Annotated in this window: 48 protein-coding genes and 2 pseudogenes (1 of these 50 cut by a window edge); 29 read left to right on the top strand and 21 right to left on the bottom strand. The window is 37.6% G+C overall.

The window, feature by feature from the left end:
• A pseudogene (locus ACS125_RS13080) lies at positions 1-808 on the top strand (TonB-dependent siderophore receptor) (it extends 1,401 nt beyond the left edge of the window).
• Positions 809-863: 55 nt separating this feature from the next.
• Here ACS125_RS13080 and ACS125_RS13085 read toward each other — a convergent pair.
• A complete protein-coding gene (locus ACS125_RS13085) occupies positions 864-2,282 on the bottom strand; it encodes an aspartate ammonia-lyase (protein ID WP_443272558.1) in 1,419 nt (472 codons plus the stop codon).
• Positions 2,283-2,695: 413 nt separating this feature from the next.
• Here ACS125_RS13085 and ACS125_RS13090 point away from each other — a divergent pair, with 413 nt between their 5' ends.
• The 4 genes from ACS125_RS13090 to ACS125_RS13105 all read left to right on the top strand — a co-directional run bounded on the left by ACS125_RS13090 (position 2,696) and on the right by ACS125_RS13105 (position 5,775).
• Positions 2,696-2,878, top strand: coding sequence for a hypothetical protein (locus tag ACS125_RS13090; protein ID WP_004792496.1), 183 nt, complete (start codon positions 2,696-2,698; stop codon positions 2,876-2,878).
• 110 nt (positions 2,879-2,988) lie between these two features.
• On the top strand, positions 2,989-3,210 hold the full coding sequence (locus ACS125_RS13095; RefSeq protein WP_443273975.1) for a hypothetical protein: 222 nt from the start codon (positions 2,989-2,991) through the stop codon (positions 3,208-3,210).
• A 544-nt stretch (positions 3,211-3,754) separates the two neighbouring features.
• A complete protein-coding gene (locus ACS125_RS13100) occupies positions 3,755-4,648 on the top strand; it encodes a LysR substrate-binding domain-containing protein (RefSeq protein ID WP_002113716.1) in 894 nt (297 codons plus the stop codon).
• Positions 4,649-4,881: 233 nt separating this feature from the next.
• Positions 4,882-5,775 (top strand): LysR family transcriptional regulator, encoded by an 894-nt coding sequence (locus tag ACS125_RS13105; RefSeq protein ID WP_003651675.1) that lies wholly within the window; start codon positions 4,882-4,884, stop codon positions 5,773-5,775.
• Between the two features lie 47 nt (positions 5,776-5,822).
• Here ACS125_RS13105 and ACS125_RS13110 read toward each other — a convergent pair whose 3' ends face one another.
• The 6 genes from ACS125_RS13110 to ACS125_RS13135 all read right to left on the bottom strand — a co-directional run bounded on the left by ACS125_RS13110 (position 5,823) and on the right by ACS125_RS13135 (position 11,565).
• Positions 5,823-6,995: a thiolase family protein gene (locus ACS125_RS13110; RefSeq protein ID WP_437118927.1), complete on the bottom strand. Its 1,173-nt coding sequence runs from the start codon at positions 6,993-6,995 to the stop codon at positions 5,823-5,825.
• 65 nt (positions 6,996-7,060) lie between these two features.
• On the bottom strand, positions 7,061-8,470 hold the full coding sequence (locus tag ACS125_RS13115; RefSeq protein WP_443272561.1) for a short-chain fatty acid transporter: 1,410 nt from the start codon (positions 8,468-8,470) through the stop codon (positions 7,061-7,063).
• Between the two features lie 114 nt (positions 8,471-8,584).
• Positions 8,585-9,226, bottom strand: coding sequence for a 3-oxoacid CoA-transferase subunit B (locus tag ACS125_RS13120; RefSeq protein WP_004792490.1), 642 nt, complete (start codon positions 9,224-9,226; stop codon positions 8,585-8,587).
• 1 nt (position 9,227) lies between these two features.
• Positions 9,228-9,932 (bottom strand): CoA transferase subunit A, encoded by a 705-nt coding sequence (locus ACS125_RS13125; RefSeq protein WP_151962767.1) that lies wholly within the window; start codon positions 9,930-9,932, stop codon positions 9,228-9,230.
• A 245-nt stretch (positions 9,933-10,177) separates the two neighbouring features.
• Positions 10,178-11,059, bottom strand: coding sequence for a LysR family transcriptional regulator (locus ACS125_RS13130; protein ID WP_238611237.1), 882 nt, complete (start codon positions 11,057-11,059; stop codon positions 10,178-10,180).
• A 116-nt stretch (positions 11,060-11,175) separates the two neighbouring features.
• Positions 11,176-11,565 carry a hypothetical protein gene (locus ACS125_RS13135; RefSeq protein WP_004792487.1) on the bottom strand — a complete coding sequence of 130 codons (390 nt, stop codon included), beginning with the start codon at positions 11,563-11,565 and terminating at the stop codon, positions 11,176-11,178.
• Positions 11,566-11,753: 188 nt separating this feature from the next.
• Here ACS125_RS13135 and ACS125_RS13140 point away from each other — a divergent pair, with 188 nt between their 5' ends.
• The 3 genes from ACS125_RS13140 (at position 11,754) to ACS125_RS13150 (ending at position 13,655) form a co-directional block, all read left to right on the top strand.
• Positions 11,754-12,581: an RsiV family protein gene (locus tag ACS125_RS13140; RefSeq protein WP_443272565.1), complete on the top strand. Its 828-nt coding sequence runs from the start codon at positions 11,754-11,756 to the stop codon at positions 12,579-12,581.
• Between the two features lie 86 nt (positions 12,582-12,667).
• Positions 12,668-12,865: a hypothetical protein gene (locus ACS125_RS13145; protein WP_443272567.1), complete on the top strand. Its 198-nt coding sequence runs from the start codon at positions 12,668-12,670 to the stop codon at positions 12,863-12,865.
• 451 nt (positions 12,866-13,316) lie between these two features.
• Positions 13,317-13,655 carry a hypothetical protein gene (locus ACS125_RS13150; RefSeq protein WP_151962770.1) on the top strand — a complete coding sequence of 113 codons (339 nt, stop codon included), beginning with the start codon at positions 13,317-13,319 and terminating at the stop codon, positions 13,653-13,655.
• A 176-nt stretch (positions 13,656-13,831) separates the two neighbouring features.
• Here ACS125_RS13150 and ACS125_RS13155 read toward each other — a convergent pair whose 3' ends face one another.
• Positions 13,832-14,095, bottom strand: coding sequence for a hypothetical protein (locus tag ACS125_RS13155; protein ID WP_443272569.1), 264 nt, complete (start codon positions 14,093-14,095; stop codon positions 13,832-13,834).
• A gap of 230 nt (positions 14,096-14,325) precedes the next feature.
• Here ACS125_RS13155 and ACS125_RS13160 point away from each other — a divergent pair, with 230 nt between their 5' ends.
• The 6 genes from ACS125_RS13160 (at position 14,326) to ACS125_RS13185 (ending at position 20,820) form a co-directional block, all read left to right on the top strand.
• Positions 14,326-14,769 carry a BLUF domain-containing protein gene (locus tag ACS125_RS13160; protein ID WP_309951151.1) on the top strand — a complete coding sequence of 148 codons (444 nt, stop codon included), beginning with the start codon at positions 14,326-14,328 and terminating at the stop codon, positions 14,767-14,769.
• Positions 14,770-14,969: 200 nt separating this feature from the next.
• Positions 14,970-16,133, top strand: a complete 1,164-nt coding sequence (locus tag ACS125_RS13165) for a type I restriction endonuclease (RefSeq protein ID WP_443272571.1) — start codon at positions 14,970-14,972, stop codon at positions 16,131-16,133.
• Between the two features lie 208 nt (positions 16,134-16,341).
• Positions 16,342-16,536 carry a hypothetical protein gene (locus tag ACS125_RS13170; RefSeq protein WP_443272573.1) on the top strand — a complete coding sequence of 65 codons (195 nt, stop codon included), beginning with the start codon at positions 16,342-16,344 and terminating at the stop codon, positions 16,534-16,536.
• Positions 16,537-17,266: 730 nt separating this feature from the next.
• Complete coding sequence (locus tag ACS125_RS13175) at positions 17,267-18,688, top strand: GntP family permease (protein WP_004792479.1); 1,422 nt, start codon at positions 17,267-17,269, stop codon at positions 18,686-18,688.
• Between the two features lie 33 nt (positions 18,689-18,721).
• Complete coding sequence (locus tag ACS125_RS13180) at positions 18,722-19,507, top strand: 3-hydroxybutyrate dehydrogenase (protein WP_004792476.1); 786 nt, start codon at positions 18,722-18,724, stop codon at positions 19,505-19,507.
• A gap of 326 nt (positions 19,508-19,833) precedes the next feature.
• Positions 19,834-20,820 carry an AraC family transcriptional regulator gene (locus ACS125_RS13185; RefSeq protein WP_004792475.1) on the top strand — a complete coding sequence of 329 codons (987 nt, stop codon included), beginning with the start codon at positions 19,834-19,836 and terminating at the stop codon, positions 20,818-20,820.
• A 67-nt stretch (positions 20,821-20,887) separates the two neighbouring features.
• Here ACS125_RS13185 and ACS125_RS13190 read toward each other — a convergent pair whose 3' ends face one another.
• Positions 20,888-22,231, bottom strand: coding sequence for an MFS transporter (locus ACS125_RS13190; protein ID WP_004792472.1), 1,344 nt, complete (start codon positions 22,229-22,231; stop codon positions 20,888-20,890).
• Positions 22,232-22,247: 16 nt separating this feature from the next.
• Positions 22,248-23,459 carry an OprD family outer membrane porin gene (locus tag ACS125_RS13195; protein ID WP_443273977.1) on the bottom strand — a complete coding sequence of 404 codons (1,212 nt, stop codon included), beginning with the start codon at positions 23,457-23,459 and terminating at the stop codon, positions 22,248-22,250.
• 368 nt (positions 23,460-23,827) lie between these two features.
• On the opposite strand from ACS125_RS13195, the gene ACS125_RS13200 reads away from it, so the two are divergent.
• From ACS125_RS13200 to ACS125_RS13220, 5 genes are read left to right on the top strand one after another with little or no spacing between them, the layout of a single operon-like run.
• The gene (locus tag ACS125_RS13200; RefSeq protein WP_353153686.1) at positions 23,828-25,078 is read left to right on the top strand and encodes a dienelactone hydrolase family protein; all 1,251 of its coding nucleotides are present in this window, start codon (positions 23,828-23,830) and stop codon (positions 25,076-25,078) included.
• 12 nt (positions 25,079-25,090) lie between these two features.
• A complete protein-coding gene (locus tag ACS125_RS13205; protein ID WP_443272576.1) occupies positions 25,091-25,876 on the top strand; it encodes an SDR family oxidoreductase in 786 nt (261 codons plus the stop codon).
• A 44-nt stretch (positions 25,877-25,920) separates the two neighbouring features.
• Positions 25,921-27,159, top strand: coding sequence for a styrene monooxygenase/indole monooxygenase family protein (locus ACS125_RS13210; protein WP_443272578.1), 1,239 nt, complete (start codon positions 25,921-25,923; stop codon positions 27,157-27,159).
• 26 nt (positions 27,160-27,185) lie between these two features.
• A complete protein-coding gene (locus ACS125_RS13215; RefSeq protein ID WP_151962779.1) occupies positions 27,186-27,716 on the top strand; it encodes a flavin reductase family protein in 531 nt (176 codons plus the stop codon).
• A 53-nt stretch (positions 27,717-27,769) separates the two neighbouring features.
• Positions 27,770-28,717 (top strand): SphA family protein, encoded by a 948-nt coding sequence (locus ACS125_RS13220; protein ID WP_443272581.1) that lies wholly within the window; start codon positions 27,770-27,772, stop codon positions 28,715-28,717.
• 55 nt (positions 28,718-28,772) lie between these two features.
• On the opposite strand, the gene ACS125_RS13225 is transcribed toward ACS125_RS13220, so the two are convergent.
• The 4 genes from ACS125_RS13225 to antA form a co-directional block, all read right to left on the bottom strand.
• Complete coding sequence (locus ACS125_RS13225) at positions 28,773-29,831, bottom strand: AraC family transcriptional regulator (RefSeq protein WP_443272583.1); 1,059 nt, start codon at positions 29,829-29,831, stop codon at positions 28,773-28,775.
• A gap of 455 nt (positions 29,832-30,286) precedes the next feature.
• Positions 30,287-31,321 (bottom strand): anthranilate 1,2-dioxygenase electron transfer component AntC, encoded by a 1,035-nt coding sequence (gene antC, locus ACS125_RS13230; protein WP_443272585.1) that lies wholly within the window; start codon positions 31,319-31,321, stop codon positions 30,287-30,289.
• 5 nt (positions 31,322-31,326) lie between these two features.
• A complete protein-coding gene (antB, locus tag ACS125_RS13235) occupies positions 31,327-31,818 on the bottom strand; it encodes an anthranilate 1,2-dioxygenase small subunit (RefSeq protein ID WP_443272587.1) in 492 nt (163 codons plus the stop codon).
• Positions 31,819-31,820: 2 nt separating this feature from the next.
• The gene (gene antA / locus ACS125_RS13240; protein WP_443272589.1) at positions 31,821-33,236 is read right to left on the bottom strand and encodes an anthranilate 1,2-dioxygenase large subunit; all 1,416 of its coding nucleotides are present in this window, start codon (positions 33,234-33,236) and stop codon (positions 31,821-31,823) included.
• A gap of 219 nt (positions 33,237-33,455) precedes the next feature.
• On the opposite strand from antA, the gene ACS125_RS13245 reads away from it, so the two are divergent.
• From ACS125_RS13245 to ACS125_RS13260, 4 genes are all read left to right on the top strand, one after another.
• The gene (locus ACS125_RS13245; protein WP_004792452.1) at positions 33,456-33,806 is read left to right on the top strand and encodes a winged helix-turn-helix domain-containing protein; all 351 of its coding nucleotides are present in this window, start codon (positions 33,456-33,458) and stop codon (positions 33,804-33,806) included.
• A 484-nt stretch (positions 33,807-34,290) separates the two neighbouring features.
• Positions 34,291-35,076, top strand: coding sequence for a molybdate ABC transporter substrate-binding protein (modA, locus tag ACS125_RS13250; protein ID WP_443272590.1), 786 nt, complete (start codon positions 34,291-34,293; stop codon positions 35,074-35,076).
• Positions 35,073-35,765: a molybdate ABC transporter permease subunit gene (gene modB, locus ACS125_RS13255; RefSeq protein ID WP_443272592.1), complete on the top strand. Its 693-nt coding sequence runs from the start codon at positions 35,073-35,075 to the stop codon at positions 35,763-35,765. The genes modA and modB overlap by 4 nt, the downstream gene beginning before the upstream one ends.
• A gap of 4 nt (positions 35,766-35,769) precedes the next feature.
• The gene (locus ACS125_RS13260; protein WP_443272594.1) at positions 35,770-36,390 is read left to right on the top strand and encodes an ATP-binding cassette domain-containing protein; all 621 of its coding nucleotides are present in this window, start codon (positions 35,770-35,772) and stop codon (positions 36,388-36,390) included.
• Between the two features lie 46 nt (positions 36,391-36,436).
• Here the strand turns inward: ACS125_RS13260 and ACS125_RS13265 are convergent, their stop codons facing one another.
• Both ACS125_RS13265 and ACS125_RS13270 read right to left on the bottom strand, forming a co-directional pair.
• Positions 36,437-38,041 carry a PepSY-associated TM helix domain-containing protein gene (locus ACS125_RS13265; RefSeq protein WP_443272596.1) on the bottom strand — a complete coding sequence of 535 codons (1,605 nt, stop codon included), beginning with the start codon at positions 38,039-38,041 and terminating at the stop codon, positions 36,437-36,439.
• A 2-nt stretch (positions 38,042-38,043) separates the two neighbouring features.
• Positions 38,044-38,334: a hypothetical protein gene (locus ACS125_RS13270; protein WP_443272598.1), complete on the bottom strand. Its 291-nt coding sequence runs from the start codon at positions 38,332-38,334 to the stop codon at positions 38,044-38,046.
• Positions 38,335-38,747: 413 nt separating this feature from the next.
• Here ACS125_RS13270 and ACS125_RS13275 point away from each other — a divergent pair, with 413 nt between their 5' ends.
• Positions 38,748-39,479 carry a 4'-phosphopantetheinyl transferase family protein gene (locus ACS125_RS13275; protein ID WP_443272600.1) on the top strand — a complete coding sequence of 244 codons (732 nt, stop codon included), beginning with the start codon at positions 38,748-38,750 and terminating at the stop codon, positions 39,477-39,479.
• Positions 39,480-39,521: 42 nt separating this feature from the next.
• Here the strand turns inward: ACS125_RS13275 and entS are convergent, their stop codons facing one another.
• The 4 genes from entS to fes are packed head-to-tail and all read right to left on the bottom strand — an operon-like array spanning position 39,522 to position 49,377.
• Complete coding sequence (entS, locus tag ACS125_RS13280; protein ID WP_443272602.1) at positions 39,522-40,772, bottom strand: enterobactin transporter EntS; 1,251 nt, start codon at positions 40,770-40,772, stop codon at positions 39,522-39,524.
• Positions 40,769-47,920: an amino acid adenylation domain-containing protein gene (locus ACS125_RS13285; RefSeq protein WP_443272604.1), complete on the bottom strand. Its 7,152-nt coding sequence runs from the start codon at positions 47,918-47,920 to the stop codon at positions 40,769-40,771. Before ACS125_RS13285 ends, entS begins: the two co-directional genes overlap by 4 nt.
• A 12-nt stretch (positions 47,921-47,932) precedes the next feature.
• Entirely contained in the window at positions 47,933-48,148 is a 216-nt protein-coding gene (locus tag ACS125_RS13290; protein ID WP_003651732.1) for an MbtH family protein, read from the bottom strand.
• 29 nt (positions 48,149-48,177) lie between these two features.
• On the bottom strand, positions 48,178-49,377 hold the full coding sequence (gene fes, locus ACS125_RS13295; RefSeq protein WP_443272606.1) for an enterochelin esterase: 1,200 nt from the start codon (positions 49,375-49,377) through the stop codon (positions 48,178-48,180).
• Between the two features lie 266 nt (positions 49,378-49,643).
• Between fes and ACS125_RS13300 the strand changes: the two genes are divergently transcribed.
• The 5 genes and pseudogenes from ACS125_RS13300 (at position 49,644) to ACS125_RS13320 (ending at position 54,248) form a co-directional block, all read left to right on the top strand.
• Positions 49,644-50,414 carry an SDR family oxidoreductase gene (locus tag ACS125_RS13300; protein WP_443272608.1) on the top strand — a complete coding sequence of 257 codons (771 nt, stop codon included), beginning with the start codon at positions 49,644-49,646 and terminating at the stop codon, positions 50,412-50,414.
• Positions 50,415-50,457: 43 nt separating this feature from the next.
• Positions 50,458-51,696, top strand: coding sequence for an isochorismate synthase (locus ACS125_RS13305; protein WP_443272610.1), 1,239 nt, complete (start codon positions 50,458-50,460; stop codon positions 51,694-51,696).
• Entirely contained in the window at positions 51,693-53,357 is a 1,665-nt protein-coding gene (locus ACS125_RS13310) for a (2,3-dihydroxybenzoyl)adenylate synthase (protein ID WP_443272612.1), read from the top strand. The genes ACS125_RS13305 and ACS125_RS13310 overlap by 4 nt, the downstream gene beginning before the upstream one ends.
• 21 nt (positions 53,358-53,378) lie before the next feature.
• Positions 53,379-54,029 (top strand): annotated as a pseudogene (locus tag ACS125_RS13315) (isochorismatase family protein); the annotation flags it as partial.
• Between the two features lie 30 nt (positions 54,030-54,059).
• Positions 54,060-54,248, top strand: coding sequence for a phosphopantetheine-binding protein (locus ACS125_RS13320; RefSeq protein ID WP_235823111.1), 189 nt, complete (start codon positions 54,060-54,062; stop codon positions 54,246-54,248).
• Between the two features lie 54 nt (positions 54,249-54,302).
• Here the strand turns inward: ACS125_RS13320 and ACS125_RS13325 are convergent, their stop codons facing one another.
• Positions 54,303-57,464, bottom strand: a complete 3,162-nt coding sequence (locus tag ACS125_RS13325; protein ID WP_443272614.1) for a multidrug efflux RND transporter permease subunit — start codon at positions 57,462-57,464, stop codon at positions 54,303-54,305.
• Positions 57,465-57,671: the final 207 nt, after the last annotated feature.

Genomic DNA, 57,671 nt, shown 5'->3' on the forward strand with positions numbered 1-57,671 from the left:
ACTTATTCACCTTGATGAACAAGCTTATGATCCAGATGGTCAGCAAAGCCGAGATACAGATTTAAATAAGTTTTTACCGCAATTAGCGCTTATGTATAGTCCAACTGCTACGACTAATTTTTATGCTTCATATGCCAAAGGTTTATCGGACGGTGGCGAAGCTCCATGGTATGCAGAAGCGAATGCTTATCAAGTCCTATCACCTAGAAATTCTGAACAATATGAACTTGGTGTTAAGCAACAAATTCGCAACTTCTTGGTAACAGCAGCTATTTTTGATTTAAAACAAGACAATCAATATACGACTACAAATTCTGCAGGAGAATTAGAATTTGTTGAGCAAGGTGAACAGCACAATCAAGGTATTGAGTTAGGTTTAACTGGTGCCCTAACCGATACAGTTGACGTAAGCTCCGGCATTACCTATACGAAATCACGTCTTGTTGATATTGAGAGTGACAGCTACAAAGGTCATCAAACTCAAAATGTACCAAAAGTCCGCGCAACTGCACAGTTATCTTATAAAGTTCCGTCAGTTGAAGGATTAAGATTATTGAGTGGCATGCAATACAGTAGCAGTAAATATGCAAACAAAGAGGGAACTGCAAAAGTAGGTGGCTATAGCGTTTTTAATATTGGTGCTGCCTATAAAACAAATTTTTCTGGGCATGACACAACTTTTAGATTCAATATTGATAACTTATTTAATAAGAAATATTGGCGTGATGTAGGGGCATTTATGGGTGATGACTACCTATTTTTAGGTAACCCACGTACAGCTCAGTTTTCTACAACTTTCAGTTTTTAAAATATAGAACACATAAAAAAAGGAGCTTATAAAAGCTCCTTTTTTATTTCAGGAATTAAGCCGACATTTTTGGTTTAACCATATTATTAATCGACAAGATATCATCAAGCACTTGTGCTGATAATAAGCCTTCATTCTGAACGAGTGCCAATACACTTTGTCCAGTTTCGTTTGCAGTTTTAGCAATACGAGTTGTAGTTTCATAACCCAAATATGGGTTAAGTGCAGTCACAATACCAATTGAGTTTTCAACTAAAGCTTTACAGTGCTCAGGGTTCGCCGTAATCGTATCAATACATTTACTTTGGAACATTGCCATCGCGTTACCAAGCAAATCCATAGATTCAAATAGTTTGAATGCAATAAGTGGTTCCATTGCATTTAACTGTAATTGACCAGCTTCAGCAGCTAAAGTTACAGCCAAATCATTTGCAATAATTTGGAAGCAAGCAAGGTTCATCGCTTCAGGAATGACTGGGTTTACTTTACCCGGCATGATTGAACTACCTGGTTGACGTGCTTCTAGGTTAATTTCATTGATACCAGTACGTGGGCCACTTGAAAGTAAACGCAAGTCATTGGCAATTTTTGAAAGTTTAGTAGCAGTACGTTTTAATAAACCAGATAAAAGAACAAAGTCACCCATATCTGAAGTTGCTTCGATTAAGTCAGGAGCAGACTTAATTTTCTTGCCAGAAATTTTTCCAAGCGCTTGAATCGCAAGTTCACGGTAACTATATTCAGTGGTAATTCCCGTACCAATCGCCGTACCACCAAGGTTCATATAAGCTAAAACATTTGGAATAAGCGTATTAATTTGTTCCAGATCTTTTTGTAGAGTTACTGCAAAAGCACCAAACTCTTGACCTAAGGTCATTGGCACAGCATCTTGTAACTGAGTACGGCCCATTTTTAAGATGTGAGCAAACTCTTGAGATTTATTACGGAAACTTAAAATTAAGTTATTAAAAGGAAGATTTAGTTCATCTAAGCTCAATAACAAACCTAAGCGAATCGCAGTAGGGTACACGTCATTTGTTGACTGTGACATGTTAATGTCGTTATTTGGATGTAGATACTGATATTGACCTTTAGAATGTCCCATATATTCTAAAGCAACATTCGCCAATACTTCATTTGCATTCATATTGGTTGAAGTACCAGCACCGCCTTGCATCATATCAATCGGGAACTGGTCGTGAAAATTACCGCGAATAAGTTGATTACAGCTGTATTCAATCGCTTCAAATTTAGTTTGATCTAAGCTTTTAAGATTATAGTTCGCTTCAGCACAAGCAAGTTTTACCATTGCTAATGCTTTAATTAAATGAGGGAAATTACTCACTTTGCTTTGTGTTAAGTTAAAGTTTTCTAGAGCACGTAATGTTTGAACTCCGTAATAATCATTATTATTGATTTCTCTATAACCAATAAGATCCTTCTCAATACGGGTGGTAATTTCAGCGTTCATCATTAAACTTCGAATTAGTAGAGTAGATAATTCATATTAGATTTCGAAATGCTTCACTTCTAATGCATTTATCAAGTTAATTATGCATTTTTTGCATATCAATTTTTTCCTTTTCTAAACCTAAAAATAGAAAAACTTTTTTCTTCACACATTACATCTAAATTTTATTTTATAAATTAATAGTTTACTTTTTAGATAAATTAAAAATAAAAAGTTCTATGATGAACTAAATGAAGATGTAATTTGAAAAAGAGCTGCATGCAAAATTTTAGACTTGTTAATTTAAGTGAAATATCAACTAAATTAATGAGGATAATTAAACCAGAAATGTAGTTTATCTAACAAATTTATATAAAAATGTGATGCATTTCACATAAAAGGCACTATAATACGAAAAAATCTTAGTTTTTAAGTTTATGTTAAAAGTCACAGCCGCATTAATCATTTTGGGTAGCTTTACATACTATGTACTTTTTCATGGTGAAGAGAAAAGTGAGTCTAAAACTTCCCGTTTACTTAAAGACGCAGAGCAATCAATTGCTTCTGCCGAAAGTTCTGTAAACAAGGCCAATAGTATTGTGCCCCTATCTTACAAGTAGTATCAGTTCTTAGTTTAACCATTTTATATTATCCATCAAAATATTGTTTTATCTAAATTTTATTGAAATTTTGATAAAAGACTGTATGTATAGAGACAAAATTCATGAGAATGAAGTTTATCGCCTATGATCCCAATTCTGGGGAAAAAATAAGCTTAAAAGAGCATATCCATCACATGGATAAATACACCACTTATATCTTTTTTAGTGATGAAAAAGATAATATGGTATTCAATCCGCAGAAAAAGCAAGTTTTTGAAATTACTCAATATACAGCGAATATGATGGTTGAAATTTCAAGAAAGCTATATTATCTAATTGGTGAATATTAAAAATTTGTTTCAGGTCAATCTCAGGTAGATACTTTAGTAGAATAGTCAGGTTTATTTAGTTGAACTATACTGCAAATATATCTTCTGATTTGAACTAGTTGATTAGGTCAGAAAGCTTAAATCCTGAAATAATCAAATTAGCAAAATTTTAGTTTTACAGTCCGTATTCTTCCCCAAGGTGCGGACTTTTTTTATAAAAATTAAGACTTGATAAAACGATGAGGGTATTTTTAGTTTTTATTAAAGCTTAAATGGTTATTTACTTGATTTATATCAACCTTACTTTTTGATTTAAAATAATTTTTAGAATAATAATTTTATATTTGTATGAGTTGTTGCGCTAAATGAAAGTCTTTTATTCTCTTACACTCTTTTCTATGTCAGAATTATTAAATACTTACTTTTATCGTTTGGCTTTGCCATCCTTCCATCGCATTTTTGCAGGTACTCCCATGTTTTATATTTTTCATTCATCTATTCAGCTATTTATTCAGCTTCCCAACCAGACAAATTAAGGACATAACTATAAAAAGGGAATGCAAAAATGAACTTAGAAGTACGTTGGGTAGAAGACCTTTTGACACTTGAACGAGAGCGTTCTATTTCAAAAGCAGCCGAAAAACGATTTATTAGTCAATCTGCTTTTACGCGTAGAATTCAGCAAATAGAAGAGATGATTGGTGCTGAAGTTATTATTCGAAATAATAAAAATAATATTGAATTTACCGACATTGGGCGAATTATGTTGGTCATGTCTAAAAATATTGAGAAGCAGGTAGAAGAAACAGCCAAGCTGATTAAAAATATCAAAAATGAAACCGAATCAACGATTCGTTTCTGTGTTGTCCACTCATTAGCATCAGGTTTTTTGACTACTTTTTTAAAAAAATTCCCAACATTTATGCGTGATTTAAAAATTGAAATTGTCGCGACGAATAGTGGTGAAGGCTTATCTCTTTTAAAAGAAGGCGCCTGTGATTTTATGATTTGTTATGCAGATCGATCTAATATTAATCGGGTTGGTGATGATATTTTAAGTGGCATCAAGATTGCCGAAACAGAGATTGTTCCAGTATCAGCTACCGAGGCCGACCATACGCCTAAGCATACAATTCAGAGTAATTTTTCTTTGCTTGCTTATAGTAAACACGCTTATTTGCGAAAATTGGTAGATCAACTGATCGAAGGTAAACTGATCTATAAAACTTTATATGAGACTGACAATGCCACCAATTTGAAAGAACTTGTGCTACAAGGTCTAGGTGTGGCATGGATTCCAAAAATCAATGTAGAAGAAGATCTCGCTACCGGAAAATTGGTCATGTTGGATCATAATGAGTATTGTCTGCCACAAGATATTTATATTTTTAAAAATAACTTGAGTGATAACAAATCAGTTCAGCAAATCTGGAAGGGCTTCCAAACTCAGCATGATTAAAATTTATAATGATATGTGATGTGTTCAACATATTTACATACAAAGTAATCAATTAAAGAGCTCATACCTTTGTCTTTGTGATGAAAGGCTTTATAAAGCATTGCTCATGGTCTAGATTCTTTGTTAATTTAGACCATATATCAATAATTCAGAAATTTAGTGGGCATTCTTATATATGCTATACCTGATTTCATTCCTTTTGAATGGATTATTTGATCCAGACGGAGACAATTTTGTTTGATCTAGATAGTAGATTACTAAATATTTTTTATCATATTTATCGGTTTAAAAGCGTTTCAATGGCTGCCGATGCTATTGGCCTTACACAACCGAGCGTTAGTAATGGACTGAACAAAATCCGTCAGCATTTTAATGATCCACTTTTTATTCGTGTTGGAAATGAAATGATTCCAACCGAATTGGCTAAAGAAATCTTTCCACTCATTAGTGAAGTGATTGATAAAGTTGAAAGCATTAATAACTTTAGTGTGAACTTTGACCCGCTAACTTCAGATCAGCTTTTTACAATTGCGATGACAGATGTCTCTCATCTGGTTTTATTACCGCAATTAACCAACTATTTGAAAGAGAAAGCGCCTTTAATTCGCTTAAATATTAGGCCGATTACGCCAGAAACCAGCTACCAAATGGCAAATGGTGAAATTGACCTCGCAATTGGCTTTTTACCCCAGTTAGAAGAAGGCTTTTATCAACAAAAGTTTTTTAAACAGCATTATGTGGTGATTAGCTCAAAAAGCCATCCTCGTTTAGACCCAAACAATTTCACTTTAGATGATTATATGCGTGAATATCATATTGATATTGATGCAGGAATCGGGCACTACCATATTAAAAATGAATTACAGAACAAAGGATTGGATCGAAATATTTTAATTCGATTACCAAGTTATTTAGGAGTGGGATTAGTAGTACAAGAAACAGATGCAATCGCAACGGTGCCGTATTATTTAAGCCAAGTTTTATTGGTTAGAGAAAATTTACAGATTTTACCGGCGCCTCTAGACTTCCCAACCTATGATGTTAAACAACATTGGCATATGTCTTGCCATCATAAAAGTAGCCATAAGTGGTTCCGCCAAACCTGTTATGAACTTTTTAAAGTCTAAAAAGAAGGTGTAAGAAAAACGCTTACACCTTCTGTGTGATTTAATTTTTAGATTTCAATTGCGACCGCTGTAGCTTCACCACCACCAATACATAACGCGGCAACACCTTTCTTTTTACCTAGGCGTTTTAAAGCATAGATAAGAGAAAGAATAATTCTTGAGCCAGTTGCTCCAATTGGGTGTCCTAAAGCACAAGCACCACCATGTACGTTGACTTTTGCTTCATCGATACCTAAATCATGAATTGGCGCCATTGCTACCATTGCAAAAGCTTCATTAATTTCCCAAGCATCTACCTCGTCAACAGACCAGCCAGCGCGCTCAAGCACTTTTTGAATCGCACTAATCGGGGCAATGGTAAACTCGCTTGGATGCTGCGAATGAGTTGAAGTTGCAACAATTTTTGCCAAAGTATTTAAGTCATGGCTTTGAGCATATTCTTCAGTCGTAAGTACTAACGCAGCAGCACCGTCAGAAATTGAGCTTGAGTTTGCAGCTGTAATTGTCCCATCTTTACTAAAAGCTGGGCGTAATGTTGGGATCTTCTCAAGATTGGCTTTTAATGGTTGTTCATCTTGATCGATAACTTCAACACCTTTACGTGTTTTGACTTCAACAGGAACAATTTCTTCTTTGAAATAACCTTCGGTAATGGCAGTTTGCGCTTTTTTCAAAGAAGAAATCGCAAAGTTATCCATTTGCTCACGTGTAAAACCTTTGGTGTTTGCCATGTCTTGAGCAAAAGAACCCATTAAGCGGCCTGTTTCTGCATCTTCAAGACCATCTAAAAACATGTGGTCCTTAATTTCGCCGTGGCCCATACGGTAACCACCGCGAGCTTTCGGCAAAATATAAGGGGCATTGGTCATAGATTCCATGCCACCTGCAACAATAATATTGGCACTACCAGCTTTTAAGGTGTCTGAAGCCATTAACACCGCTTTCATAGCAGAACCACACAGTTTATTAATGGTGACTGCACCCACATGATCTGGTACACCAGCTTTACGCATCGCCTGACGAGCAGGGCCTTGACCTATGCCTGCACTCAATACGCAACCAAAAATAACTTCATCTACTTGGTCAGGTGCAACACCTGCACGTTGAATAGATTCACGAATTACAGCCGCGCCAAGTTCTGGTGCAGTTAAAGCGGATAGGCTGCCTTGAAAACCGCCCATTGCAGTGCGGCTACCTGAAACTATAACAATTGAACTCATCTTAATATCTCTTATTGATGTATTTGCTAAATTTGCCTTTAGCCGAAACCAAAGGCTCCAGTAAATTAAAAAGTGGGTGGGGTGTAGCTAAGCGTTCTTCCAAGGAACCACAATAAAAATAAAACTAACGGAAAATGCACAACGAGCTGAGTGACTGTAAAACCAATCACATCTTTTGCTTTTAGTTTTAGAATGCCTAACATCGGTAGCATGAAGAATGGATTGATTAAATTTGGTAAAGCTTCGGCTGCATTATAAATTTGTACAGACCAGCCTAAATGAACTTTTAAATCATTTGCTGCTTGCATGACATATGGCGCTTCGATAATCCATTTTCCACCGCCAGATGGCACGAAGAACCCAAGGATGGCAGAGTAAATTCCCATCACAATTGCAAAGGTTTCTTTTGAAGCAATTGAAACGAAAAATTCGGCAACATAGTGCGACAGCGATAAATCCTGACTGTTTAAAGCTTGCGTCATAATAAAGGCGATGCTTCCGTAAAGTGGAAACTGAATCAAGATTCCTGATACGGCAGGAACTGCTTTTGCAACGGCATTTAAGAAGTTTCGTGGTGTTCCATGCAATGCTAGACCAAGCATTAAGAACACAAAGTTGTATGTGTTTAAGCTTGAAATAGCAATGATTGGATTACTTTTTGAAAATTCAAAAAACATCCAAATTACACCTAAGGCCACCACAATAATCGTTAAAATAGGCGAGTTTTCTAACCAGTCGCCCGGACGCGTTGATTTCTCCTCATGAGGTTTTTCTTCTTCAAATTGCACATCAAAACTATCAATCGTTTTAACATTATTACCTTTTGGAGCTGACCAATACGCGATCGCGATTGAAACAATCACCAAAATAATGGTCATCGCAATTGATTGCCAAAGGAAAATCGTTTCGGTAAATGGAATAACACCGGTCAGATTATAAATTGATTCGGGTAAACTAGTTTTATTTGCTTGAAGCTGGGCTGCTGAAGAACTAATTCCAAGTGCCCAAGTTGCACCCATACCAATAATTGCAGCTGCCGCAGCAGCGCGGTAATCCATGTTCAGCTCTTTACGTTTCGCTAATGCGATCACTAAAAGTGCAGTAAGAATCGTGCTTACTGCCCAATTGACCAGTGAAATTAACAAACTAACTGTTGCAACCAAAACAATAGCACCACGTCCAGAATTTGGAATACGCGCCATTTTTTGAATCAGAAATTTTACGGGCTTAGAAACAGAAACGACATAACCTACAATAATGAGCATAGTCATTTGCAGGGTAAAGGGAATAAGACTCCAGAAACCATTACCAAAAGAAGTCGCGACATCGTGAATTGGCGCACCGATACCTAAAGCGGCAATTGACACGATAATGACGCCGAGTAATGCAAAAATATATGAATCAGGAAACCATTTTTCAGACCAGTCACTAATCCGAAGAGCAAATCTTTCAAAAATTCCTTGCTGTTTTTCCATAGCTGAAAAATCCTTCTCGTTCTTATTTATAGACAGCACATCCGGTGCTTAAAAGGGTTAAGACTTAAGCTCACTTTCTAACTTAAGTCTTATATTTCTTACTAAAAATTTATTTTATGCGACTAAGGTTTTGTAGAATTCGACGCCCGTAACAGCTTGAATCTGTTCAAGCGTGACATCTTTAGCAAGTTCAATCAGCTCTACGCCTTGAGGAGTAATGTCCATTACACCTAGGTCAGTAATTACGCGATGAACCACACCTTTACCTGTTAAAGGCAAACTACAGTTTTTCACAATTTTTGGCGTACCATCTTTTGCGCAGTGTTCCATAAGCACTACAACTTTTTGGACACCAACAACCAAGTCCATTGCGCCGCCCATACCTTTGACTTTCTTACCCGGAATCATCCAGTTAGCCAAGTCACCATTTTCAGAAACTTCCATTGCACCTAAAATGGCAATGTTTACATGGCCACCACGGATCATGGCAAAAGATTCTGAGCTTGAGAAAAAAGCAGCGCCAGGGCGAGCAGTAACTGTTTGTTTACCCGCATTAATCAAATCAGCATCAACCGTTTCTTCAGTTGGAAACTCGCCAATACCTAATAAACCGTTTTCAGATTGAAGCCAAACATTAATATTTTCAGGAATATAGTTGGCAACTAGAGTAGGTAAGCCAATACCTAAATTGACATAAAAACCGTCTTCAAGTTCTTTTGCAGCACGTTGTGCCATTTCATTACGTGACCAAGCCATTTTATACTGCCTCCGTGCGTATGGTTTTTTGTTCAATGCGCTTTTCTGGCGTGGCATTGAGAATGATTCGGTTGACATAAATACCTGGTAGATGAATCTCATCCGGATCCAATTCACCAATTTCAACAACCTGTTCAACTTCTGCGATAGTAATTTTTCCAGCCATCGCACATTCAGGATTAAAATTTTGAGCAGTTTTACGGAATACTAAATTCCCCGCTTTGTCTGCTTTATAGGCCTTAACAAGAGCAACATCTGCTGTTAAAGATTCTTCTAAGATGTAGTTTTTGCCATGAAAAGTACGTTCTTCTTTACCTTCGGCAATCAGTGTACCGACGCCAGTCTGAGTATAAAATGCTGGAATTCCTGCACCGCCAGCACGTAACTTTTCAGCTAAAGTACCTTGTGGTGTAAGTTCTACATCAAGTTCACCATTTAAATATTGGCGCTCAAATTCTTTGTTTTCACCAACATAAGAAGAAATCATTTTTTTGATTTGTTTGGTTTGAAGCAAAATACCTAAACCAAAATCATCTACACCTGCGTTATTCGAAATACAAGTAAGACCAGTCACACCACTTTGCTTAACTGCAACAATCAGTTTTTCAGGAATTCCGCATAAACCAAAACCGCCAACGGCAAGTGTTTGATTATCTGCTATAACGTCTTTCAGTGCTGCCTCTGCATTGGCATAAACTTTATTCATTCTATTGTTATCCTATATCCCTTAGTAATCTTAGTTTTAGCATCTCATTTCGTGTTATAGAAGTTAATTTTTTTAAAGGATTAATAAGTATAATCAATGAATACTATCAAGTTACCTACAAAAGATGAGAAGAACATAAAGCAAAATAATTTAAAAAATCATCCCATGGCATTGAAAATTATAGTAATTAATAAATTTAGCTTAAGCGTCTGCTTAGCTCATCCTAAAATGCAGTCTTTAATTTTTTAAAATTTATATTGAACTAAAGCCTCAATAAATTGAGTCGAAATATTTGAAATTTCAAAGTTCTTTTTATAAACAATTCCTACAGTCTTATGAATAGATTCATCCTTTAATTCAATCAATACGTTATGTTCTTTATCAATGTGTTTAGCAAAGTGCCTTGGAATCGCACTTACTCCAATTCCATAAGCTACAAAACTTGAAAGTGATGAAATTTGATGACATTCAACTTTCAAATCGAGCGTTATATTATTTCGCAAACAATTTTGCTCAACTAAATATCGAACAATTGAAGGTTTTTGTAAGGTCACGAATGGATTTGAACAAAGCTCATGCCATGTAATAGAAGGTAATTGAGCGAGTGAATGAGCCTTAGGTAATAAAGCTAAGAAATCTTCTTCGAATAGTGGCTTGAATTCTAAGCCCTCAGTGAGATCAGGTTCAAAGCAGATACCAAGTTCAAAAATACCGTCTTGTACTTTTTCTATAATGGTCTCATTTGGAATATCGTGAATTGAAAAGTTTAGGTTTGGATGAAGTTCTAAAAATTGATGAATCACCTCAGGTAGAATTGCATGAGTTACAAAGGGCATTGAGGCAATACTTAAGGTTCCACGATTAAGCTTAAAACGTTGTTTGACATCATTTTCCATTTCATCCCAATTGGCGAGTAATTTTTTAGCATAGGGAATGAGAGATTTACCTTCTTGGGTAAGCTCAACACGACGTGTATTACGGTTAAACAATTTACCGCCTAACTCTTCTTCTAAACTTTTGATGGTGAGACTTAAAGCAGATTGGCTGAGATGTAGCTCTAAAGATGCATTGGCATAGTTGAGTGTACGCGCAAGAGCTAAAAAAGCTTTTAATTGTTTAAGCGTCATTTCATTCCTTTAGATTGCTCAGCTCACCTAGAAGGGTAATTTATACGAAAATTTGTCTAATATGATGTTTTTTGACAAAAAATTATGAAAAAGAAAGTAGAGAACAATATGCTGAATTATTTTAGTAAATTTTCCAAGCAGAATTCATCGGTATTATTTGCAAAATATAGAGCCATTCCAACGACATGAAAAAATAAATAACCTAGCCAAATTGCTTGAGGGGCAACTTTTAAGCCTTCTAATAAAATAGTTGTTGAATAAATTGCTACTAAAAAAGTGAAGAAGATAATGTATGTAGTACTCGCTACAAATTTATATTTCGGTGCTAATTGAGGAACTTTATAGCCAATCCAAATTTGCATACCACAATTTATGATCAGGGCTATTATAGCTACAAGTATTTCTGGTGCATTTAAAAATTCTAAAGAAAGCTGTTCGCTGATGAAAATGATTTGCCACAGTACAAACATACCTAAAGGGTATAATATAAATTTAATCCACATCATATTTTGTTTTCTTATCAAGATTTTACATTGGTATTCTATTGAATAATTATGATTAAATAAATGCGGTTTATCAAAAAAAACTATATCTCAATATAAAGACAGTATTAATTCAATTAAAATATTTGTGAATTTTAAATTCTTAAAAACTTAATTTAAAAGATAAATGAAATTGTGTAAGGGTAATATTAATGAATAAAACTATGCTTGGCTTGGTCGTAATACCACTTATATTAAGTGGCTGTGTTAAAAAAGCTGAGGAGAAACCTGTAGAAAAAGCAGAAAAAACGTCCAATATAAAAGCTAATGAAGACTCTCAAAAAGAAGAAAATCAAATTCCTGCAATGATAGCGAGTAGTTTTCTTGTGAAATTTGAACAACCCAAAATTTGTGGACCTAATCCAGATGTTGAGGGTGTTGTATGTACTTCTAAAGAAGCAATTGCACTTAAAAGTAATATTGGTTGGATTGATCAAGTCATTGATAAAGAAATCCGTAAAGATTATGCAGATGCACTTACTCCCGCATCAGAAAAGCAAAAGCAATTAAATCAAACCCAAGCTGAGGGGCTTAATAACTGGTCAGAAAGTGTAGTTTATCGCTTTAATGGACAATTTGGTCAATATGTTCAAATTTCGAAAGTTAGTTCGGAATATTCTGGCGGAGCACATGGTATATCAACTTTTGAAGATTATATCTTTGACTTAAAAAGCAAAAAGCGCATTGGGCTAAAAGATATTGTAGTCAATGGAAAAATGGATGCACTTAAAGATGCTTTATGGAAACAGTACGAATATTGGTGCCAAGAAAATGATATGGAACCCTCTATTAGCAAAGAAGACTTTAAAGTAAGTGAAAATTTCTATATTAATCAATCAGTTGGAGTTACTTTCGATTATCAGCTTTACGAATTGGCTCCATATGCCGCAGGTCCTGTGAGTTTAGAGCTATACGATACAGATCAACTGATAAAATCAGATTTTTTACCGCCAATGCCTACTTTAAAAACTGAAATGTAGGATTAATAAATTACTCAAACCACCTTCAGGTGGTTTTTTATTTTCTGAACTGTTAAATTTTACTCATAATTAAAATGGATAATTTCATGAAAAAGATAGTTGCATTAAGCATAATTTTTTTATTAAGTGGGTGTGTAAGCCCAAATACTCAAATGACTAATAATAATTTTAGCGAACTGCAGCCTTCAACACCTTCAATTTTAAGTGCTTCTAATTCAAATATGATCTACAAAGCTGATAATGATTTAAAGGCAGCTTCATTAGAGTGTGCTAAAGAATTATAGATAACTACCTTTATAAAACCTCAATAGTTTTTTATGGCCATGAGAAAAACAAAGTTGGCATAAAAATCCTGTCTGGTCATTGTTGTTCATTCATCAGTTATCTGACTATTACCAGATTTAGAAAAGGTAATTAACTATTCCAAACAGTTTTTGTAATAATTTGTGGTAGATTGTTAACAATTAAGGTTTTGATAATATTTTCGTGTAGCATTTTGGGATTAAAAAAATAAAATCTCAAGGTAAAATGAAATGAATAAGATAACCCTAGTTTTGCTAGCTGCTCTTCTTTTTTGTATTTTAGCTAACTATGAAAGTTTCAACTTATTAAAACTTCATGAAACTGCCAGTAGTGAAATTAACAAAACTCTTCCTAAAAACTAATCTACCTAAGGATGTTTTTTTTATATCTTAAGCTCTTAAATTTTAATTATTAATAATAAAGGGTAATTTCATGAAGAAAACTTTAATTGGAGCTTTATTCTTGATGTTTGGAGCCTCGGTAAGTGCAGCATCAAAAATTGAAAAAGAGGAAACAAAAAAATTCTCAACTATGAAGCAGTGTATTGAATGGTTAGATTCTAAATATCCAAATAATAAATGGCATAAAGATGAAGGTACCTCTTGGAGTTTAGAAAATGATAATTCAAATTTTTTATCTGGGATTACTCATGTCCCTAGTGAAGAAAATAAAAAACTGACACATCCAATTGCGATTTATTGCAAATTAAAAGAAACAAGTGCAGATGGTGTTTTCTATGAAGGAAAATATATTGTCATAGAGGCTATTTAGTCTCAGAATTTAATTGAAAAAACCACTCAATGAGTGGTTTTTTATAGCTGAACAAATTTAACAAACTCATTGCCAAGAACAATTTCTATATGATTGGCTTGCTACGCCAGTAGTGATTTAAAAACTTTAAGGAATGCCTATTTCCTAAGCTTCTATTTTATTTATACAGCTATATCTTAAGAGGGCCTAACTTTAGTTTTCTTTGTCAAAATCTTGATAATTTTAAAAACTTGATTATCTAGCTTTATCTTTTGATGAACAGTTGCATCGTCGAGCTGATCCCACAACTCAAATGGGAAAAACTCTGAACTATGATCAAATACCCATAACCATTGATAACTATTGTTAAGGGTATTTACATCAAAACGTACATCCTGAACTTTGACAATCTTAAGTTGTTTATGATGTTCGTCTTGAAGAATAATTTCATGGTTCTCCATTAGACATCCACAAATTAAAGATAATTTTTAATTTTACTGAAATTAATACTTTTTAGTGAGTTTGTTAGTTGGCTTTAATTTACAAAAGATTTCGAGTTGTTAAAGTTTGTCATTTTCAAAAAAGATAATATTCTTTACTCTTGAAATACAAGGTTTTAAGTAGGCCACATTGTAAGGATGGTATGTAAGTGTCAGAATGCCTAACTGACATATATCTTCGAGTTATCGCTATGAGTTTAATAGGCTTTATGTATGCAAGTAAAACCAATAGTGAACATAATCAAGTAAAACAAGATTTAATTGATATCCTTACAGAAGCAGTCAAATTCAACTCTTATAATGATATTACAGGAGTGCTTTACTATGGTAATGGGTATTTCTTGCAGTACTTAGAGGGTGACAAAGAACAAGTTGAATCACTATTTTATAATTCAATTTTGAAAGATTCGCGACATCAGAACTGTGAAATTATCTTTTCGGAACCATCCGAGCAGCGATTATTTAAACATTGGAGTATGAAATTTGCTCCTATAAATACGAAAATAAAAGATTTCTTTTTTCATCATCATGTCGATGAGTTTAACCCGTATTTGCTTAACACTACATCAATTCCATCTTTTATTGAATTGCTCGTAGAGCAACCAAATCTTAGAGCTGATCAATATCAAATTTAATCAACGATAGGATCTGAATCAGAGTAGTTTTTTCTACTTAAAAAGCTCTCTAAAGAGGGCTTTTTAAGTTCAGTTTTGTTAGTTCTTCATTAAATTTAGTAAAAAGTTAATTTATAAAATAGTGTTGTTTAATTGTTGAAAAATGAAACATATTCGTTAATATGGATGAATAACTTACATAACAACGATTAGGTAAAATAATGGATAACTTTATAGCAAGTCTTAAAAATCATATCGATCATGTAAAGCGTGTAGGGGAACATTGTGCGACGGAAGAAACAACCAAACAGGCATTAATCTTACCTCTCTTAGATATTTTGGGTTTTAACCCATACGATCCTACAAAAGTTCTGGCGGAGTTTGCTGCTGATTTTCCTGGGGTAAAAGCGACTGAGAGAGTTGACTATGCTTTGTATTGTAATGGGCAGCCAGTCATGTTTATTGAAGCAAAATCCTATTCTGCAAATTTAACTAATCATGCACCACAATTATCTCGCTATTTTAATAGTAGTTTAGGTGTAACTATTGGTGCAATTACAAATGGGCGTGAATGGCGATTCTTTACAGATCTTATCAATACAAATGTAATGGATGAAAAACCATTTTTAATTGTGGATTTTACGAAAAATAAGGCTGAAGAGTTAGTACAGCTTGCAGAATTTAAACATGATAATTTTCATGCTGAAAAGCTACGTTTTTTTGCAGAAGAAAACCAGTATATTCAGCAATTTAAAATAGTTATTAAGAAAAGTATTAACGAGGTCGATATTGATTTTGTTCGTTATGTTGCCCAACAAGCAAATATTCCTCGTCAACTAAATACTAAGTTTTTAGAGTCTATACAACCTTTTGTCAAACAAGCTGTAGAACAGGCTATTAGTGATACTGTAGTCAAAGGTTTATCATCGCCAACCATTATTACTGCTCAGCCAGTAGAACCTAAAATTGTAGAAGAAGAACTAACAAAGATTGTTGAATCAGATTCTATTGTTAATCCGGATAATGAAAAAATTATTACCACCAAGGAAGAGCAAGATCTTTTCCGTATTATTGGTGAATTATTGCCGGAAGTTCATTTGGAAAGCAAAGATACTGAAAGTTACTATTCAGTATTGTACCAAGGGAAGAATAACCGTTGGTTATTTAGATATGATGTGAATCGCAAAAGACCAACTATTCAGTTTATTGTGCCTATGGATGATATTCGTCGAAATGAGTTAGTGAGAGCTGGTTTAGAGGTTCAATCAAATGGACAAGTATTTTTAGAAAAACCTGAATATATTTATAGGGCAGTAGGTATTCTCAAAGATTGTTTAGAGTATTGTATGAATGATGATAATTTTAAAAGATCATCTGCTAATTAAATGTATTAATGAAAAAAGTCTATTTGTATTGCTAAGTACCAATTTAAAGTAATTCGCTGGTATAAAAGCTCATCATCTGATGAGCTTTTTTCGTTGTGTTTTAGTATTATTTAATAGGCTATGTATGAAAAATATATTAAAACTATTTTGCGTGTTATATTGATTTAATTACAGATAAATACTGAATCTTCTTGTGAGTTTTGAAATTATGAAAAATCAAAATAATTCAATTATTAATAATTTTGAGATAACAGAATCAGAAGTTGAACAAAAGCAAGAAAATTCTTTGCTTAACTCTGTTAATCCTGATCCTGTAGAAGTAACTGAGTTAATCGTAGAAATAGGGAGGAGTGTAGTCGATTCTGTGTCATCTATTTTTGATAATGTCGATATAAATTTTTAATTTTAAGGCTCGCCAAACGTTGGGATTTTTTATTTATATAATATTTATGCACTTTAATAATTTGTATTGAGTATACGCATTTTATGGTTAATATATTAATATTTTTTATTAGCTTAGTAGTTGTGAGCTCTGTGTACAGTGCTAATGATTTTTTGAAAAAATAGATGTCTTTAAATGAGGCTTTTTTATTAGTGAAGTATTGACATAGTCGAATGAGATTGATGACTATTTTACTGTATTTCTAAAGGAGCATTTTCTTATAAGCTCCTACATATAATTTTAATCCTTCATAAAGATGTAATTGCACAAAATTTATCCAATACAGTGTTTTTTATAAAAAATTAAGAAGAAAAGAAATTAATCACTTTGGATTAAGAAAATATTTATCAAATTAATTAAAAAAATATATTACTTAATTGTCTTTATTAAATAATATAGAAATATTAATTTAATTTACTCAATAATTAATAAGTTTTATAAAACAATAGGGGCTTTTAGATAATGTTTTTTTACCGATCAAGCAATGCAAATATATGTATTTTATGTGTTTTTTAAAATTTAAATAAATTACATTGTTTTTAAATATTTTAGTGATATTTTATTTTTAAGCTCATTTACCTATTACCAAGCAAAGATATTGTGATTTTTGTCATTTTAGGTTCGGGATAACCTAAATATCTTTTGGTAATTTTATTGAACCTTATATTTATTCTTTAGGGAGAAAGAATATATGTGGGAATTATTTGTAATTCTACTTTCACTTGGGCTGTTGATGTATACAGCTTACAAGGGTTTTTCAGTCATTCTCATGGCACCAATTTGTGCCTTACTTGCAGTTTTACTCATTAACCCAGCCAATGTTTTACCGTTTTATTCGGGCGTCTTTATGCCCAAAATGGTGAACTTTATTAAAGATTACTTTCTTGTATTTTTACTCGGGGCAATTTTTGGTAAAGTCGTTGAAATGTCAGGAATTGCTGAATCTATCGCACGAACCATTGTGAGATGGATTGGAGCAAAAAAAGCAATTTTAACTGTTGTACTACTAGGTGCAATTTTAACCTATAGCGGTGTAAGTTTATTTGTTGCTGTATTTGCGATTTATCCATTTGCCAACCAACTATTTAGACAAGCTAATATTCCAAAACGTTTAATTCCGGGAACCATTGCGCTTGGTGCATTTACATTTACCATGGATGCATTGCCGGGTACGCCACAAATTCAAAACGTAATTCCAACTACATTCTTTGGCACCAATATTTATGCCGCACCATTTCTAGGAATTATCGGTGCAATTTTTGTTCTATGCATGGGTTTGGCTTACTTAGAATGGCGTCGCCGCGCTGCTGCGAAAGCAGGTGAAGGCTATTCTGGCTTTGGAGTAGACAATACCTCGTCTCAAGAAATTGAAGCCGATATGAACTTGCAAAATAATGGAAGTACGGCGCGTCAGTTCTTAGCTTTTGTACCGCTTATTCTTGTTGCTGTAATGAACAAATATTTGTCTAAAGCAATCAAAGAGTGGTATCCAAATGGTTTTGATTTTGCTGCCGTTGGTTTAGCTGACTACACCGTAGATGTAGCAAAAACTGGTGCGATCTGGGCGGTTGGTCTTGCACTTATTGTCGGGATTATTTCTGCAATTTTATTTGATTATCAGCGTGTAGTGACGAATTTCAAAGAGGGCATTAATGCCAGTATTGGCGGCTCACTTTTAGCAGTGATGAATACAGCTTCTGAGTATGGTTTCGGGGCAATTATTGCGTCATTACCAGGCTTTGCTCTGATTAGCCATGCAATGAGCAGTACCTTCACAAATCCTTTAGTGAATGGGGCGGTGACCACAACCGTTTTAGCTGGTATTACCGGTTCAGCTTCTGGTGGTATGAGTATCGCTTTAAGTGCGATGGCTGAACATTATAACGCCGCGATTTTAGCCGCCGGTATTCCACCAGAAGTTATGCATCGTGTCGTTGCGATGGCATCGGGTGGTATGGATACGCTTCCGCATAATGGTGCTGTTATTACTTTACTCGCTGTTACAGGTTTAACCCATAAACAATCGTATAAAGATATTTTTGCAGTCACGGTAATTAAAACGTTAGCGGTATTTGTGGTCATTACGGTTTTTACCGTAACGGGTATTGTTTAAATCAGCGCGTTATAAGTATTAAGGAGTAAATAAATGACAAAACTTTTAGACGGTAAGGTCGCTTTTATTACAGGTTCTGCAAGTGGTATCGGTCTAGAGATTGCTAAGAAATTTGCTCAAGAAGGTGCCAAAGTTGTTATTTCTGATATGAATGCGGAAAAGTGTCAAGAAACGGCGAACTCACTTAAAGAGCAAGGTTTTGAGGCATTATCTGCACCATGTGATGTGACCGATGAAGATGCTTATAAACAAGCGATTGAGCTGACTCAAAAGACCTTTGGTACAGTTGATATCTTAATTAACAATGCTGGTTTCCAACATGTTTCTTCAATTGAAGAGTTTCCAACGGCTGTTTTTCAAAAGTTAGTTCAGGTCATGTTAACAGGGGCATTTATTGGTATTAAACACGTTTTTCCACTCATGAAAGCTCAAAAATATGGCCGTATTATTAATATGGCCTCAATTAATGGCTTGATTGGTTTTGCTGGAAAGGCAGGTTATAACAGTGCTAAACATGGCGTGATTGGCCTAACAAAAGTTGCGGCATTAGAATGTGCACGTGACGGTATTACGGTAAATGCTTTATGTCCAGGTTATGTAGATACACCATTGGTTCGTGGTCAAATTGCAGATTTGGCTAAAACGCGTAATGTGAGTTTAGACAGCGCACTTGAAGACGTAATTTTGGCCATGGTTCCTCAAAAGCGTTTGCTATCTGTTGAAGAAATTGCTGACTATGCAATTTTCCTTGCAAGTGGTAAAGCTGGTGGAGTAACAGGTCAAGCTGTGGTTATGGATGGTGGTTATACTGCCCAATAATTTAAGTATTTTACAAAGCCGCTTATTTTAAATAGGCGGTTTTTTTATTTGTTGAAATTTACGATAGTCTACTGTTCAAAATAATGATTTATCTCTACTGTATTTGTTTATAAAAAATCTAATAAAATAAGTTTGTTAAAGTATGAAATTATACTTTAAAGGTATTTAACTTATTTCCATTTTTAAAATCTAATAGAGTATGAGAAAGTAATCTTTACTCTCTTTCTTGATTCGATATTTTTCAGGAAAATGCGTCAATTAAAGGATATTAATTGGCATACAAGTTGCTTTTTAAGCAATAAGTTATTTAGCTAGGTGAAAAGGATATGATATCACTCAGCCAACAGACGGAACTCAATCATTATTCTCGCAAAGCTGAATTTGCGCAGAATTTGATGTCCACAATTTGTGGTGAACACCGTCTAGACACAATTTACAAAGACACTCTCGATTTTCACTATGACGGAATGCGTTTGCCTAATAAAAAAATGGCAATCGGTACAATTAGTTATGGTGCAAATGTTGCCATTAATATCTCAAATTTAAAGGCGTATAGCATTAGTTTACCTATACAAGGAAAACAAGCTCTCAACATTCGTGGCGCTCATTATCAATCTGATGAAAATAGAGGCCTTATTGTTTCAAATAACGATCAGCAAGATCTGATTATCGATAAAGATTGCAGAAAATTTCAGGTGGTTATTCCTGAGCGAAGTATGCAAATTGTCCTTGCAGATCTACTCAATAAACCAATTGAAACTCCCATTATTTTTAACCCTGAGATGCATCTGGACTCGGAGCAATTGATTGGTGCATGGTGGAAGAATATTCAAAATTTTGTACAGTTAAAATCGCAATATAGCAATTTCTATGGTTTGCAGATGTTATCTGAAGACTATGAAAATTTTGTAATTAAAGCGTTATTGTTGTCTCAAGAAAACAACTACTCTGAAGCCTTAAAGTCACTTTCACATCAGGATGAGCCAGCTTATATACGTAAGGTTCGTAATTTTATTATTGAACATGCGCACGAAGAAATCTGTGCAGAAGATTTGCAACGTCTGGCTGGGGTTTCAAAATCAAAATTGTATGACGAATTTCAACAGTACTACGGCACCAGTCCAATGTCGTATTTAAAAAAATATCGCCTTCAACAAATTTATAAAATCTTGAGCACCACAGGAGCAGATAGAAAGGTTTCTATTTCAAAGCTTGCCTATGACTGGGGCTTTAACCATTTAAGTCGTTTTTCTCAAGAATATCGTGAAGAGTTCGGCGAAAATCCAAGCGAGACCAAAGGCAAAATTTTCTGATATTTAATTTTTCCATTAAAAAACTGATTTAGGCAACTAAATCAGTTTTTTATTTATCGATTAATGTCTATAGACTTTCTTCAAGTTTTAATACTTGTTTGTTTTTAGATTTCTCATAAATTACTTTCAAGCTAAGTGCAATAAATGAGATGAAGGTTGGCAATGCAAGAATAAAGAAAATACCGCTTAAGCTTAAGTTAAAAGTGAAAATGAGCGAGCCAAAGAAAGCACCTAAAATTGCACCGATACGACCAATACCATGCATCCATGAAACGCCAACCGCGCGGCACACTGCTGGATAGAACATAGCTGCAAGTGGTAGTAATGAAGATTGAGCACCTGCGAGTAAGGCACCAATTAAGAAAATAGTAAGCCCTAATAAGAAAATATTTGAGCTCACCAGACCTGCAACAATGAATAGCCCGAAAGCGATGAGATATGAATATTTAATGACTGTAGTTGGATTCAATTTATCCATGTACCATCCCATAATGGTTGCGCCAATTACACCACCGAAAGGAAAAATCGCGGCAATTAAACTAAACTGTTGAGTACTAAAACCTGCTGTTTTTAAAATTGTTGGCATCCAGCTTGTTAAAAGATAAAACACCAATAGACTGGTAAAGCAGCAGAGCCAAAGCATGCTTGAACCCCAAAGGTATTTACCTAGAACCACCTTAACTGGATTTTCATCTGATGCAGTTTCTGATTGAGTTAAAACAAGTTTTACTGGCTCTTGAAAAGAATGGCCTTGAATATTTTCTAAAATACGCTGAGCTTTGTCTTGTTGATGGCGTGTAATTAAGTATTGAGTTGATTCTGGTAATTTAAGTAATAAAGCAACTACTAAAATTAGGGGAATACTTCCGCCAATAATAATCACTTTTGCCCAGCCATAACTTTCTAATAGATAAGCTGATAGCACACCGCCGCAAGAAATACCGAGCATAAAACCACAGCCAGCAAGACCTGTAAGGAATGCTTTACGTTTTACAGGCATATATTCCGAGACAATGGTACTGATGTTTGGCATGGCTGCGCCTAAACCAACACCTGTAATAAAGCGATAAATCATTAAGTCTTGAGTTGAATTAGCAAAGCCACACAAAATCGTAAATATTGAAAATAAAAGGCTTGTAAAAACAATGACACCTTTACGCCCAAACTTATCGGACAGAGGGCCAGAAATGATTGCACCAATTGACATGCCGACTAAGGCAGCACTTAAAACAGGAGCGAGTTGAGGCTTGGTAACTCCCCAATCATCTAATAATGCAGGAGCAATAAAACCAATAATCCCTGTGTCTAGACCATCGCAGAAGAAGACAAAAAAGCCTAGGATAAAAACCATCCACTGTAGTGGAGACAGTTTCTCTCGGTTGATAATCGTGTTTGCATCTATCGTTTTCATATGTATTCCTTATTCATTAAAATTTTTTGCTGTAATTAACGAAGAAACGGTTTTCAGAGAAATCGTTTCCATGCTTAACGTCGTAATTGATGAAGATGTACTGAAGAGCTAAACCTTTGAGGAATGGCTGTTGAAGGGCATAATTGACAATAACGTTTGCTTCACTTTCTTTATTTTTTAAGCCATCTACTGTCTTAAAGTGATCGCCATATACATATTTAAAAGTCGTATTTAAACCAGGCACATAATCTTTAAAGTCATAGCCATAGATGAAGTGATAAGACTTTTCATCTTGTTTGAAGAAACCAGTGGTGTTCCAGTTAATGAAATAAGTTTCAGGCAAAAAACCATCTGGTAACGGGTAAGCAGACTCACCAATAATTTGTTGATAACCCAAACCAAAGCTATGATTTTTTACTTTAAGCGTTTCTAGTAACCCTACATTTTGTGCATCGATGTCAAAAATATTTCCATTATCTTTGGCATTGAAATATTTGAATTTTGAATTAACTGAAAAATTAGAGTTTTTCCATAGGTGGTCAACGCCGACATAATGTTTGTTATATAAATCCTCCATATTTCCAAAGTAATATTCACCCTTCAAGGTAGGCGTAAATTGATAGCGAAGATCTATGTAGTTAAGGCCATCGGAATAGGCAGTCACACCTTTTGAAGTAAAAGAAAATCGATGAAAATCTTCTTCATTTCGCGGTGATACTTTTTCAATACGGCCAATTTCAGCAAAAAGCTTATCGTTTAGCTGACTTTTAAGATTAGTTCCCCAATAAGACGTCAGGAGTTGTCGGCTTGCATCTACAGTGGTTACGGGTAAATCCAGCCATAATTCACCAATGCTTAGTAGGGTCTTGTTATAGCCTAACTTTAAAGTCGCACCATATTTTAGATAATCGGGTGCTTGAGACTGCGTCGCTTTATCAAAAGGCAATACCGTATCTGCAACATGTTTATCTTGGCTTAAACGAACCGCATATTGTGCTGAAGCATTTGCGCCAATTTGAATCGGGGTTCCACTAATTTCTAACGGCGTATCATGCATATTTGAGTTGTAAAATAGAGAAACGGATTGTGACCAGCTACCTGTGTCTTTTACATCTGGATTGTCATAGTTTCTGTCTATATATGCATTTTTTAATGTAAATTTCCATTCTTCATCCGCTGAATAAGCCTGAGTAGAAAATGCACTACAACATAAAATATTGATGAGCATTAACGTTTTTTGTTGTCCATAAAGTGGCCATGGTCGATGCATAAATAAAACGCCTTAATTTAGAAAATGACTGGGCTTTTTTTATGTAATCAAACGAATTACATGACTTGATTGAACTATTTTTAGCCAATAGCCACTATCCAATAAGTCCTAATCTTCATCCATTTTTTCCAAATTAGATAAAAAGTATTAATTTTATTTTTAATTTAAAGTTATGAAATTTATTAGTTTTCTAATTTTTAGTGTTTTATCCATTTTTATTGATTTTGATAATTGCGCAGAGATTGGATAGTGCTTGCAGCTTTTGGACAGTCTAAAAAAACATTCAGATAGAAGATAAAGCCATAACAATGTCAGGAGTTGACACTATGGCTGGTCAAACCGTTCAAATTAAAACAGCATCTGGAAAGCAGTTCAGTGCATATCTAACAACACCAGAAACAGGAAAAGGACCTGGAGTGGTGCTTTGTCAGGAAATCTTTGGGGTGAATGCAGCCATGCGAGAAAAAGCAGAATTTCTTGCAGAAGAAGGCTATACCGTTTTAGTTCCTGATCTATTTTGGCGTGTAGCACCTAATATCGAACTGGGTTACACACCAGAAGATTTTCAAAAGGCTTTCGAGCTTTATCAGCAATATGATGAAAATCTTGGGGTTGAAGATATTCAGGACAGCTTAGGTTTTTTAAAAACACGACCAGAATGTGACACCTCTACAGGCCTCGGTGTGGTGGGTTACTGTTTGGGTGGAAAGCTTGCGTATCTTGCGGGCTGTCGACTTTCGGAAGTGGCATGCGCAGTTGGGTATTACGGTGTAGGCATTGAAAAAGCGATAGATGAGTTAGCCAACGTAAAAGGGCGCTTGGTTTTACATATTGCAGAACTGGACCAATTTACACCGCCAGATGCGAGACAAGCGATTGTTGATGCAGCCAACCAATATTCAAATATACAAGCCTATGTATATGAAGGTGTTGATCATGCCTTTGCACGACCAAAAAGCAACCATTACCACAAACCTTCAGCACGTTTTGCCCACGAGCGTACAGTAACAGCTCTACATGACACGATTGGACCGAAATATGACCTAGTCGCGCTATGGGAAGAGCATATTCGTCATGAGTTCGATACGCGTGACGTGCCAGCAACCATGGCAACAATGGTTGCTGAACCCTATGTCAACCATATTCCAACCTTAACCGGCGGTGTAGGCCAAAGCCAGCTTGCTCGTTTTTATCAATATCACTTTGTTCATCAAAACCCAAAAGATATGAAGATCACTTCGATCTCTCGTACGGTTGGCTCAACGCAAGTGGTAGACGAATTCATTATGAGCTTTACCCACGACGCTGAAATTGACTGGTTATTACCGGGTGTAAAACCAACTGGTAAATACGTCGAAATTCCAATGTTAGGTGTAATTCAGTTCAGAGGTTCAAAGCTATGCCATGAGCATATTTACTGGGACCAAGCATCGGTACTGGTTCAAATTGGTTTATTAGACCCAACAGGCTTACCAGTTGCAGGTGTCGAGACCGCACGAAAACTTCTTGATGAAGATCTTCCTTCAAATACGTTGATGCCATCTTGGTCAAGTAGTGAAGGCAAGCCAGTCAATTAAGGAGGATCTGCAATGGATATAGATTTAAAAGGAAAAGTCGCTGTGGTGAGCGGCGGCGCAACGCTGATTGGTAAAGCAGTTGTGCAAGCCTTAGTTAGTTCAGGTGCTCATGTCGCTATTTTAGATATTGATGCCAAAGGAAAGGCGATTGCCGAAAGCTTTAATCATGACGTGATGTTTATTCAAACCGATTTAACCAGCGATGCAGCTATTCAACAAGCTGTGGCGGATATTCACCAACATTTAGGTGAAGTGAGTTACTTGGTCAATCTGGCATGTACCTACTTAGACGATGGCTTTAAGTCCTCACGGCAGGATTGGTTACAAGCACTCGATATTAATTTGGTCTCCACAGTTGAGTTGAGCCGTGCTTTTTACAATGACTTAAAAAAGCAGCAAGGTTCAATCGTTAATTTTACTTCAATCTCGGCCAAAGTGGCGCAAACAGGGCGCTGGTTATATCCAGTGTCTAAAGCCGCGATACGTCAACTCACACAAAGCATGGCAATGGATTTTTCTGCCGATGGTATTCGCGTCAACTCAGTTTCACCGGGTTGGACATGGTCTCGTGTCATTGCAGAAGTCAGCGGTAATAACCGCGAAAAGGCCGATAGCGTGGCAGCCGATTATCACTTGCTAGGCCGATTGGGTCATCCCGAAGAAGTCGCCAACGTGGTTTTGTTTTTATTGTCGCCCGCTGCGAGTTTTGTCACCGGAGCAGATTATGCAGTCGATGGTGGCTATTCAGTAATGGGCCCTGAAGGATCACAGCCCGCTATTCCACGTTTAGCCGAATAGCACAGCGTTTTTAAAAGCACATTTAGAAAATTATGGAGAATATTATGCGCCGTATTGCAATTGTTGGAGCTGGACAGTCTGGTTTACAGCTTGGTTTGGGGTTATTAGATACCGGCTATGACGTAACCATGATCACCAACCGAACTGCCGATGAAATCCGTCAAGGTAAAGTCATGTCAAGCCAGTGTATGTTTCATACCGCTTTACAAACTGAACGTGACTTGGAACTAAATTTCTGGGAAGAACAATGTCCAGCGGTAGAAGGCATTGGGCTGGCTTTAGTCAATCCTGAAAATGGTGGTAAAGCATTTGAATGGAGTGCTCGTCTTGAGCGCTACGCACAATCGGTCGATCAACGCGTCAAAATGCCACATTGGATGGAAGAATTTGAACGTCGTGGTGGTCGATTAGTGATTCAGGATGTGGGTATGGAAGAGTTAGAACAACTCGCAAACGACTATGAGCTTGTATTACTCGCGGCTGGTAAAGGTGAAGTCGTCAAACAGTTTGAGCGTGATGAAGCGCGTAGTGTTTTTGATAAACCACAGCGCGCTTTGGCATTGACCTATGTCAAAAACATGAAGCCAATTTCACCTTATTCACGTGTGACTTTTAATATTATTCCAGAAGTTGGTGAATACTTTTCTTTTCCGGCACTTACTGTTAATGGTCCTTGCGACATTATGGTGTTTGAAGGTATTCCAAATGGGCCAATGGACTGCTGGCAAGATGTCAAAACACCAGAACAGCATTTGCAGTGCAGTTTGGACTTACTCAAGAAATTTGTGCCTTGGGAATATGAACGCTGCACAAATGTTGAGTTGACCGATGCAGGCGGATATTTGGCTGGACGTTTCCCACCGACCGTACGCAAACCAATTTTGACATTACCCTCTGGCAAGCAAATTTTTGGTATGGCCGATGCCTTAGTAGTCAATGACCCAATTACTGGTCAGGGCTCAAACAACGCTGCTAAGTGTAGCAAAATCTATTTCGATGCCATTTTAGCCAATGATAATCAAAGTTTTAGCGAACAATGGATGGTTCAAACCTTTGAGCGTTATTGGGCCTATGCAGAAAAAGTCGTGGCTTGGACCAATAGCCTATTAGTGCCACCAAAGCCTCATGTTGTTGAACTATTAGCAGCCGCAAGCCAAAACCAGAGCATTGCTTCCATTATGGCCAATAACTTTGATGACCCGCGCGCTTTTGCTCCTTGGTGGTTTGATGCAAATCAGGCTCAAGCATTCTTGGCTTCAAAAACCGCAGCAAAAGTAGCCTAGGTCATAGTCAAAGGGAGATATGAAAAATGGATACAATTGAAACTCAAGGTTTACAAATCATTAATGCTCAAAACCCAAGAGAAATCCGTAATTTGCTTGGACAGTTTGCAACTGGCGTTACCGTGATTACAACCCGTGGTAAAGACGGTCGGAAAATAGGAATGACTGCCAACTCATTTTCATCACTGTCTTTAGATCCGCCATTAATTTTGTGGAGTCTTTCAAAAACAGCGCCAAGTTTGTCTGATTTTGTAGAAGCTGAATATTTTGCCATACATATGTTGGCGCAAGAGCATCATCAGCTTTCGGGGCATTTTGCACGAGGTGCTGAAGACAAATTTGCAGGCATTGCTCATCAACAATGCAATGCAGGCGTTCCAATTTTATCCGATGCACTCGCAACCTTGGTTTGCCGCAATGTAAATCAGTATGAAGGGGGAGATCACCTGATTTTTATTGGTCAAATTGAACAATACCAACAACGCCAAGGTGAACCATTGGTATTCCACGCAGGAAAGTATCGGATTGCCGCAGAGCATCCAGAATTAGCACATTAATTCACCACAATCACGATCAATCCGGTCGTGATTTTTTTATAGGAAATAAGAAGATGAAAAGCACTTTAATTAAACATGGTTTTTTAGCAGGGACATTGTTGGGTTTGCCATTGGTTACACATGCCTATGATTTACCGACCGTAAACTTAGGTATGACCAGCTTTCTCGATGGCGGCTTACCCGCAGGGCCCGGTTGGTATGCTCAAACCTATTTTCAAAATTATGATAGCAATAAATTGGTCGATGCCAATGGACAAAAACTCGGTTTACCTAAAACTGATTTAAATTATCAAGTACTGGTTGAACAGATTAGTTATTTATCGAATGTCCGAGTAAAAGATAAAGCCAGCCTAGGTATGAATTTTTTAATTCCTTTTGTCAGCAAAATGGACATGGATGATGGCTTGAATAATGCTGCTATTAAGGCCCAAAGTGGCTTTGGGGACATTATGATTGGACCTTTTATTCAGTTCGATCCAGTTATGGGGGCACAAGGGCCGAAGTTTGTACATCGTTTTGAGTTTCAGGTGAATTTACCTACTGGCGAATATGATCAACAAAAAGATATTAACCCAAGTAATAACGCTGTTTCATTTGATCCTTATTGGGCTGCAACGTATTGGTTTAATCCCAAGTGGACAGCTTCAACGCGTATCCATTATCTCTATAACTTTAAAAATGATGACCCAAGCTATGCGTTTGCTGGAGCAAATGATATGCAAGCTGGGCAAGCAATTCATGCAAACTTTGCAACAGACTATGCCATTACTGAACAGTTCCGTTTAGGACTAAATGGTTATTGGCTAAAACAAGTCACTGACACTGAAGTTGATGGTGAGAAAGTCAAAGGTCGACGTGAACAAGTTTGGGCTATTGGTCCGGGTGCGATGTATAGTTTTTCTAAAAATGATCACTTGGTTGCAAATGCTTATTTTGAGCAAGGTGCTGAAAACCGCCCAGAGGGAACACGACTACAAGTTCGCTATGTTCATCATTTCTAAGTCATAAAAAAAGCCTTTTATATTTATTGATATAAAAGGCTTTTCTTTATTTGTTTTAAGAAAAAATTGAAGTAATTAAGCCTGAGCCTTCACTTTGACCAGAACGGCGGGTAGAAGAAGGTAATTCACCATAACGGCGTTTATATTCTTGAGAAAAACGGCCTAAGTGAGTAAATCCCCACTTAAATGCAACATCTGTGACCGATAGATTTTCATTATGCATCAGCTCTAAATGGGCTTGTTCAAAACGTAACTCTTTTAGGTAAGACATTGGGGTAGTTCCCAAATAATTTTTAAAGCCAGTAAATAACGTTCTCACACTCACGCCAGCATGTTCAGCCAAAATTTCTACATTAAGTGGCTCATGTAAATGTTCTTTAATATAGGCTTCTATACGCTTCACGAAATAAGGAGAGACTGTTTTTTCTTTATGCTGATCTATTTTATGTAACGCATTATTGGGTTGACCATAAATAAGTGCATTAAAGAGATTTGACTCAAATTGTTTAAAGGCTAAAGGATGATGAAGCGGGTGTTGCTCGCATGCCAAAGCATCTATCAAGGTTCTAACCAGCTGTAAAAAATAGGCTCCACTTTGTGTAGAAAAGTCTAATTTGGGGTCGAAAACGAGTAAGTTATTTTCTGAATCAGCAATATGCTGACGGCAATGATACGTAAAATCATCCTTTGAAACTTTTAGAATGAGCTGTGGTGAGTTCGCATGCCAGCGCATACGTAAAGATTGCTGAGGAGAAATAAGCGAAGCAACTTGAGAATAAGAAATAAACTTTTGCGAACCAAACTCGATTTCTGCGTAGCCTTGAGTTGGAATTTGAATTAAGTAAAAGTTATCAAGATGATCTGGTTCAATAATGACATCCGCGCCATATTCCAAGCGGCTAATAGATAATGCACCTGTTTTAACATGGTGCATGGTTGCACTGAAATCTCGCTTCTGCTGAGAGATTTTAAGATCATGCGGTTTAAAAATTTGCCCGACATTTCGGCAAGTTTCATTTAAATCGTGATGATCAAACACCAAATTACCAGTGGTAAAGATAGACTCATTTTGAAAATGACGTCCACTGAGTTCGGGGGAGTTGGCTTGGTTCATATTTATCCCTTTTGGCTCACTCCTGTATTTACTGTGCAAAATGTGTGAATCTTAACTTTACAACACGTAAATACGGCACTTAAAAAAAATAAGTTACTCGCAAATTACAATGAGATATAAGCAAGATATAGACCAATTTAATCGTTAACCATTGTGATTTTTGAAAATATTAATCTGGGAATTTATTTACCGAATTAATAAATGGAATAGGAGGATATAAACGGTGCTATAAGTTAATCTCATCATGATCTTATTCCTTAAGATCTATCAAAATTTATAGCAAATCCGAGTAAAACGGTCAATTTATTTTGTCGGAATTTATTATTTTATATTATTGAATATAAAGGTTTTTTAAAAATAAAAAACAAAAATTCAATATACCCTTTATAAGAGTATATTGAATCATTTCAGGTTTTAGCGGTTTTTAATTTATTTGTACTAAAGCTATTTTACTTTCAACGTGAGGTATTGCTTTGTAAAAACTTCTCACTGTAAATGCGATAGTTTTGCAGAGATTGTTCATCTAACCAATTTTTAACAGCTTCAATCATTGGTGGTGGGCCACATAAATACATATCAAAAGCTTGTTCAGCCAGTTGATCTTTATTTAAGTGCTCATGAATATAACCCGCTTTACCTTGCCAAGCTTCGGTTGCCTTAGTCACAATCGGGTGATAACTAAAGTTTGGAAGTTGTTCTGCATAGGCATGTAAACGCTGCTGTTCACATAAATCGGTTTCACTATTTACGCCGTAATATAACTGAACCGCAGGTGAGTTCGGTTGATCCACCAAGTTATCAAGCATTCCCAAGAAAGCAGATAACCCTGTTCCACCAGCTACAAAAACCAGTGGTCGCTGTACTTCGCGTAAATAGAAACTACCCAGAGGTGCTTCAATGAGCAGGGTTTGTCCAACTTTACATCGATCACGCAAGTAATTGCTCATCACACCGTCTGGCAAAAGACGAATTAGAAATTGCAATTGATTGGTTGCATTTGGTCTATTTGCAAAAGAATAAGAACGCCAGTCGTCAGTATCTGGAATTTGCAAACGAGCATATTGACCCGGTAAAAACTGAAGTTGTTCAGTATGACTGCTCGCATCAAGATGCAAAATTGCTGTTGTTTCAGAAACCAACTCAACCGCAGTCACTTTGGTTTCAATTTTTAAAGTATCACCAGCGTTACAAATAGCAGAATCATGATCGAAATAAAAAGCTGCATCTGATTTCACACGCGTCTGGCAAGCTAACATTTTCCGCTCGGCCAAATCACGCTCACTTAATGCATCTTCATCAACATATTCTTGTTCATAAAGACCAGTTTCACACTGTCCCTGACAGGTACCACAAACACCTTCACGGCAGTCTAGCGGCAGGTTAATTCCTTGGCGAACTGCTGCATCAAGCAGTAATTCGTCGTTATTTACCGAAATGAAAAAGGTTTTGCCATCGGCAAAGTTAAGTGCAACTGAATGTCCCATTTTCATTTCCCTTAAACGTGATAGAAGTCTAAAACGGAATCAATTTTGTCATTGAGCAAAATGCTGTGTTGACGACGAATACGGAAACCATCTGCTGTTTGGCGTAAAAGATAAGTAGCGTGTCCGTAAAAACAGCCTTCTAAGCCTTGACGGTTATAAAGCGTTTGCCAAGCAACTTTTGCTTCAATAAGACCGTCATCCAACGTTTTAACCCGAATGTTATTCATGCTGTGTAACGTACGGGGTAACGGCGTTGCAGATGCAGCTTTACCTGTACGAATACGGAATACACGGTCTTCAAGTCCAGTACGGTCCGCATAATAAATATAAGACAAACCCTGATTTGGATCTTGAACATAGTTATGGTCATCAATCCACTGTGGAATATGATATTCACTATCTTCATCGTAAAGGTCTAGATAGGCATCCCAGTCATAAGCATCACAAAGTTCTGCTTTTTTGTACAAAAACTGAGATACAGCAAAATGTAGTTCTTGTGACATGGTTACACCTCATCCATTAGGGCATTGTTTTCAAAAGTAATATCTTGCATTTTCAATGCTTTCTTGTTTAATCCGTCGAGCATTAGGCGTTGCCAATGTCCATGCTGGTTTACATAGAGTCCTTCGTGGGTAAACTCACGGCCAGTAATGACAGGTTGAATGCCTAAATCTTGTGAGTTTTTGGTCGCACCATATTCCCAAGACTGACAGCCACGAGAAATATCGCTCCAACGTTCAAGTCGTGCCTGAAAACCTTTTTGCTGTTCACGGAATTCAACTAAATCGTCTGGTGTACCAAGACCCGACACATTAAAGAAATCTTCGAACTGGCGAATACGGTTACGGCGTGCTTCAGCAGATTCACCTTTAACCCCAATACATTGACTAATGACTTCAGTTTTATTCCAAGCCACAGGGCGAACAATACGAAGCTGTGAGCTAATCTGGTCCATAAAAAATAGGCTAGGGTACAAGTTCAAGTTTCTTAAACGGTGCATTGCCCACTCAGCATATTTGTCGCCGTATTTTTCAACCATATATGGCATAACTGTGCTGTAACCCGGACGAACTGTGGGATTCGGCATATCACTGAATAAAACACTATGGCCATTTTTGAAGCTGAACCAGCCATCGTCAGTTTCTGAGTCACCCGCACCTAACTTGCTATAGTCAAGCGTATCGAGTTCTTCACCTTTTGATGCATTGACTTGTTGGCGGTGTTGGACTGTAGAGACATAGTTATAGTGAACAGTGCTGACATGGTAGCCATCTAAGCCATTTTCATTTTGTAGCTTCCAGTTGCCTGCAAAGGTATAAGATGATTTGCCTTGAAGCACTTCAAGTTCACCCGTTGGCGACTGGTTAACCATTAAATCAAGGAACAGTTTTGCATCGCCCAAAAAGTCTTCTAGTGAATCTGTTGCTTGAGTATCAAGACTTACAAATACGAAACCACGATAGCTGGCAATACGGCCTTGTTTTAAGCCACGGCTTGATTTATCAAAATCTTCACAATATTCGCCAGGTGCTTTGACTTTAACTAAACGACCATCTGACTTATAGCACCATGCGTGGAATGGACAAGTAAATGTAGATTGGTTGCCTTTAGCAACGCGTGTTAAGGTTGCGCCACGATGTTCACAAGCATTCACCATGGCATGTAGTTCGCCTTTACCATCACGGCTCACAATAATCGGTTGACGACCAATTTGAATGGTTAGGAAATCATGATTGTTTGGAATCTCACTTTCGTGACATGCATAAATCCAAACCTTTTCAAAAATAAGTTCCATTTCCAAGTCAAATAGTTCAGGCTCAGTGAACATATTACGTGCAATACGAAACACGCCATCGTTAGGACGGAAGTCGATACATCCATCTACAAAATCATTCCATTGTTTTAAATTAGATGAGGTCATTTGCTCAATCCTATTCATTCAGCTTTTAACTGATTGAACCGCGATTAGGCTTTGGCCTCTATCCGTTTTTTCCAGATCTTTATCCACTTTGTGCAGTTTTGATTTTTTAATAAGACTATCTTTAAGATGTAATCGCATTTTAAAAATGTATATGTCCTATCTTTTTAAATTTCCATATAATCTTAACCAGAATAAAATCAAATCTTGTGAATTAAGCTGATGAAAGAACAAAACTTAAAATTACAGATTAGAATTCTTTTAGAGCAAAACATTGCGTTTGGCCCTGGAAAAGCAGACTTACTTGAAGCAATTGAAAAAACTGGTTCGATCTCACAAGCTGCAAAATCTATGAATATGAGCTATCGCCGTGCATGGCAGTTGGTAGACACCATGAATCAATGCTTCGAAACAGCTCTAGTAGAAACTCAAACAGGTGGAACACATGGTGGTGGGGCAGCCGTTACAGCTTTGGGCCAGAAAGTATTACAACACTATCGTCAAATGGAAGTTAATGCTCGACAAGCCTTAGAACATGATTATCAAATTATGAGTAGCTATTTAAAAAACTAAATTAAAAGATTTTATAGAGACTGAATCTTTTAATTTGGTATAGCTTTTGCTTAATACAAAGTGCACGCTGAAAAAGCACTGCTGCAATTTTCAGTTACACAGACAATGGCGTCTATTCTGCACTATCGAAAAAGATAGTCTGGGGTAGGCGTTTTTTTGCGTATCTAAAAAAGTGGCTGGCATAAACGACTGATCTTTCTATAGATCTTTATGGTTATCTCTATGTGATTTTTGGCATAGGGATGACCATAAAACCAATTAAATTAGACACTAAAGTTTAAAAGAAAATAAGTTTTATATAGTGCTCTTAAATGGTTAGCCTCACTACCGAGTGCACCAAAATGAAGTTTTAAATACAAATTGCGCTATTTACCTTCATTCCAGTCATCTATATTTGACGAATTATGCTTTTCATAATCTTTGTGTAGCGCTATATTCTTGGGTATATATCGCTGCAAAAAAAGACAAAAAAAGGTAAAACATAATGGTAAGTAATGCGAAGATAAAAAAGTTGGCTTTAGCCTGTTCGGTGCTCAGCATAGGATTGGTCTTTAATATTCCAGCCAAGGCTGAATCGGTTACTGTTTATGCAGCAGCCAGCTTAACCAATGCTATTAATGATTTAGAAAAAATTTATGAAAAACAAAATAATATAGAAGTTAAAACTTCATATGCTGGTTCATCAACCTTAGCGAAACAAATTGAAGCTGGGGCACCTGCAGATATTTTTATTTCAGCAGATATACAGTGGATGGATTATCTGCAAAACAAAAAACGAGTAGCTGCTAATGACCGTGTGAATTTATTAGGCAACCGTTTGGTTCTAATTACTCCAAAAGGGCAGTCACTAAACGTAAAACTAGATAAAACAACCGATCTAAATAAAGTGTTTACAGGAAAGATTTGTACAGGGGATACTAAAAGTGTGCCTGTAGGCAAATATGCTAAACAAGCTTTTACCAATTTAGGTTGGTGGAGTCGTATTGAGCCAAAGTTAGTTGAAACAGAAGATGTTCGAGCGGCATTAAATTTTGTTGCGCGTGGTGAATGTCAGGTTGGCATTGTCTATGCAACTGATGCAGCCATTAGCAAAGACGTGAATGTAGCTGGTGTATTTCCGATAAATACACATTCGCCAATTATTTATCCTGTAGGGTTGATTAAAAAGAACTCAAACTCAGCAAAGTTCTATCAGTTTTTACAAAGCAATCAAGCCAAAGCTGTTTTTAAAAAATATGGCTTTAGCGTGTTGGCTCCAGTCAAGCCATGATGTTTTCATTAACCCCCGAAGAACTCAGCGTGCTGCAACTTTCTTGTAAGGTAGCGGCAAGTTGTCTTGTCGTCAGTATTATTCCTGCAATTTGTGTGGGGTGGTTTTTGGCACGTAAAGAGTTCTGGGGTAAGTCATTCATTGAAACATTGGTGTTTTTACCTTTGGTGTTACCACCAGTGGTTCCTGGTTATTTGCTTTTACAAGTTTTTGGGAGCCGCGGCGTTGTTGGGCAATATTTGGCGCCACTCGGAATTGATTTTGCATTTAACTGGAAAGGCGCAGTTCTTGCCTCGGCAGTGATGGGTTTCCCGCTATTGGTGCAATCGATTCGACTAGCAATTGAACTGGTCGATCAGCGCTTAGAAAAGGCAGCAAAGACATTAGGTGCCTCATCTTTAGGGGCATTTTTTCATGTCACTTTACCTCTTGCCAGCAGTGGTATTTTAATTGGTGCTATTTTATGTTTTTGCCGCAGTTTAGGTGAGTTTGGTGCAACCATTACCTTTGTGGGTAATATTTCAAATGAAACACGCACTTTGCCTCTAGCCATGTATAGCTTAATGCAACAGCCCGATACAGAGGCCGCTATTCAACGGCTTATTGTTTTATCGTTAAGCGTGGCTTTTTTAGCCTTATGGTTTGCACAGTGGTTTCATCGTTATCAAAAGAAACGTTTAGGACGGTAAGGTTATGTTGATTGATTGCCGTTTTCACCTACAGATGGGTCAATTTCATATTGAGCCTAGTTTCCAGTCAGATGCTTCTGTTATTGGGCTATTTGGTGCCTCTGGGTCAGGTAAAACATCGATTTTACATGCCATTGCAGGGCTGAACACACCGCATAGTGGACTCATTAAAATACAGGATCAAACATGGTTTGATTCAGATCAAAACATTAATTTGAGCACCCAAAAGCGGCATGTTGGATTAGTTTTTCAAGATGCTCAGCTTTTTCCGCATAAAACGGTAAAGCAAAATTTATTATTTGGTCTTAAGCACCTGCCCCAACAAGAGCGTCACTTTGAAGCAGATTATATTATTGAGTTATTAAAGTTAGGCCACTTATTACAACGTATGCCCATCAAACTCTCAGGAGGGGAAAAACAGCGCGTAGCACTGGGTCGAGCATTATTATATTCACCTAAGCTGTTACTCCTTGATGAGCCATTATCAGCACTAGATGCGAATCATAAAGCTGAAATTATTCCTTTTTTCCAGAAGGTAAAAGAGGAAATAAAAATTCCAATAATTTATGTGAGTCATGATATTCAAGAAATTAAACAACTGACCGAAACAATGTGGGTTTTATAATTTTTCATATTTCACACATTATTTCAGTCATGTTGATTCATGGTTGTTAGCTAGCCCATAAACTGCCCGTTGGAGCAGATTTTCGGCGATCTTGGGCTTGTTGATAAAAACGCCAGAAAGCAAAAGCAAAAATTATAGCTAAGAAATCAACCACTAAGATTTCTCCGCCATGTACCCATAAGCCACTTTGAGGAATGAAGTAGGCTAAAAGGGATGTAAGCGGAATTGCAAATAACACCAAAACCAAGGTTAATAGCAGTTGTGGTAAAGCTTTTGCATAGCCAATCACAAAGGTATAAATCAAACTCAGTAGGAAAATCGCATAATAACCATATATAAAGAGGTGATTCATGCTTTCAATATTGAGTGTAGCGAAAAGCCAACGACTGGCCAACATTGTACCTACGACAGCTAAAACACACCCTAAACATGCACCTATCGTTAAGTTCGCAAGAAACACCACATCTTTACGTTGAACAGGAACAGGGTCTTCTGCACGCTTCTGTTTACGTGCGCGAGTTTCAACCCAAAGGATGTTGCCCGTATAAAATAAGAAGGCACCACCAACACCTAACACAAAATAAATCCAACGTACGCCCGTACCACCAAAACTTCCAAAATGTAGACTAAACATGGCGTTGATTAACTTATTTCCAGCATCAGTCTGTGTGTTAATACCTTTATGATTAAAGTGCTCAACTGCATATGGATTCATACGCATAAAGTCATGATTTGCACCGCGCAACATCTGATCTGAACTATACAGAGCAATACGTGCATTGGCTTTTTCAGGTTTGTCTAGGCCACTGAACTGGATATAGTCAACAGAATATTCAGGCGCTACTTTTTTAGCTTGGGCTAATATTTGCTGTACATCAATCTGTGTTTGTTTAGGTTGAATAAGCGCTGGGGGAGAACGCTGAAAAACTGGCTGTCCTTTGAGGGCAAGCTGTCCAATCGCATCATAAAAAAAGTCATGAAAAGCAAAGACAATAACGCTAATACTAATAATGATGTGGAAAGGTAAGCTCGTAATTCCAATCACGTTATGCGCATCTAGCCAAAATCGCTTTTTATTTTTACCAGGGCGAATAACAAAATAATCCTTTACCAAGGTTGGTAAAAGTATGATCACTCCTGAAAGCAGGGCAAGAAAATATAAAATTGAAACCACGCCCATCACATACAGGCCTAATCCGTGATGGCCTGCCATGCCCGGTATGCCTGCTGTTTCATGCAATTGTTCGATCAGCCAGCCAGCTTTAGATAGGTTTTCTTGGGCAACGATTAACTGACCTTTATCATCTAAGCTTGCCATCCACGTAGACTGCGCCGCATTAAAGCCATCTCCACGTTCATGTTCACTCCACGTAATAGGTGCATAGTGAAATTCATTAGACGATAAATTTAGTGTGAAGTTCTTTTGCGCAGCTGGATAGGCAGTCTGTACTTTTTGAATGAGTTCATTATATTGGTCGGGTGAGACTTTTGGTAAAACTTGCTGTGTTGGCGTAGCCCACTTACTAATATGGTGCTGAAACATGCTGAGCCCACCAGCAAAGAAACAGATAAAAAGCAAAATCCCAGCACATACACCCACCCAAGTATGCATACTTTTTGCTAATTTCATGATGTCTGAACGTACTTTCATGTTTAACCCCGTAATACAAAAATACAGCTATACGCTAGGGCATTGGCAGTCAATAAATAGATAAGCGCTTTTCGCCCAGTCGTAAAAAAATAACTGCCAAACATAATAGGCATCCAACACCATGGAACGCTCCACATCCCCACTTGCATTAATAAATCCATGGCAACATAAGGTTGGCCTAATAAAACAATCAAATTACCAATAGCGATAGAAAGACTTAGACCAAAAACACCACCAGCAAAAGTTTTACTCCACCAGTCTGGCTGGATCGGAGACTGAATTTTAGCTTTCATGAAATCAGTTTCCGTTTAAAAAGCGCCATAAAAGGGAGGAAAGACCAAGCAAAAATGATGAGCATAAACCAACAAAAAGCGGCAACAACTTTTGGTAAGCTTGCAAAGAGCACAATAAATCCAATGCTTAATAGCACTAGACCCAAATACTTAAAAAAAGTAGGAAGATGCTGAGACAACAGATTTTGGTTGCTATGACTACAATAGATACTGACCGCTCCCAACAGGGTCAAAAAAAGTCCTATAAGTTTCATAATCAATGTTTATAAGTAAATTAAAGTCAAAATTTACCCAATAGTATAAGTAAATAATAATTATTATCAAATGATAAATATAATTATTTATATATTTGCGTTGAGTAAGTTAAGATAGGAGATAACTCATTAAAAATATTTATTTTGAAGTCGAATACAGTGAGTCATTATCTATATATTCCTGAACAAATCAGTACATCAATTTATGAAATTTCGAGTCCTATTTTTCTTACATCAGAGCTATTTTGTTATTGTCTAGATTTATCACAAACAACGCATTTGCATCTAGACCAACAATTAGAGCATCCATTAAAAATTGCTCAAGCACATCCAAAACGTCAACAAGAATACCTTTGTGGGAGAGTATTGGCTCAGGCTGTTTTAAGTCATCATTTTGGTTTAGATCAGTCAATAACCTCAATGCACGAACATTTACCCATCTGGCCATCCCATGTTTTGGGGAGTATTAGTCATTCACAAAATAAGTTAATTGTTACGCTATCTAATAATGCGATTTATTTGGGAATTGATATTGAACACTGGGTGACCTCAGAATTTGCTCAAGAAAGTGCACCTCTTGTTTTAACACCATCTGAGTTTGATTTATGGAAAAGTAAAGCGGCTGAGTTTTTTGATTTTGCCCGCTATGTGAGCTTAATTTTCTCTGTAAAAGAAAGCCTATATAAAGCGATTTATCCCACTGCAAAGCAATATATCGATTTCTTAGAAGCATCTATCGTTGATATTAATTTTGAAAATCAAACATTAACGCTAACTTTTTTGCCAGAAATTCAACAGCGCTATCAACTCTTAGAACGCTATGATGGTGGCTGGACCATAGAACAAGACCATATTATGACTTGGGTTTTTCAGGCACGTCATTCTGCTTAATGCAAAAGAAGGCAACGAATTGCCTTCTTTTTTATTTAGAGATTAATTTTCTTGTAACTTAGGATCTTGGAATCCTGTTTCCCGCATATCTTGAGAGTTGAATAAGAACATAAAACCGACTGCAAAGCTTAATATGCCAAAGAAGAGGATACTTCCGGATATTGGTAAGAACCGAGTTAAAAGACCTAAAGTTGTGGTGGCAATCGAATCGCCTAATGCATCTTGTGCAAGCCAGATTGAATTAATACGCCCTAAATATTCATCAGGTGTATGTCCTTGCACAATGCTGTATTGAAGCAAGTTGGCAATCGACATCAAATATCCAAATACACATAAAATGGGCAAAGTCACGATGAGCCACGGTGAAAGTCCAATCATAATCATGCAGCTAAAAACCCCTAAACACGTATAGAGCATGACCAAGCCGGGTCTGAGTAAACGTGTTGTCCAGCCACTGAGTAAAGCTCCTAAAGTCGAGCCTAAAGGCACTGCCGTATACATAAGCCCGAGTTCGAATGCACCGCCGTGAAAAATTTCATCTGCCATTTGCGGAAAAATAATACGAATAGCACTGCTAAAACTGAGCAATGTGCCAATTAAAATCGTGCTACCGACTATTTTATTTTTAAAGACGAATTTAAAACCTTGGACTAATTGGCGAAGAGGGCTCTCGCCATTTGACACATGTTGCGGTTTAAGCGCAGGTAGTCCCATCAATAAAAACACAGTGAGTAAAGTACCTACTGTTGAGACCCAATACACGGTCGCAACACCGCTAGCAGCAATTAAAATACCGCCGATTGCAGGTGAAATAACGGTTGCAAGACGTACGGATACCATGCTGATTGCACGGGCTTGTACAATATTTTCGCGCCCTACAATCACAGGCATGATCGCCATCATTGCCGTTACACCGAGTGCCCCAAAGAAACCATCCCATGCTGAAAGAAAGTAAATGGCATAGAGCGAGGGATGCTCAAACATGGCATTAATGGCGAGGCCAGCAAAGCCTAAGCCACATACACCACGTGCCAATAAAATTAGCCATTTTCGGTCTTTGCGATCTGACAGCAAACCACCAAGCAATAAACCAATAAACATGGCAATGCCTTCAAAAGCCATTGCAACGGCAACATTTAACGAACTACCCGTAATGTCATAGACTTGTTTTGGAATAGCCACGACTAACATACCAATCGTTAACAATGACAATGTGCGGGCAATAAATACATGTCGGAAATGAGCATTGCGTTTTAAAAGACTAAAGTCGGTCAATATAGATTTGAAGCTCATGGCGTGTTCTCCTCTAAACCGCGCGCCTGACAAATCATGCGGTTTAAAATCGGGCCAAGTGTTTCAAGCTGCTGCGGAGACAATATATTGGTATGGTCCGCCTCGCTTAGTCGAACAATATTGAGTTTTTTGACTAAAGGTGACCATTGTTGTTCTGGTTGAATATACGGCAGCAAGTCTTTTTCAGCGACAACTAAGTGTAGTTCACCATCAAAGTTTGGCATTTTATAAGGTTTTAATAAACGGACCGCATCGCGATAGTTTGCGAAAATATCCTCTTGTAAACGGCGGGTTTCTTTACTTAAAGCCGTATCTGCATCGGCTAAAATATCATTGAAGAATTGAAGCTGTTCTTGTTCAGCTTCAGCATTCATTTTCTCTACAGATAAATCTAACCACTGATGAATTTCAGCAGGGTAAGTGTCTAATAAGCCGAGATAATCAACTTTTTCACCTTGTTCAGTTAACTTCGCTGCAACTGCATAAGCCACAGTGCCACCAAGTGAATAACCTAATAAAGTATAAGGTCCGGTTGGTTGTTGCTTGCGCATAATCTCAAGTTGTTTTTCAACCAATTCGTCCATATCAGTACTATTTGCCAATAGGCCATCTGGTCGAGGTGACTGCAATCCAATAATAGGTAAATCAGAATGCAAATAACGATTCAAAACCGTATATTGCCATGCCGAACCAGAACCCGGGTAGAAACAGAACAATGGATGCCCTGAACCAGAACGGATTGGTAAAATAGGTTGCATGCCAGTTTGTTCAACTTCTGCTAAACGTTCTTGTGTAAGCAGTAAAGCTGCTAAACGTTGAATCGTGACATGACTCATCAATTGGCCAATTGGAATGGTCCGCTTAAATACTTTTCGGATTTCAATTGCAAGCTTCATCACCAAAATGGAATGTCCACCAATGGCAAAGAAATCTTCGTTCACACCAATATTTTGATCTGTATTTAAAACTTGCTGGAATATACGTGTCAGCTCATGTTCAAAAGCAGTGGTAGCGTACTGTTTTTCTGTATTTGAAGACTCTAGCTGCGGTTGTGGCAGTGCTTTACGGTCCAGCTTCCCATTATGACTTAATGGGAATTTCTCAACTAGCATATAGTGTGTAGGCACCATATAAGTTGGAAGCTGTTTCGCCAATTGTTTCTTTAACTGGTCGATGTCCACAGGTGCAGTTGTTTGCAAGTAAGCGACCAATTGAACATCTGCTTTATTTTGCTCAGAAGAGATAGGATGTACAACCACATCAAGACCACTGAGTAAGCGTAATTGCTGTTCAATTTCACCCAGTTCAATACGTTGACCCCGTATCTTTAACTGGTCATCAGCACGGCCCACATATTGAATACTGCCGTCTGCATGCCAACGGGCAATATCACCAGTACGGTACATGCGTTGACCTGCTGTAAATGGATTTGCCACAAAACGTGATGCGGTTAAGTCCGGCCGATGCAAATAACCCATGGCAAGTTGATGACCAGCTAAATAAAGCTCACCGTCCACTCCAATAGGAACAGGGCGTAAGTATTGATCTAAAATATAAAGCTGGGTATTCCAGACTGGATAACCAATTGCGACGCTACTTTCTTCAGGGTGTAAACCTAGTGTTGCATCCATATAACTCACATCTACGGCCGCTTCTGTTGGGCCATATAAGTTATGTAGCTCACAACTAAAATGCTCGGTAAATGATTTTGCTAGAGCTGTTGGTAATGCCTCACCACTACAGAACACTCGGCGAATTGGTAAACTTTGACGCTGAGCAGATGACAAAATTTCGGTAGCGGCATTTTCAAAAACGGCCAACATCGATGGTACAAAATGTAGTGTTGTTACTTGATATTTTTGAATGAGGTTTAATAATACCAATGGGTCACGGTGTGCATCCACAGGAGCCATAACCAATCTTGCACCTACTAAATATGACCAGAAAAACTCCCATACCGAAACATCAAAAGTACATGGCGTTTTTTGCAAAATCGTATCTGTTGCTGAAAGCGGATACTCTGATTGCATCCATAAAATACGGTTTACAATGGCTTGGTGAGAAACCATAACACCTTTCGGCTGGCCTGTTGTACCTGAGGTATAGATTAAATATGCCGGATGCTGTGGGGTAATAACTGTCGTTTTATAGCTACTTAAATCAACCTTTGTTTCATCAAATAATTCATTAAAAGCAAAGGTAGCTATTGATGGGTGAACAATAGCTGCTAAATCTTTTTGTTCACCAATCACAAGTTTAGATTTGGCATCCTGCCACATAAATTTGATGCGTTCAGTCGGATGCTGTAAATCAAGAGGTAGATAAGCTGCACCTGCTTCAATTACCGCTAAAACAGCAATACTTAGTTTGACTGATCTTGGTAGGGCAACAGCAACAATATCTCCAGCTTGTATGCCCGCATTTTGTAATTGCTGTGCTAACGCACAAACTTGCAAACGCACTTCACTGAAACTGAGCTGATGATTTTCATCAGATAACGCCGTTTGTTCAGGCGTAATTCGAGCTTGTTCTCTGAGTAATTGCTGTAACGTGCTCTGGCGAACATAGTATTGGGTTTGATTCGTTTTCTGGATTAAATCGCGTTCTTCGGCCAGTTGTAAGCGATAGTGAGCTAGAGAAGTCTCTGGTTCATTTAATGCAATTTCAATCAATTGAACCATTCGCTCAAGGAAGTGTTCAGGCTGATCAATTACACCACGCTGTTCAAGTAATAGTTCAATTTGATGATCAGGGATAACTAACAAAGCAAGCGGGTAATGGCTATAACCACGATTTGTGAGTTTTGAAATCGCAGCATCACCCAGTTTTTGCTGTAAATACTGGTTATCAGGATAGTTTTCTACGACTAACAAACTATCGAAAAGATTGCCTTGTCCCACTAATTGCTGAATTGTACCCAGACCCAAACCATCATGCTCTAAATGTTCAACATGCAATTGCTGTAACTGAGTCAATTGCTCCCAAAGTGTTTGCTGCATGTTGAGCTTTACACGTACTGGAATCGTATTTAAAAACAATCCAATCTGTTGCTCTAAGCCATTGATAGGTGCTGAGCGTCCAGAAACAGGTGTACCAAACACAATATCTTCACGGTGAGCATAAATATTTAAAGTCATTGCCCAAATCATTTGCATGAAGACATTAAGCGTGATGCCTTGCTGACGTAATTTGTGTTGAAGTTTCGCGCCCAACTCAGCACTTAAACGATATGAAGTTTCCTGTACAGCTTGCTGAGCTTGATTAAATAAAATAAGTGGCTGTAAATCTGCTAAATCACGTTGCCATATTACTTTTGATGTTTCATGGTCACGTCCAGATAAAGCTTTAATCACTATTTCATAACTATGTTCAAGCACAGGCAATTGTTGGTTAGTTTGCTGATAGGCTTTAATAAAGTCTTGTAAAAACAGCGGAGTTGACCAACCATCTGTCAACAGATGATGCACCATAATCAATAATTCTGACTGTTCTGGAGCATGTTGAATTAAGGTTGCCCGAATTAAGCCATAGGGTTGGTCGAGGTGAATCGGTTGCTGCAATGCTTCTTGAATGGTTTGTTCAAGCAAATCGGGAGTGACCGAACAAAACTGAACTGGCCAAGCTTGATTAGGATGTAATGAATAGATAAAAACAGGTTCTTCAGCTAATTCGCTATCAAAATGCCCACCTAGTTGCGGGTGACGTTTTAATACGGTAATCAAAGCTTGCTGCAAACGTACCGGATCAATTTCTCCATTTAAACTAAGACGAGTAAAGGCATTATAGTTCGATTGATTTTCTACTTGAGATAAGAACAGCATGCCTTTTTGCAAAGGAAGCAAAGGTAAAATAGTGCTGTTTTTTCCATATTTTTCTTGAACTTTTTGCTCTAGGTCTGCTGAAAATAACGGTTTTGAAACGGCTGCTTGTTGTTCATCTAAACGGGTGAGTTGCGGTGCCATAGCGGCGACTGTTTTAAATTGAAATACATCACTTGGTCTTAAACCATAACCACGTTGGCGTAGTTGAGTACAAAGCATAATGGCCGAAATACTATCGCCACCTGTCATAAAGAAGTCATCATCAATTCCAATTGCGTCAAGCTTAAGAACAGATGCAGTAATTTGACATAAAAGTTGTTGTTCAGGCGTTTCGGCCATTCGGCTATGGGTACGAATTTGAGGCTTTGGCAGTGCCTTTTTATCGACTTTGCCACTTACATTTCGTGGAAATTCGGACATAACAGTCAGGGCAGATGGCACCATATATTCAGGCAGGTTTTGACGTAACTGGCTTAAATATTGTTGACTTAATTGCTCACTGGTTTTTTCATCAAGTTCAATGTCTTTGACCACACAGTAACCAAGTAAACGATGACTGTTATTGATCGGTTCTGCAATCACGACTGCGCTTTCAACATTGGCTAAAATCGAAAGTGCATTTTCAACTTCACCGATCTCAACTCGATAACCACGAATTTTAATCTGGTCATCACAGCGTCCCATAAATTCAAGTTTACCAGAACTATTCCAGCGGACTAAATCACCCGTACGGTACATGCGCTGTCCATGTTCAAATGGATTCGCTACAAAACGGGCAGCACTTAAATCAGCTCGACCTAAATAACCATTGGCAATGCCAAAGCCAGAAATATACAGCTCACCAATAACCCCAGTCGGGCATCGTTGTAAATGGCGATCTAATACATAGGCCTGTGTATTACCAATAGGGTTACCAATGACAGGGCGAGCGGTCTGTTTTAATTCTGCCCGGAAAGTATCAACCGTATATTCTGTTGGGCCATATAAGTTATGAGCAAAAAGCGCTGGCTGAGCATTGAGCTGTTGCCATAAGGCTAGAGGTGCAGCTTCACCACCAATCAAAATAAGACTTGGGTGATGCTGATTTTCAGCAAATAAACCATTCGTCATCATTTGCGCACAAAAAGATGGCGGTAAATCCAGTGTATCGATTTGTCGTTGCTGAATTTCTTGCACTAAACCAAATGCATCTCGACGCATGTTTTCATCAAAAATATGTAGCTCTTGGCCCCATAACATCCAGAAAACTTGCAACCAAGATGAATCAAAAGAGAAAGAGTGTGTATGCGCTGCACGTAACGGACGCTCAGGGAAACGCTGATTTACAGCTTCTAATACTGGCCAGTAAATGGTTGGTTTATGCGACAAAATGAGGTTGAGTAAAGAACCATGTGTATTCATTACCCCTTTAGGACGACCCGTACTTCCTGAGGTAAAAATTACATAAGCAACATCTTGGAAATCAAATTTGCGATTTTCAGCGGGAATATCACTCGCATCTTGCTTTCGAATTTGCGTTTGAACATCTTCATGATCAAGATATAACTGCTGAATATTTTGTGGTAGTTGCTGTGCGAGTGCTTGTGTGGTTAATACAAATAATGGATTTGCATCTTCACACATCATTTGCATACGATCGATTGGATAATCTAAATCGAGAGGCAAGAAACTTGCACCAGAGTTTAATACGGATAACATCACCACAACTGAGTCAATCGAACGAGGAATAGCTCCAGCAATGACAGTTTGCTTTTTGGCTCCATTTTCTTGTAAAAAACGAGTCAGTTGATTCACTTGTACTGCAAGCTCAGCAAAACTGAGATGCTGAAGGTCTAGACGTTCACCACTCACAATTGCGGTACGTTCGGGATACTTTTTAATTTGCTCATAAAAAATATCTAGAACATTATTATATTGTTCAGGATGGCTAACACGTGGACCAATGCCACTTTGAGTTAGGGCAGCAAGTTCTTGTTGTGTCGTAATATTAAAATTGCTACATGCCTGTTCTGGACGAATTAGAGCTTGTTCAAGTAATAAAGTTAAGCGTTGACCATGGTTAAATAGTTCATCTTGTGTATAACGCTGCGAATCTGCACGTAGTTCGATAATCAGCTCATGATCTTGAACAATAAAAGAAAACTCAAAATCATCAATTGGTCCTGTAGAAATATGGTGTGTTTTGACCTTTTCACCATCTAACATCAAGTCTTGATCAAAAGCTTTATAGTTTAAAATAGGACCGTACATTCGTTCATGAATATCGATACTATTTAAATCTCTTAAAATTTGTTCAGCATCATATTTTTGATGTGGACGAATTTGTCGTAATTTCTCTTGTACATGTTGAGCCAAGCTTACCCAACTGTCTTTTTCAGCAACTTTAAACTTCACAGGCAAGACATTTACCGTCGGTAAGGTTGAGCGAATCGCTTTTGAACCTAAACGGCGCATAAATGGAATACCGTTAACCAACTCAGCTTTATCGGTCATTTTGTAAATATAATGTAATGACAATGACATCATAATGTCATTTAAAGCCAACTTGGTTTGTGCAGCTAAAGCCTGAATTTGCTCTAAAATTCCTGTCGAAAAACGCAGCTGATGCTTAACAAATGTTGCTGTAGTTTTTGCCGCTAAATGATGAGTACTTAAACTAATTGGACTCGGTAAATCCTCACAGTAAGCTTTCCAGAAAGCTTGGTCTATTTTAAATTGATGGCTATTTTCATAAGCCTGACGTTCTGAAATAACTTCATTCACGCCAATGAACGGGGAAACCGAAAGATCTTTTCCTTCTTGTAATTGTTGATATAGCTCAACAATACGTTTGGTTAGGTTAATCATGCTAAAGCCATCAAGCATGATGTGGTGATAACGTTGATACCAATACACTTTGTCATGTGTCGTAAATAGCACCTGACGGAACAGTTGAGATTCACCAGCTTTAAGTGATTTAGCACATTGACGATCTGATGGCATCCAGTCCCATAAGCGTTGTTGAGCTTTTTTAGGCGTTAAATGACAAAAATCAAATTCTTCGATTTGAAACTGAACTTGATTATTAAGCTCAATAAAGGGTTGAGACGGGTCAGATGAATATGAAGCAATGACCGTGTCGGCTTCATTTAAGCCGATTTGAATTGCTTTTCTAAATGTGGGGATGTCGACAGTTTTTGGTAGTTCCAAACAATGCGCAATGGTATATAAATCTTCAATTGAACTTAAATGATCGGCAAGGAAAATGCCGAGCTGAGTAGAGGTTAATTCAAAACGAGCGGGTTGTGAAAGGTCTGGAGTAAATTCATTGTTTAATGCCTGATTCATGACAATACTCCTTTATGCTTGTTGAAAGGGGTTAATCGCAACCCAGTGCTTTTCCACATATGCAATACACGAAGCCCGTGTATCCGGTCCATGCTGAACATCCCACCCCGATGGCACCTGATGTTGAGCAGGCCATAAACTGAACTCACCTTGTTGATTTTTTAAAACCTGAAAAGACAAACTTTCGTTATCGAAAGGATTAATATAGTTTTCCTGTAAGTTGCTCATGATATTGTTATCCTTGATGAAACAAATGGTTATAGTGAAAGAGTTTTTTGCAATGCCTTAAGCAAGTCGGTACGCCAGTTCACGGCATCATGTCCGCCTGAAAAACTGTGAAAGCTCACTTGATTGAATGATTGCAATTGTTGATAAAGCTGTAGAGCATCGTCCCGCATATCGGTTTCATACGTGCCGGCACTGATATAAATTTGAGTTGTTTTTGATAATAGATGAGATAGGTTTTGAAGCAGTTCTAAAATATTCCCTTTATATTTTTGACCTAATGTACTGTTCGAAAAATCTGACCACCAATAAGATCCAGACTGTAAAATCAGAGAAGTAAAAATGGTCGGGAACAACAAGGCGCTATGTAAAGCGCATAATCCACCTAAACTTTGACCACATAAGGTAATGTCTGTTTTAGAAATAAAGGAATATTCTTTTAGAAGCGTTTCAATAAGTTCATAAACCAACGCCTGACTAAACGCATCATGACAACCATAATCTCGTTGGCGTTGTTGACTATTTAAACTATGAACAAAAATATAAACTGCTGGGCGAATCTTATCTGCAACAGTTAAATGCTGAAGATCGGGAATAATCGAAAGCTCTCGGCTCCAGATTTGGCCATCAAGCAAAATGATGAGTGGCAAGTCTTCTTGAGTTGATTGATGACTAATAAAAACGTCGACTAAATAGTCCTGTTGGCATAAGCGACTTAACCATTGAAATGTGTTTGTAATCGGGCAATCGGCTATTAAAGATTTTGTGTTTTCAAGTTGAATTTGATTGATATATCGAGCCAGATGTCCCGTGTAAAATCGATGTTGATTGAATGGATCAATTTGAGCATTCTGTTTAAGCTGGGTTTGCCACCATGCGCGTCGTGTTGCTGCACAATCTGTTTCTGGGGCCTCCTCACTAGATGTCACGACCACATAACTACCAGCCCAAGCTAGAGGCAACTCTATTTCAAAAAAGTACACATCTGTCCCAGCTACGCGGCTAAAATGATTCCACTTTTGATAGATAGAAGGGCTTTGTGAATAGATATCGATATAAACAAAAAGGCTTTCTTTGAGTTCAGAACTACGCCAAATAAAGGTACATAGCGCTTTATTTTTTTGTAGGTTGACCAGCGGGCTACCTAGTTTTTTTACGGTATTCCACCAGACTTCACTCCCAACATTGAGTTGTTGAAATAGGGGATGTAAGGGTTGAGAAAATGGCTTCATTTTGAGTCCATCTCGACAAGAAAGCGCGGTAAAATTATCAGAATGATTCTCATTAGTAAATGAAAACAATTATCATTATAATCAATAAAAAAAGATGCGTTTTACTAATGTTAATTAAAAACAATAATTTAAGTTAGATTTATGGTTAATAAGTAACTTGATTTAGATTGTAATCTTATGTTTGATATTTATCGCACTTGATAATAATGATAATTATTTGCAATTATGTGACGCTATTTAATATTCGAGTCAAACTGGAGTAAAACATGAGCTCTACCATCGTAGTCACAGGTGCTGCAAGAGGTATTGGAGCTGCTATTGCAAAAAAATTATTGCAGCAAGGGTATCAAGTAATCGGCATCGACCGACAGGAAAACCCAGAACAATGGGAAATCACTCAAAAGCTAGAAGAACGTGAAATCTCACGTTGGCAAGGCTTTCAGCAAGATATTACTGATCAAGAAACAACAGCAAAACTCATTAACAATATTTTAAACAAATATAGCGTGACGGGTTTAGTGAATGCGGCGGGCATTTTGATTATGCGTTCTATGCTTGAAGCAAAAACAGAAGACTGGCAAACACTTTTCGCAGTAAATGTCATGGCACCTATTGCGATTAGTCAACAACTGGCCAAGCATTTTTGTGAAAAAAAGCATGGAAGTATTGTCACGATTAGCTCAAATAGTTCACGGATGCCACGTATACAACTTGGCATGTATGCAACTACAAAAGCTGCATTGAGCCATTACTGCCGTAATCTTGCGCTTGAAATTGCACCTCATCAAGTCCGGCTTAATATTGTTTCACCAGGCTCTACGCTAACTCAAATGCAGCAGCAGCTTTGGACAGATAATTCGCCTCCGCCTGCGGTAATCGATGGAGATTTAAGCCAATACCGTACAGGCATTCCCTTAAGGAAATTAGCCCAACCTGAAGATATTGCCAATACGGTGAGTTTTTTACTTTCTGATCAGGCCGCACAAATTACCATGCAAGAAATTGTGGTTGATGGAGGAGCCACTTTAGGCGTTTAAACATCCATTCATTACAACAAAATAATTGATAAGGAGTTGCGAGATGTCGGCACAGCATCCGTATTTTATCCAACGAGAAAATTTTACTGAAAGCCGCGTTGCACTAGCGCAAGAAATTTTAAATTGTGGAAATGACGCAGGTTTTATTTTTACCACGCCAGAATACACCATCAATAGTCATCAAAAATTACGAGATATTCAAGTCGCTAAAAATAGCCTTTTAAAAGATTGGTTAGATGAAGCGCGAACTCAATTACAGCTTGCAATAAATAAAGGTTATAAAGACGTCAAAATTATGGGTGGACTACCATTTTGCTCGACAGCCGATGTCAATTTAATGCTCATGCAAAATGCAAAAATCTATCAGAAAGTACTCTATGCACAATCTGATATTGATTTTGGTTTTTTATCTTTAGAAAAGGCGGATTATTTCCCTTTAGGTGAACATTACCAACAGCAAGTTGAGTATTTAGTTCAACAAATGCAAGCAAAAAAACTCGATAAAGCCGTACTTGCTCGTATTTTACAACTTGAATTTGAACAAAATATTCCTGTCTCGGACTTATTTTATAACTTAGCTAAGCATAATCCCGAAGGCTATAACTATGCAGTTGCGAGGCATCCTCAAAGTGAAGGGTGGTTTGTCGGTGCAAGCCCCGAACTCTTAATTGCAAAGCAAAATACAAAAATCTGGAGTAAACCGGTTGCCGGTACATTGGCTCGTGATGATGACCCAACCGTAGACCAAAACAATGCCAGAGCATTACTGGCTTCACAAAAAGATCAACGTGAACATGCACTCGTCATCGAAATGATTGCCGATGAGCTCACACCTTTTTGTAAGCAATTACAAGTACCAAAACAACCATCCCTCATTCGTACCAAACGCCTCTGGCACTTGGCATCCCATATCACCGGCGAACTTAAGAAAGCCGATACTCATGTTTTTGACTTAATTGAACGCTTACACCCAACACCCGCAATATGTGGGGAGCCTAGTCCAATTGCTAAAGAATTAATTCAACAACTTGAACCATTTAACCGTGAATTATTTGCAGGAACTATGGGCTGGGCAGATGAACAAGGTAATGGTGAATGGTCGGTGACTGTTCGCTGTGCCCGAATTTATCAAAATATTGCCCGTTTATTTGCTGGTGCAGGGATTGTAGAAGCATCTCGTCCGCAAGCTGAACATGCTGAAACTGCCGCTAAATTTCGTACTGTACTGGATGGATTCCAGATTTCACCCAATCAATTGCCAATACAAGGACCAAACACATGACAATACAGGTTTATCTGGATGGCGCCGTGCCATATCCAGCAGAGTTTGCTGAGATTTACCGTAAAAAAGGTTATTGGCTTGGGCAAAACTTGAGTGATTTCTTGCGTGAAAGTGCTCAAAAATACCCAGAAAATATTGCGGTATATGATGGGGATAAAGCCGTCAGTTACGCTCAGTTTGATCATTTAGTTGATTACTGCACAAGCCACTTATATCAACATGGACTAAGAGCGGGTGATAAAGCGGTTGTACAAATGCCGAATCACTATCAGTTCTATGTTTTATTTTTTGCACTGATTCGGCTGGGTGCTTTACCTGTGATGTCTTTACCTGCACATCGCTATGCAGAACTCAGTAGTTTTTTTAAACAAACTCAAGCAAAAGCTTATTTCTGTGCTGATTTTGGTGCACAAAAATTTGACTACCGAGAGCTTGCCGAAAAGCTTCAGCAAACTGCTCCTTGCTTACAACATGTATTTGTCCTTGGAAATGCTGGTAAATTTATAGCAATTCAAGACCTATTAAAAGAAACCCATATTTCAGATGAGGCGATCTCGCCAACTACGGCAGATCAGGTTGCTTTCTTACAACTTTCAGGTGGAAGTACTGGTGTTCCTAAACTGATTCCACGTACCCATGACGACTACTTATATAGCGTACGCGAAAGCGCAAAAATCTGCCGTCTCAATCAGTCATCACGCTTACTCATGGTTTTACCCGCGGCACATAACTTTTCAATGAGTTCGGCTGGTTCTTTAGGCATTTTTTATTCGGGTGGGGCTGTGGTTTTAGGAACTGATCCAAGCCCTGAAACTGCTTTTTCATTAATCAAAAAACACGGTGTGACTGATGCTTGCTTGGTTCCTGCTTTAGTCCGACCATGGATGGATAAAGCGGCAAAAGATCAAGATTCAATATTATCGACTTTACATTGCTTGCAAGTCGGTGGAGCACGTTTGCCCGATGCGGTCGCCTCACGCCTAATTGATGAATTTCAAGTCAATCTACAACAAGTCTTTGGTATGGCTGAAGGACTGGTGAACTACACCCGTTTTGACATGACGAAAGAGCAAATCGTTCATACCCAAGGTTTAAAAATCTCACAAGATGATGAAATCTTGGTGCTAGATGATAACGATCAGCCAGTAGACGCTGGAGAAGTAGGGCATTTGCTGACTCGTGGGCCTTATACCATTCGCGGCTATTATCAAGCACCAGAGCACAATGAACGTTCTTTTACACCAGATGGTTTTTATCGAACAGGCGATTTAGTGCGTATCCGCGAAGATGGCTGCATTGTGGTAGAAGGGCGTTCAAAAGAACAAATCAATCGCGCTGGTGAAAAAATTGCGACTGAAGAGGTTGAACAAGCTTTATTAACTCACCAACAAATCCGTTTGGCTGCACTAATTGCTATGCCTGATGAGATTATGGGGGAAAAAAGCTGTGCATTTATTGCATGGCAAGCACAAAGTGATGACCCAAGCCAAATTCGCCTTGCAATGTCAGTTCGTCAACATCTGAAAGACTATGGACTTGCTACCTACAAAATTCCCGATCGGGTCGAATTTATCGAGCAATTTCCATATACAGCCTTTGGAAAAATCGACAAAAAAAGATTACGTCAACAACTTGAAACTAACACCAATGTTCTTGCTTAAAGATAAAAAAGGAAAAATTTGATGAGTATTCCTAAAATTGCTAGTTACAGCATGCCACAAGCGCACGAATTTACGGCGAATAAAACACATTGGCAGTTGCATACCGATCGCGCTGTTTTATTAGTACATGATATGCAGCAATATTTTTTAGATTTTTATGATCAAACTCAAGCGCCTATTCCAGAGCTTATTAAAAATACCAAAGAACTAATTGAAACTGCGCGTAAGTTTAATATCCCTGTGGTCTATACGGCACAGCCCGGTAACCAAACACCGGAACATCGCCAGTTATTAACTGACTTTTGGGGAACTGGCCTAAAAGATGATCCGAAAATCACTCAAATTTTGCCGGAAATTTCTCCTCAAAAAAATGATACTGTCTTAACAAAATGGCGTTATAGCGCATTTAAGTTTTCTCCACTTGAACAACTCATGCGTGAGTCAAACCGCGACCAGCTCATCATTTGTGGTATTTATGCTCATATCGGCTGTCTTATGAGTGCAGCGGAAGCCTTTATGCTAAATATCCAGCCATTTTTATGTGGAGATGCGCTCGCTGATTTTAGCCGTGAAGAACACGATATGGCTTTAAAATACGCAAGTACTCGTTGTGGGCAAGTCATGACAACTCAGCAAGTCACACGAGCTTGGGCGCTTGAACAAGCGGCATCACCACTCACTGAAGAAGGTATTGTTTTGGCGGTGAGCGAACAGCTTCAGATTCCTGCATCAGACATTCAGTTAAATGATGATTTGCTCATGCTTGGGCTTGATTCGGTACGACTCATGACATTAGTGGGTAAATGGCAAGCTTACGGCGCACAGGTGAGTTTTGAAGATTTGGCTGAACAACCAACCTTAGAAGTTTGGATTGATAAGCTAGTCGCTTAAATTTAAAGAATAAAAAATGGCAGATTTAATATCTGCCATTTTTTATTTTAATCTTTAAAAGGAGGTATTATTCTTTTTTATACGGCTGTTAAATCTCAAAGTTCGGCTCAACCATAGTTTGCTCATTGACCACTGAAAACTCGGTAAACTATGAACCACAACAAAGAAGAACACAGTAAATAGCGGTACCAGTAATGTACCAAACACAACACTACCGAATACGCTCATTCCAATTTCATATCTACTCGCAGCGCCTGCACCAGTTGCAAAAATCAAAGGAACCACACCAGCACCAAAGGCAAGAGATGTCATCAAAATCGGACGTAAACGCAGTTTCAAAGCCTCACTTGCCGCATCGATTTTACTTTTTCCTTGTTTGAGTGCTTGAGTCGCAAACTCAACAATGAGAATCGCATTTTTACAAGATAAACCAATACCTGTTAATAGGGCAATTTGAAAGTAAACATCGTTAGGTAACTTAAAAATCCAAGCAAAAATAATAGTGCCTGTAATACCTAAGGGAAGCCCTAATAAAATAATAAAAGGAACTTTCCAGCTTTCATACAAGGCAGCCAAACATAAGAAAATAAACAAAATAGAAATAAGATATAAATAAATTGCTTGGCGGCTAGATTGTTGCTCTTGTAATGAAAGACCGCTCCATGCGACATCTATACCAGATTGTTTACTGACCATATCACTTAACTGTTGCATTGCCTGACCTGAGCTAAAGCCTGGACTTACATTGGCTTCGAGTTGAATGGCAGTTAGTCCCATAAATCGGGTAAGTGCTTCTGGGCCACCTTTCCACTGACTTTGCGCAAAATGGGCGAGAGAAAGCATGCCACCTGAGTTATTTCGCACATGCCAATATGCTAAATCTTCGGGTTTAGAACGGAATTCTGCATCGCCTTGCATAATGATTCTCTTAATTCGACCTCGTTCAACAAAATCGCCCACATAGTTTCCACCCCAAGCCGTCGATAGGGTTGAACGAATTGCTTGTTGGTCAATTCCTAACATTTTGGCTTTATTTTGGTCGAGTTGAATAAATACTTCGGCTTTATCTTCACTCACAAGAGGGCTTAGATTTTCAAAGGCCGAATAATTTTGAGATTCTTTTTCTAAGGCTTTATATTGTTTAATTAATTCATCGCGCCCTTGACCATTTACATCTCTAAGCCAAAGTTCTAAAGCATCAGACTGACCTAAACCAGATACACTTGGCGGCATTCCTACCATGACTTTAGCGGGTAAGTTCTTTTGTAAATATGCTTGGGCACGTTCACGAATAGCACTTGCCGTATTAGTTTCTCCTTTACGCTCATTCCAATGTTTAAGCGAAACAAACGCCATACCCAAATTTGGACCGTTCCCTGAAAAGTTTTGTCCATTCACGACCAGTACGGTATTAATATTTTTGGCTTCATGTTCAAAAAAATAATTATTGACGAGTCTTCCAACTTCTTCCGTCTGGCTCATTGAAGCACTGTTATGCAAACTATAAGGCACAGCCAGCAGTCCTTGATCTTCATTTGGAATAAAGCTTGTAGGCAAGCTGCGGTAAATCATAAATAAAATAACCGCTATGCCCACAACCAATAGACTGGAAAATACTTTAAATTGAGTTAAGCGAACCGATAAAAAACTAAAAGCTGATCTGACTTTTTGAAGAGCAAGCTCAAGCATTTGTCCCCATTTTGGTTTTTTATGCTGTTTTTTTAATAGAACTGCGCACATTGCTGGCGTAATGGTCATGGCTACAAATAGCGATAACAACATAGCTGCCGCTAATGTAATAGAAAACTGACGGTAAATCATACCCGTCGAACCACTAAAAAAGGCCATTGGAATAAATACCGCGGTTAAGACCAGCGTAATACCCACCAATGCACCGCTAATCTCTTGCATCGACATTAAACAAGCTTCACGTACACTTAGCTGTTGTTCGTGCATAAGCCGTTCAACATTTTCCACGACTACAATCGTGTCATCAACCAATAACCCAATCGCTAAAACTAGAGCAAATAGCGTAAGTGTGTTAATGCTCATTCCAAACAAATACAACACCACAAATGTGCCACTAATGACGATGGGAACTGTAATGGTTGGAATAAGAGTTGCACGCCAATTTTGTAAAAAGAGATACATCACAATAACAACTAGCACGATTGCTTCAAGCAAAGTGATCATAACCTGCTTAATTGACTCTTCAATAAATGGTGTATTGTCTCGTGGATAAACGACTTTATATCCAGCTGGTAAATGCTGGCTAAGCTGAGCCATTTTTTCTTTAATAAGAGCAGAAGTCTCGATTGCATTGGCATCAGGGCTTAGCGAAATCCCTAAACCTGCCGATGGATAGCCATTAAGTGTGTTAATACTTTCGTAATTTTCTGCACCTAATTCGACTCTCGCGACATCTTTTAAATAAACAAGACTACCGTCAACATTTGCTTTAACGACTACCGATTTAAAGTCATCTATTGTTTTTAAACGTGAACCTGCTTTTACTTTTGCATAAATATTTTGGTCAGAAGCAGAGGGCATTGCACCAATCGAACCCGCAGCAATCTGAGTATTATAATCTTCGAGGGCCTTTTCAATATCACTCGGCACAAGTTGGTAATTTCTAAGCTGATTTGGATTTAACCAAATGCGCATAGCATAGCTTGAACCAAAAACATTCACCTCACCAATGCCTTGCAGCTGACTTAAAGGTTGTTCAAAGTGATTCACCATATAATCAGACAAATCAATATTGCTGGTTTTACCAGTTTCATCATATAGCCCCACAATAAGTAGCATATCGCCCGTGGTTTTCCATATGTTTACGCCTTGTCTTTGAACTTCCTCAGGTAAACGGTTTAATGCACCATTAATTCGGTTTTGTACTTGGAGCTGTGCTTTATCAATATCTGTGCCAATTTTAAAATGAATATCAATGCTACTCGTTCCTGATGATTCACTATAGGACGTAAAGTAAAGCAAATTATCCAGACCTTTTATTTGTTGTTCTAAAATTTGGGTCACACTTTCTTCTACTGTATCAGCAGCTGCACCACGGTAGTTCGCGACAACAGTGACACCGGGTGGTGCAAGGTTTGGATAGCGTTCGACCGGCATGGCTAAAGTGGCAAAAAAACCAAAAATAAGAATAGTGATTGCAATGACAGAAACAAAGATAGGGTGGTAGATAAAAAATCGAGAGAGCATTGTTATGTCTACTTTAAGATTGTTTTAAATAGGTTTTTAGGCACACGAAAGTGTCATGTTAACGCTTTTTTAAACCACAAACAATAATGATTATCATTATATAACTAATAATTATTTTTATCTTGAACAGTAAAAGTCATAAGTATATGATGCTCGGCACATCATAAATGATAACAATTATCATATGGTAATTATTATCCAGAATAA

Source organism: Acinetobacter sp. PFS20 (assembly GCF_052261015.1).
Taxonomy (GTDB): Bacteria; Pseudomonadota; Gammaproteobacteria; order Pseudomonadales; family Moraxellaceae; genus Acinetobacter.

Coding starts and splice junctions, on each gene's coding strand:
- ACS125_RS13175 (WP_004792479.1), top strand. CDS start 17,267: ATGTGGGAATTATTTGTAATTCTACTTTCACTTGGGCTGTTGATGTAT.
- ACS125_RS13200 (WP_353153686.1), top strand. CDS start 23,828: ATGGCTGGTCAAACCGTTCAAATTAAAACAGCATCTGGAAAGCAGTTC.
- ACS125_RS13185 (WP_004792475.1), top strand. CDS start 19,834: ATGATATCACTCAGCCAACAGACGGAACTCAATCATTATTCTCGCAAA.
- ACS125_RS13210 (WP_443272578.1), top strand. CDS start 25,921: ATGCGCCGTATTGCAATTGTTGGAGCTGGACAGTCTGGTTTACAGCTT.
- ACS125_RS13245 (WP_004792452.1), top strand. CDS start 33,456: ATGAAAGAACAAAACTTAAAATTACAGATTAGAATTCTTTTAGAGCAA.
- ACS125_RS13290 (WP_003651732.1), bottom strand. CDS start 48,148: ATGAGCAACTTACAGGAAAACTATATTAATCCTTTCGATAACGAAAGT.
- entS (WP_443272602.1), bottom strand. CDS start 40,772: ATGAGCTTCAAATCTATATTGACCGACTTTAGTCTTTTAAAACGCAAT.
- ACS125_RS13270 (WP_443272598.1), bottom strand. CDS start 38,334: ATGAAAGCTAAAATTCAGTCTCCGATCCAGCCAGACTGGTGGAGTAAA.
- modA (WP_443272590.1), top strand. CDS start 34,291: ATGGTAAGTAATGCGAAGATAAAAAAGTTGGCTTTAGCCTGTTCGGTG.
- ACS125_RS13215 (WP_151962779.1), top strand. CDS start 27,186: ATGGATACAATTGAAACTCAAGGTTTACAAATCATTAATGCTCAAAAC.
- ACS125_RS13170 (WP_443272573.1), top strand. CDS start 16,342: ATGAAAAATCAAAATAATTCAATTATTAATAATTTTGAGATAACAGAA.
- ACS125_RS13165 (WP_443272571.1), top strand. CDS start 14,970: ATGGATAACTTTATAGCAAGTCTTAAAAATCATATCGATCATGTAAAG.
- ACS125_RS13145 (WP_443272567.1), top strand. CDS start 12,668: ATGAAAAAGATAGTTGCATTAAGCATAATTTTTTTATTAAGTGGGTGT.
- ACS125_RS13225 (WP_443272583.1), bottom strand. CDS start 29,831: ATGAACCAAGCCAACTCCCCCGAACTCAGTGGACGTCATTTTCAAAAT.
- ACS125_RS13115 (WP_443272561.1), bottom strand. CDS start 8,470: ATGGAAAAACAGCAAGGAATTTTTGAAAGATTTGCTCTTCGGATTAGT.
- ACS125_RS13190 (WP_004792472.1), bottom strand. CDS start 22,231: ATGAAAACGATAGATGCAAACACGATTATCAACCGAGAGAAACTGTCT.
- ACS125_RS13095 (WP_443273975.1), top strand. CDS start 2,989: ATGAAGTTTATCGCCTATGATCCCAATTCTGGGGAAAAAATAAGCTTA.
- ACS125_RS13260 (WP_443272594.1), top strand. CDS start 35,770: ATGTTGATTGATTGCCGTTTTCACCTACAGATGGGTCAATTTCATATT.
- ACS125_RS13120 (WP_004792490.1), bottom strand. CDS start 9,226: ATGGCTTGGTCACGTAATGAAATGGCACAACGTGCTGCAAAAGAACTT.
- ACS125_RS13130 (WP_238611237.1), bottom strand. CDS start 11,059: ATGACGCTTAAACAATTAAAAGCTTTTTTAGCTCTTGCGCGTACACTC.
- ACS125_RS13180 (WP_004792476.1), top strand. CDS start 18,722: ATGACAAAACTTTTAGACGGTAAGGTCGCTTTTATTACAGGTTCTGCA.
- ACS125_RS13310 (WP_443272612.1), top strand. CDS start 51,693: ATGACAATACAGGTTTATCTGGATGGCGCCGTGCCATATCCAGCAGAG.
- ACS125_RS13125 (WP_151962767.1), bottom strand. CDS start 9,932: ATGAATAAAGTTTATGCCAATGCAGAGGCAGCACTGAAAGACGTTATA.
- ACS125_RS13135 (WP_004792487.1), bottom strand. CDS start 11,565: ATGATGTGGATTAAATTTATATTATACCCTTTAGGTATGTTTGTACTG.
- ACS125_RS13110 (WP_437118927.1), bottom strand. CDS start 6,995: ATGAGTTCAATTGTTATAGTTTCAGGTAGCCGCACTGCAATGGGCGGT.
- ACS125_RS13265 (WP_443272596.1), bottom strand. CDS start 38,041: ATGAAAGTACGTTCAGACATCATGAAATTAGCAAAAAGTATGCATACT.
- ACS125_RS13160 (WP_309951151.1), top strand. CDS start 14,326: ATGAGTTTAATAGGCTTTATGTATGCAAGTAAAACCAATAGTGAACAT.
- modB (WP_443272592.1), top strand. CDS start 35,073: ATGATGTTTTCATTAACCCCCGAAGAACTCAGCGTGCTGCAACTTTCT.
- ACS125_RS13150 (WP_151962770.1), top strand. CDS start 13,317: ATGAAGAAAACTTTAATTGGAGCTTTATTCTTGATGTTTGGAGCCTCG.
- ACS125_RS13220 (WP_443272581.1), top strand. CDS start 27,770: ATGAAAAGCACTTTAATTAAACATGGTTTTTTAGCAGGGACATTGTTG.
- ACS125_RS13090 (WP_004792496.1), top strand. CDS start 2,696: ATGTTAAAAGTCACAGCCGCATTAATCATTTTGGGTAGCTTTACATAC.
- ACS125_RS13140 (WP_443272565.1), top strand. CDS start 11,754: ATGAATAAAACTATGCTTGGCTTGGTCGTAATACCACTTATATTAAGT.
- ACS125_RS13100 (WP_002113716.1), top strand. CDS start 3,755: ATGAACTTAGAAGTACGTTGGGTAGAAGACCTTTTGACACTTGAACGA.
- ACS125_RS13325 (WP_443272614.1), bottom strand. CDS start 57,464: ATGCTCTCTCGATTTTTTATCTACCACCCTATCTTTGTTTCTGTCATT.
- antA (WP_443272589.1), bottom strand. CDS start 33,236: ATGACCTCATCTAATTTAAAACAATGGAATGATTTTGTAGATGGATGT.
- ACS125_RS13155 (WP_443272569.1), bottom strand. CDS start 14,095: ATGGAGAACCATGAAATTATTCTTCAAGACGAACATCATAAACAACTT.
- ACS125_RS13300 (WP_443272608.1), top strand. CDS start 49,644: ATGAGCTCTACCATCGTAGTCACAGGTGCTGCAAGAGGTATTGGAGCT.
- ACS125_RS13195 (WP_443273977.1), bottom strand. CDS start 23,459: ATGCTCATCAATATTTTATGTTGTAGTGCATTTTCTACTCAGGCTTAT.
- fes (WP_443272606.1), bottom strand. CDS start 49,377: ATGAAGCCATTTTCTCAACCCTTACATCCCCTATTTCAACAACTCAAT.
- antB (WP_443272587.1), bottom strand. CDS start 31,818: ATGTCACAAGAACTACATTTTGCTGTATCTCAGTTTTTGTACAAAAAA.
- ACS125_RS13085 (WP_443272558.1), bottom strand. CDS start 2,282: ATGATGAACGCTGAAATTACCACCCGTATTGAGAAGGATCTTATTGGT.
- ACS125_RS13285 (WP_443272604.1), bottom strand. CDS start 47,920: ATGAATCAGGCATTAAACAATGAATTTACTCCAGACCTTTCACAACCC.
- ACS125_RS13305 (WP_443272610.1), top strand. CDS start 50,458: ATGTCGGCACAGCATCCGTATTTTATCCAACGAGAAAATTTTACTGAA.
- ACS125_RS13205 (WP_443272576.1), top strand. CDS start 25,091: ATGGATATAGATTTAAAAGGAAAAGTCGCTGTGGTGAGCGGCGGCGCA.
- antC (WP_443272585.1), bottom strand. CDS start 31,321: ATGAAAATGGGACATTCAGTTGCACTTAACTTTGCCGATGGCAAAACC.